Annotated in this window: 41 protein-coding genes; 19 read left to right on the top strand and 22 right to left on the bottom strand. The window is 61.5% G+C overall.

The window, feature by feature from the left end:
- Nucleotides 1-201: 201 nt before the first annotated feature.
- The 5 genes from xylA to ABK249_RS30800 form a co-directional block, all read right to left on the bottom strand.
- Complete coding sequence (gene xylA / locus ABK249_RS30780) at nt 202-1,512, bottom strand: xylose isomerase (RefSeq protein WP_227703816.1); 1,311 nt, start codon at nt 1,510-1,512, stop codon at nt 202-204.
- Between the two features lie 190 nt (nt 1,513-1,702).
- Nucleotides 1,703-3,157 carry a xylulokinase gene (xylB, locus tag ABK249_RS30785; protein ID WP_037155781.1) on the bottom strand — a complete coding sequence of 485 codons (1,455 nt, stop codon included), beginning with the start codon at nt 3,155-3,157 and terminating at the stop codon, nt 1,703-1,705.
- Nucleotides 3,158-3,183: 26 nt separating this feature from the next.
- Entirely contained in the window at nt 3,184-4,224 is a 1,041-nt protein-coding gene (locus ABK249_RS30790; protein ID WP_227703817.1) for a LacI family DNA-binding transcriptional regulator, read from the bottom strand.
- Between the two features lie 165 nt (nt 4,225-4,389).
- Nucleotides 4,390-5,970, bottom strand: coding sequence for a DHA2 family efflux MFS transporter permease subunit (locus ABK249_RS30795; protein WP_227703818.1), 1,581 nt, complete (start codon nt 5,968-5,970; stop codon nt 4,390-4,392).
- A gap of 17 nt (nt 5,971-5,987) precedes the next feature.
- A complete protein-coding gene (locus ABK249_RS30800) occupies nt 5,988-7,202 on the bottom strand; it encodes an HlyD family secretion protein (RefSeq protein WP_227703819.1) in 1,215 nt (404 codons plus the stop codon).
- A 134-nt stretch (nt 7,203-7,336) separates the two neighbouring features.
- Between ABK249_RS30800 and ABK249_RS30805 the strand changes: the two genes are divergently transcribed.
- Together ABK249_RS30805 and ABK249_RS30810 are read left to right on the top strand one after the other, a co-directional pair.
- On the top strand, nt 7,337-8,038 hold the full coding sequence (locus ABK249_RS30805; protein WP_227703820.1) for a TetR/AcrR family transcriptional regulator: 702 nt from the start codon (nt 7,337-7,339) through the stop codon (nt 8,036-8,038).
- A 98-nt stretch (nt 8,039-8,136) separates the two neighbouring features.
- Nucleotides 8,137-8,892 carry a TerC family protein gene (locus ABK249_RS30810; RefSeq protein ID WP_037155767.1) on the top strand — a complete coding sequence of 252 codons (756 nt, stop codon included), beginning with the start codon at nt 8,137-8,139 and terminating at the stop codon, nt 8,890-8,892.
- Between the two features lie 95 nt (nt 8,893-8,987).
- Here the strand turns inward: ABK249_RS30810 and ABK249_RS30815 are convergent, their stop codons facing one another.
- Entirely contained in the window at nt 8,988-9,533 is a 546-nt protein-coding gene (locus ABK249_RS30815) for a glutathione peroxidase (RefSeq protein ID WP_227703821.1), read from the bottom strand.
- Between the two features lie 193 nt (nt 9,534-9,726).
- Here ABK249_RS30815 and ABK249_RS30820 point away from each other — a divergent pair, with 193 nt between their 5' ends.
- From ABK249_RS30820 to lysS, 3 genes are all read left to right on the top strand, one after another.
- A complete protein-coding gene (locus tag ABK249_RS30820) occupies nt 9,727-11,499 on the top strand; it encodes an SLC13 family permease (RefSeq protein ID WP_037156123.1) in 1,773 nt (590 codons plus the stop codon).
- A 131-nt stretch (nt 11,500-11,630) separates the two neighbouring features.
- Complete coding sequence (gene gltX / locus ABK249_RS30825) at nt 11,631-13,088, top strand: glutamate--tRNA ligase (protein WP_227703823.1); 1,458 nt, start codon at nt 11,631-11,633, stop codon at nt 13,086-13,088.
- A 163-nt stretch (nt 13,089-13,251) separates the two neighbouring features.
- Nucleotides 13,252-14,748 (top strand): lysine--tRNA ligase, encoded by a 1,497-nt coding sequence (gene lysS, locus ABK249_RS30830; RefSeq protein WP_037155757.1) that lies wholly within the window; start codon nt 13,252-13,254, stop codon nt 14,746-14,748.
- Nucleotides 14,749-14,960: 212 nt separating this feature from the next.
- Here lysS and ABK249_RS30835 read toward each other — a convergent pair whose 3' ends face one another.
- Nucleotides 14,961-16,313, bottom strand: a complete 1,353-nt coding sequence (locus ABK249_RS30835) for a hypothetical protein (RefSeq protein ID WP_227703824.1) — start codon at nt 16,311-16,313, stop codon at nt 14,961-14,963.
- 277 nt (nt 16,314-16,590) lie between these two features.
- Here ABK249_RS30835 and ABK249_RS30840 point away from each other — a divergent pair, with 277 nt between their 5' ends.
- The 6 genes from ABK249_RS30840 to ABK249_RS30865 all read left to right on the top strand — a co-directional run bounded on the left by ABK249_RS30840 (nt 16,591) and on the right by ABK249_RS30865 (nt 21,867).
- Nucleotides 16,591-17,487, top strand: a complete 897-nt coding sequence (locus ABK249_RS30840) for a metal ABC transporter substrate-binding protein (RefSeq protein WP_227703825.1) — start codon at nt 16,591-16,593, stop codon at nt 17,485-17,487.
- Between the two features lie 2 nt (nt 17,488-17,489).
- Nucleotides 17,490-18,377, top strand: a complete 888-nt coding sequence (locus tag ABK249_RS30845) for a manganese/iron ABC transporter ATP-binding protein (RefSeq protein WP_052183050.1) — start codon at nt 17,490-17,492, stop codon at nt 18,375-18,377.
- Nucleotides 18,358-19,218, top strand: coding sequence for a metal ABC transporter permease (locus ABK249_RS30850; protein ID WP_227703826.1), 861 nt, complete (start codon nt 18,358-18,360; stop codon nt 19,216-19,218). The genes ABK249_RS30845 and ABK249_RS30850 overlap by 20 nt, the downstream gene beginning before the upstream one ends.
- Nucleotides 19,215-20,048 (top strand): metal ABC transporter permease, encoded by an 834-nt coding sequence (locus tag ABK249_RS30855; RefSeq protein WP_280107454.1) that lies wholly within the window; start codon nt 19,215-19,217, stop codon nt 20,046-20,048. Before ABK249_RS30850 ends, ABK249_RS30855 begins: the two co-directional genes overlap by 4 nt.
- A 46-nt stretch (nt 20,049-20,094) precedes the next feature.
- Entirely contained in the window at nt 20,095-20,496 is a 402-nt protein-coding gene (locus ABK249_RS30860) for a MarR family winged helix-turn-helix transcriptional regulator (protein WP_037155749.1), read from the top strand.
- 75 nt (nt 20,497-20,571) lie between these two features.
- Nucleotides 20,572-21,867: an MFS transporter gene (locus ABK249_RS30865; protein ID WP_348864764.1), complete on the top strand. Its 1,296-nt coding sequence runs from the start codon at nt 20,572-20,574 to the stop codon at nt 21,865-21,867.
- Between the two features lie 202 nt (nt 21,868-22,069).
- Here the strand turns inward: ABK249_RS30865 and tal are convergent, their stop codons facing one another.
- Nucleotides 22,070-23,035, bottom strand: a complete 966-nt coding sequence (gene tal / locus ABK249_RS30870) for a transaldolase (protein ID WP_037155744.1) — start codon at nt 23,033-23,035, stop codon at nt 22,070-22,072.
- Between the two features lie 176 nt (nt 23,036-23,211).
- On the opposite strand from tal, the gene ABK249_RS30875 reads away from it, so the two are divergent.
- Nucleotides 23,212-24,195, top strand: coding sequence for a sugar-binding transcriptional regulator (locus ABK249_RS30875; protein ID WP_227703828.1), 984 nt, complete (start codon nt 23,212-23,214; stop codon nt 24,193-24,195).
- Here ABK249_RS30875 and ABK249_RS30880 read toward each other — a convergent pair.
- Nucleotides 24,192-25,073, bottom strand: coding sequence for a methylated-DNA--[protein]-cysteine S-methyltransferase (locus ABK249_RS30880; protein WP_227703829.1), 882 nt, complete (start codon nt 25,071-25,073; stop codon nt 24,192-24,194). The genes ABK249_RS30875 and ABK249_RS30880 overlap by 4 nt on opposite strands.
- Before the next feature lie 65 nt (nt 25,074-25,138).
- Complete coding sequence (locus ABK249_RS30885) at nt 25,139-25,621, bottom strand: DUF2244 domain-containing protein (RefSeq protein WP_227703830.1); 483 nt, start codon at nt 25,619-25,621, stop codon at nt 25,139-25,141.
- A 36-nt stretch (nt 25,622-25,657) separates the two neighbouring features.
- Here ABK249_RS30885 and nth point away from each other — a divergent pair, with 36 nt between their 5' ends.
- Complete coding sequence (gene nth / locus ABK249_RS30890) at nt 25,658-26,443, top strand: endonuclease III (RefSeq protein ID WP_227703831.1); 786 nt, start codon at nt 25,658-25,660, stop codon at nt 26,441-26,443.
- Here nth and ABK249_RS30895 read toward each other — a convergent pair.
- A complete protein-coding gene (locus ABK249_RS30895) occupies nt 26,402-26,986 on the bottom strand; it encodes a TetR/AcrR family transcriptional regulator (protein WP_227703832.1) in 585 nt (194 codons plus the stop codon). The two genes, nth and ABK249_RS30895, sit on opposite strands and share 42 nt — an antisense overlap.
- Nucleotides 26,987-27,075: 89 nt before the next feature.
- On the opposite strand from ABK249_RS30895, the gene ABK249_RS30900 reads away from it, so the two are divergent.
- Complete coding sequence (locus tag ABK249_RS30900; RefSeq protein ID WP_227703833.1) at nt 27,076-27,501, top strand: VOC family protein; 426 nt, start codon at nt 27,076-27,078, stop codon at nt 27,499-27,501.
- Here ABK249_RS30900 and ABK249_RS30905 read toward each other — a convergent pair.
- Nucleotides 27,498-28,211: a sulfate transporter family protein gene (locus tag ABK249_RS30905; RefSeq protein ID WP_227703834.1), complete on the bottom strand. Its 714-nt coding sequence runs from the start codon at nt 28,209-28,211 to the stop codon at nt 27,498-27,500. The genes ABK249_RS30900 and ABK249_RS30905 overlap by 4 nt on opposite strands.
- Before the next feature lie 155 nt (nt 28,212-28,366).
- Here ABK249_RS30905 and ABK249_RS30910 point away from each other — a divergent pair, with 155 nt between their 5' ends.
- The 3 genes from ABK249_RS30910 (at nt 28,367) to ABK249_RS30920 (ending at nt 30,279) form a co-directional block, all read left to right on the top strand.
- Nucleotides 28,367-28,840, top strand: a complete 474-nt coding sequence (locus ABK249_RS30910; RefSeq protein WP_227703835.1) for a carboxymuconolactone decarboxylase family protein — start codon at nt 28,367-28,369, stop codon at nt 28,838-28,840.
- Nucleotides 28,840-29,697, top strand: a complete 858-nt coding sequence (locus tag ABK249_RS30915) for a sigma-70 family RNA polymerase sigma factor (protein WP_227703836.1) — start codon at nt 28,840-28,842, stop codon at nt 29,695-29,697. The genes ABK249_RS30910 and ABK249_RS30915 overlap by 1 nt, the downstream gene beginning before the upstream one ends.
- Nucleotides 29,698-29,772: 75 nt before the next feature.
- Nucleotides 29,773-30,279, top strand: coding sequence for a DUF2380 domain-containing protein (locus tag ABK249_RS30920; protein ID WP_052183039.1), 507 nt, complete (start codon nt 29,773-29,775; stop codon nt 30,277-30,279).
- 5 nt (nt 30,280-30,284) lie between these two features.
- Here ABK249_RS30920 and ABK249_RS30925 read toward each other — a convergent pair whose 3' ends face one another.
- From ABK249_RS30925 to ABK249_RS30965, 9 genes are all read right to left on the bottom strand, one after another.
- Entirely contained in the window at nt 30,285-30,671 is a 387-nt protein-coding gene (locus ABK249_RS30925; protein ID WP_227703837.1) for an ester cyclase, read from the bottom strand.
- Nucleotides 30,664-32,250, bottom strand: a complete 1,587-nt coding sequence (locus tag ABK249_RS30930; RefSeq protein WP_227703838.1) for an FGGY-family carbohydrate kinase — start codon at nt 32,248-32,250, stop codon at nt 30,664-30,666. The genes ABK249_RS30925 and ABK249_RS30930 overlap by 8 nt, the downstream gene beginning before the upstream one ends.
- Nucleotides 32,251-32,307: 57 nt before the next feature.
- Complete coding sequence (locus ABK249_RS30935) at nt 32,308-33,009, bottom strand: HAD family hydrolase (protein ID WP_407721469.1); 702 nt, start codon at nt 33,007-33,009, stop codon at nt 32,308-32,310.
- Nucleotides 33,010-33,025: 16 nt separating this feature from the next.
- Nucleotides 33,026-34,507 carry a mannitol dehydrogenase family protein gene (locus ABK249_RS30940; protein WP_227703839.1) on the bottom strand — a complete coding sequence of 494 codons (1,482 nt, stop codon included), beginning with the start codon at nt 34,505-34,507 and terminating at the stop codon, nt 33,026-33,028.
- 223 nt (nt 34,508-34,730) lie between these two features.
- Nucleotides 34,731-35,735 (bottom strand): ABC transporter ATP-binding protein, encoded by a 1,005-nt coding sequence (locus ABK249_RS30945; RefSeq protein ID WP_227703840.1) that lies wholly within the window; start codon nt 35,733-35,735, stop codon nt 34,731-34,733.
- A 12-nt stretch (nt 35,736-35,747) separates the two neighbouring features.
- Entirely contained in the window at nt 35,748-36,572 is an 825-nt protein-coding gene (locus tag ABK249_RS30950; protein ID WP_227703841.1) for a carbohydrate ABC transporter permease, read from the bottom strand.
- Nucleotides 36,573-36,582: 10 nt separating this feature from the next.
- Complete coding sequence (locus ABK249_RS30955) at nt 36,583-37,455, bottom strand: carbohydrate ABC transporter permease (RefSeq protein WP_227703842.1); 873 nt, start codon at nt 37,453-37,455, stop codon at nt 36,583-36,585.
- Nucleotides 37,456-37,603: 148 nt separating this feature from the next.
- Nucleotides 37,604-38,929, bottom strand: a complete 1,326-nt coding sequence (locus tag ABK249_RS30960) for an ABC transporter substrate-binding protein (RefSeq protein ID WP_227703843.1) — start codon at nt 38,927-38,929, stop codon at nt 37,604-37,606.
- Nucleotides 38,930-39,076: 147 nt separating this feature from the next.
- The gene (locus ABK249_RS30965) at nt 39,077-40,030 is read right to left on the bottom strand and encodes a sugar-binding transcriptional regulator (RefSeq protein ID WP_227703844.1); all 954 of its coding nucleotides are present in this window, start codon (nt 40,028-40,030) and stop codon (nt 39,077-39,079) included.
- Nucleotides 40,031-40,325: 295 nt separating this feature from the next.
- Here ABK249_RS30965 and ABK249_RS30970 point away from each other — a divergent pair, with 295 nt between their 5' ends.
- Together ABK249_RS30970 and ABK249_RS30975 are read left to right on the top strand one after the other, a co-directional pair.
- The gene (locus ABK249_RS30970) at nt 40,326-40,676 is read left to right on the top strand and encodes a nucleotidyltransferase family protein (protein WP_081952937.1); all 351 of its coding nucleotides are present in this window, start codon (nt 40,326-40,328) and stop codon (nt 40,674-40,676) included.
- Entirely contained in the window at nt 40,676-41,200 is a 525-nt protein-coding gene (locus tag ABK249_RS30975) for a HEPN domain-containing protein (RefSeq protein ID WP_037155703.1), read from the top strand. Before ABK249_RS30970 ends, ABK249_RS30975 begins: the two co-directional genes overlap by 1 nt.
- An 18-nt stretch (nt 41,201-41,218) precedes the next feature.
- Here ABK249_RS30975 and ABK249_RS30980 read toward each other — a convergent pair.
- The coding region (locus ABK249_RS30980; RefSeq protein ID WP_348864765.1) for an oligopeptide/dipeptide ABC transporter ATP-binding protein at nt 41,219-41,544 on the bottom strand (326 nt) is incomplete at its 5' end.

Raw genomic sequence — 41,544 nt, forward strand, 5'->3', positions numbered from 1 at the left:
CAACTGTTCGGGTGACAAAAGTCGGAACGGCAGCCTACCGGGCTCGGCCACGGTTTCTCACTACCAAAGATGACCAAGGTACGCTCCCGACCCCCTCAATCTAACAAATCGACACGGCCAGCATAGATAAGAATGACGTCATGCATGCCGGAAGGTGCGTCAACAAGCTGGGGCCGCATACCGCGGCCCCAGCTTGTTGTGTCAGACGTAGCGGTTGACGATGTTTTCCAGATATTCCTGGCGGCCGGAAACCGGTTCCGGATTGATGTTCTCACGCTCCACCATGGCGGCGATCTCGTCGAGCTTGTATTCGCCGCGCAACATCTTCTGCGCCTCGGGGCTCTCCCACTTCTCGTAGCGGGCATCGAGCGGGGTCTTGAGCGCGCCGTCGTCCAGCATCTTCGCGGCTGCCTTGAGGCCGCGGGCGCAGCAATCCATGCCGCCGATATGGCCGATCAGCAGGTCCTGCGGATCGAGCGACTGGCGGCGCAGCTTGGCATCGAAATTCGTGCCCCCGTTCTTGAAGCCGCCGCCCGCAAGGACGTGATAGTAGGCGAGCGCCATTTCCGGCACGTTGTTCGGGAACTGGTCGGTATCCCAGCCGGACTGATAATCGTTGCGGTTCATGTCGATCGAACCGAAGATGCCGAACGTGTTCGCCATGGCGATCTCATGTTCGAAGGAATGGCCGGCAAGGATCGCGTGGCCCTGCTCGATATTGACCTTCACCTCGTTTTCCAATCCGTTCTTCTGCAGGAAGGCATAGACGGTCGAAACGTCGTAGTCATACTGGTGCTTGGTCGGCTCCTGCGGTTTCGGCTCGATGAGAATCGTGCCTTCGAAACCGATCTTGTACTTGTATTCGACCACAAGATTCAGGAAACGGCCCATCTGGTCGAGTTCGCGGGTGAAGTCGGTATTGAGGATGGTCTCGTAGCCTTCGCGCCCGCCCCAGAGCACGTAGTTGGAGCCGCCGAGTCGCTTGGTGGCGTCGAGGCAGGTCTTGACGGTCGCCGCGGCGAAGGCGAAGACGTCCGGGTCGGGATTGGTGGCGGCACCGGACATATAGCGCCGATTGGAGAAGAGGTTCGCCGTGCCCCAGAGAAGCTTCACACCGGTTTCGGCCTGCTTTTTCTCGAAATAGTCGACGATCTCGTTGAGGTTCTTCGTGTTTTCCGCGAAATTCGTGCCTTCCGGGCGCACGTCCGCATCGTGGAAGCAGTAGAACGGGCTGCCCAGGAGCTGGAAGAATTCGAAGGCGACGTCCGCCTTCATCTTGGCCGCTTCCATCGTGTCGGAAAACCAGGGGCGCAGGAATGTCTGGCCACCGAAGGGATCGCCACCCGGCCAGGTGAAGGTGTGCCAGTAGGCGACGGCAAAGCGCAGGTGGTCCTCCATGCGCTTGCCCGCGACGATCTCGTCGGGATTGTAGTGGCGGAAGGCGAGCGGATTGGCGCTCTCCGGGCCTTCGTATTTGATCTTCTGAATGTCGCCGAAAAAGCCTGTGCTCATAGTCATGTCCTCCTTGGGGAATGTTCATTCATATCTGACGCTTGCCCCTCATCCGCCTGCCGGCACCTTCTCGCCGTAAACGGGGCGAAGGAGACGCGCGGTGAGCTATCCACCCCCTCGAACGGTGAGCGGGGCACGTCCCCTCTCCCCGCGGGCGGGGAGAGGGTTAGGGTGAGGGGCAAACCCCGGTTCAATGCGCCAGCGACCTGATCGCCGGATACGCCGCCCGATAACGCGCGTATGCGGCCTCATAGGTATCGGAAAGCGCCGTAACGGGCTCGATCGTCTCCTCCGTCTTCGGCGCCGAGCAGACCGCCACCGGATCGGCCCCGGTCGCGGCGATGAGACCGAGCCGGGCGGCACCGAAGGCCGCGCCGAAATCGCCGTCCGCCGGGATATCGACAGGCATTCCGAGCGAGGTCGCGATCGAGGCCAGCCAGTAACGCGAGCGCGAACCGCCGCCGATCGCCGTGACGCGGGAAATCGATGTGCCGGCGGATTTCAGCGCTTCCAGATTGTCGCGGATCGCAAAGGTGACGCCTTCCAGCACCGCCTGGGTCAGCACGGCCCGGCTGCTTTCGTGTCCAAGGCCGATGAAGGCGCCGCGGATAACCGCATCGTTATGCGGTGTGCGTTCGCCGGAAAGATAGGGCAGGAAGGTGACGCCGGTCGGGGCCTTCAGACTATCGCCCAGTTCTTCCGTGAGTTCGGCAGCAGATCTGCCGGCAATGTGCGAATACCAGTTGAGCGCGTCGGTGGCCGACAGGATGACGCCCATCTGGTGCCAGGTCTTCGGCAGCGCGTGGCAGAAGGCGTGCACGGCGCTTTCCGGCTTCGGCAGGTAGGAGGCGTTGGCCGCGAACAACACGCCGGACGTGCCGAGCGAGACGAAGGCGCGGCCTTCCGCAACCGTGCCCATGCCGCAGGCGGATGCCGCATTGTCCCCCGCCCCGCCGGCCACCACAACATTGCCGGTGATGCCCCATTTGGAGGCCAGTTCGCCGCGCAGCTTGCCCGCCTGTTCCGTGCCTTCCACCAGCGACGGCATCTGCGTCTCGGACAATCCGGTCGCATCGAGCAATTCGGACGACCATTTGCGGGCGCCTGTATCGAGCCAGGAGGTTCCGGCCGAGTCCGACATTTCGGAAATGTGCTCCCCGGTGAGCCACAGGCGCAGATAATCCTTCGGCAGCAGTACCTTGGCGACCTTCGCAAAAACCTCCGGCTCGTGCTTCCGCACCCAGACGAGTTTCGGCGCGGTGAAGCCCGGAAAGACGATATTGCCGGTGATTTGCCGGAAGCGGGAATCGGCGTCGAGCATCGCCGCCTCCTCGTAGGAGCGCGTGTCGTTCCAGAGGATGCAAGGCCGCAGCACCTTGTCGTCCGCATCGAGCAGCGTCGCGCCATGCATCTGGCCGGAGAGCCCGATGCCCTTCACGGCGGCGAGTCCCTTCGGGAACTTCGCCTTGAGGCCGGCGACGGCTTCCTCCGTGGCGCGGATCCAGTGGGCAGGCTCCTGCTCCGACCAGCCGGAATGCGGGCGCGAAACGTCGAGCGCGCCACTCGCCGAACCGATGATCCTCTGATCGCCGTCGATCAGCATCGCCTTGACGCCGGAAGTGCCGAGATCGAGACCGAGATACATGGTGTTTCTCCTTCATGCTCTGCTTCTCAGGGCAGATTGTCTTTCAAGAATATGTCGATGCGGATGCGCTCCTGCCCGGCGATCACCGGCAGGCCATCCGCCTTGGCCTTCAGCACGCGGATGGCGCTGCGCACCTCATGGCCCGCATCCTGGTTCAGCACCGCATCGATCACGCCTTCGGCGAGTGCGGCGCGGGTCGAGGCGGTGAGTTCGTGGGCGATGACAAGAGGCCGCCTGGACATTCCCGCTTTTTGCACCGCCCGGATGAGGCCCCGATTGCCCGCGCCGAGACTATAGATGCCAGCGATGTCAGCATGACGGCGCAGCGCATCGGCAACCACCGTTTCGGCGAGCGCCGGATCGTCCCGGCCCTCCAGCACCGGCAGGATAAGGACATTCGGATAACTCTCTCCGATGACCGACGAAAACCCTTCGAGCCGCTCGCGATGGTCGCGCACCAGCATGGAGCCGGCAAGCACCGCCACCGTCGCCCCTCGCTCAGCCAGGAACGGGCCGCTCAGGAAACGGCCCATCAGGCTGCCTGCGGTACGGCCGGCGGCGATATTGTCGATGCCGGCGTAATGATCGCGGGAGGCGTCGGGCAGATCCGAGACAAGCGTGACGGTCGGAATGCCCGCTTCCTTCAAGCGACCGACGGCAGCGCGGACTTCAGGCGCATCGATGGCGACGAAGGCGACTCCGGACGGCTTTTCGGCCAGCACCTTTTCGAGTGCGTCAACCAGTGCATCCGGATCAAAGGGTGGCACGTCGATGATGCGGATATGGGTGCGCTCGGCGCTCGAACGGGCAATCGCGCCGCGCACTTCCTCGTGCAGGCCGATCATGAAGGAATTGTCGTTTTCCGGCAGGATGAAGACGAAGGAATAGGTGCGGCCCTTGGCAAGGTTCGCGGCCGCAAGATCCCGCACATAACCGAGCGCAGCGATCGCCTCTTCCACCTTCGAGCGGGTCACCGCGCGCACGCCCGGCCGGTCGTTCAACACGCGATCGACCGTGGCAAGGCTGACGCCTGCGCTCTTCGCGATGTCATGGACAGTGGGCTTCATGAACTCCTCCGCGGAAGGTCGTAGCCCAATTTTTGAGGTACGTAAATCAGAATTTACCGAAGGTGTCGGAAAACAGCCCTCCGACAGGGGGCCAGGTCACCGGTCGACAGGAAAAAGGGCCGCCACTTCAAGCGGCGACCCCTTTCCGGCGGTGGAGGGCTGTGATCAGTGGCCGCCTCCACCGGCTCCGGCTGGCCGCGCGGGTTTGGCAATCAGGAAGACGAAGAAGATGAGGCTGCCGAAAAGCACGGTCAGCAGCAGGAAAACGTCCGCGAAGGACAAGAGCCAGGACTGCTGGGTGATCATTCCGGAAAGCCTCTGCAGGGCAGCCGCGCTGCCGTCGAAACCATAGGAATTGTAGTTGGCGCCGACGCTGTCGAGCCAGCTCATCGCAGCCGGGTTACCGTAATTGACGTGCTCGGAGAGCCGGGCATAGTGTTCGTCCGTCCGCTGGGTCAGCATGGTGTTGATGATCGCCAGCCCCACCGCGCCCCCGAGATTGCGGGTCAGGTTGAAGAGGCCGGAAGCGCCCTGGATGCGCTGCGGCGCGAGCGTGCCGAGCGCGATATTGTTGATCGGCACCATGCACATCATCATCGAGGCCCCGCGCAGGATCTGCGGCAGGAACAGTTCCCAGAAATCCCAGTCTTCCGTAATTCCCGTCATCAGCCAGGTGCCGAGGGCGAAGCCGACAAAGCCGACCGCCATCAGCACCCTGAGATCGAGGAGGTTCGTCAGGCGCCCGACAATCGGCGCGGAGACGAACATGGCAAGCCCGGAGACGAACATGGTCTCGCCGATCATCAGGGAATCATAGCCCCGGATGCGTCCCAGATAGAGCGGATAGAGATAGGTGAGACCGTAGAGGCCGACGCCCATCACGAAGGAGAAAAGCGAACCGAAGGCGAAGTTGGCATTGCTGAAGGCCCTGAGATCCACGACCGGGAACTCGACCCTGAAGGCGCGCCAGAAGAACACCACGGCGCCGACGAAGATCATCACCGTGCCGATGACGATACGCTCGTCGCCGAACCAGTCCTTGTTGTTACCCTCCTCGAGCACGTATTCGAGCGACCCCAGGAACACGGCCATGGAGAAAAGCCCCCACCAGTCGAACTTCTTCCAGAGCTGCATCTGGGGCTTGTCGAAGTCGATCAGGCTCCAGGCGGCGGCCGTCACGAGGATGCCCGGGATGATGTTGACGAGGAAAAGCCAGTGCCAGGAAAAGGCGTGCGACAGATAGCCGCCGACCGTCGGCCCGATCGTCGGCGCGAGCGTTGCGACAAGGCCGATGATCGGCGAGACGATGCTGCGCTTCGAGGGCGGGAAGATGGTGAAGGCGGCTGCGAAGACCGAGGGGATCATGCCGCCGCCGATAAAGCCCTGAAGCGCCCGGTAGACGATCATCTGCTCGATATTGGTGGCAGTGGCGCAGAGCGCGCTCGCCATCGTGAAGCCGCCCGCGCAGATGGTGAAAAGCACGCGCGTCGAAAGAATCCGCGCCAGCGTTCCCGACAGCGGGATCATGATCACTTCGGCGATCAGGTAGGAAGTCTGCACCCAGGCGACTTCGTCCGAGCCGGCGGAAAGGCCGGCCTGGATCTCGGCGAGCGAGGCCGAGACGATCTGGATGTCGAGGATCGACATGAACATGCCGAAGACCATCGCGAAGAAAGCGATGACCTTGCGTCTGTCCATCGGTGGGTCGACGGATATAGCACCCGCCGCGGCCGTTGCAGTTGCCATGGCCGTTCTCCGTAGGTTTATTTTGCAGCGACCGCGTTGCTGTCGGCGGGAGCCGTTCGGGTGTCGACGTCGACGACGACGCTCAAACCGGCCCTCAGATGCTCGCGCTCCAGGACGTCCTTCGGGATCGAGATCCGCACCGGCACGCGCTGTACGACCTTGGTGAAATTGCCCGTGGCGTTTTCAGGCGGAAGCAGGGAGAAGACCGAACCGGAAGCAGGCGCGATCGAAACGACCGTACCCGTGACCGTGTGATCGTCGAAGGCATCGACATGCACGCGGACCTTGGAGCCCGGCTGCAGGTGGCCGATCTGGGTTTCCTTGAAATTCGCGTCGATATAAAGCTCGGTGAGCGGCACCAGAGAGGCCAGCCGCTTGCCGGCGGTGACCAGATCGCCCGTCTGGACGGCGAGATTGCCGATGACACCATCATAAGGCGCCTTCAGGACCGTGAAATCCAGGTCGCGCTGGGCCTGGTCGCGGGCAATCTCCTCAGCACGGACATCGTTGACCGCTTCCTTGCGCTGCGCCTGCAAGAGGCCGAGATTGGCCTCCGCGGAAGCAACGGCCGCCTGACCGGCGACCAGATCGGCACGGGCCTTTTCGAGCGCGACCTCTGCATTGTCGAGGTCGGCGGTCGTACCCACGGATTTTGCGGCCAGTTCCGCCTGGCGCTTCTGGGTTATTTCGGCACCGCGAACGGCCGCTTCAAGCGCGCCCTGCTGGGCCTTGGCCTGCTCGATCGCCGCCTTGCCGCCAACGATCTGCGCATCGATGCGCGATATCGCGAGATTGGCGGATTCGACGGCTGCTGCGGCCTTTTCGAGCGCCAGCCTGTAATCGCCGTCGTCAAGTGTCACAAGCGGATCGCCCGCTTTGACGGACTGGTTTTCGACGACATTCACCTTGGCAACGTAACCTGATACCTTGGGAGAAATGACGGCGATATCGCCTTCCACATAAGCGTCATCGGTCGAAACGAGGAAGCGGCCATCGGTCCACCAGTCATAACCATACCAGGCTGCGCCGCCCAGAAGAGCAAGCCCGATGATCGGCAGCAGGAAACCGCGCTTCTTCTTTGCGGGCGCCTTCTGATCTGCCGGCGCCAGGATCGCTTCCGCCGCCGCAGGCTTTTCTGCAGCAGGATTCTCCTCGCGCGCTTTGGCTTCGGCAGGACCCGCATTGTCCGTCGTCACGGCGCGCAGTGCGCCGGCGTTTTGGGAGACCGTCATTTTTCTATTACCGTCTTGGGAGTGCAGTCTTTCATCGAACCGTTCGGTTCAGTGAGCTTGACATAGACCTTTCCATGGCACATATCAAGAGCAATCGAACCACTCGGTTCGAAAAGATTAAAGAAGGCATTAAAATGTCCAAACAGACAGGGAAGCTGGCAATATCCGATCCTGGCCCGGCCGGGCGTTTCGCGGCGGGCGAGGACCCGGCGAAACGGGAACAGATCATCGATGGCGCGAAGGCCGTCTTCATGAAGCTCGGCTTCGATGCGGCGAGCATGAACGACATTACCCGCGAGGCCGGTGTCTCGAAGGGAACGATCTACGTCTATTTCCAGAACAAAGAACATCTCTTCACCGCAATGGTTGCGCGCGAGCGCGAGCGTATCACCACGAGGATGCGCGACATTCTTGAAGGCAGCGAGGAGGTCGAGGACGGGCTTTATCATTTCGGCGTGGGCTTCGCCGCGCATATCACCTCGCCTCAGGTGATCAATGCGATGCGCACCGTAATCGGTGTCGCCGACCGGATGCCGAGCCTCTGTCGGCATTTCTTCAATTCCCCCTCGGTGAACGTGCGGACGGTTCTGGACGACTTCATCAGGCGGCATGTGGCGCTCGGGAACCTGAAGGCCGAAGATACCGATCTGGCAGCTCGCCAGTTCATCGACATGACGAGCGGCACCTTCTTCAAGTTCCGCCTGTTTGGCGATATCGACGACGTGCCGCCGCGGGAGGAACTGGACCATGTCGTCAGGGGCGCGATCCGGGTGTTCATGGCGGCCTATGGCGCCCATGACACGTCAGTGAATGCGAAAACGGTAGAACACGCCTGATTTCAGGAGGTTGTTGCACAACCTCCTCTTGTCTTTGCGTTTCCACTTCTTAAATCGGTCGGGCAATTACGCCCTGAGATTGAGAAAAGGAGATGTGGATGGACATTGCAGCGCTCGTAGCAGACCCGGCGGCCTGGGTAGCGCTCGTTACTCTTGTGGTCATGGAGGTCGTGCTCGGCATCGACAACCTGATCTTCATCTCCATCCTCACCAACAAGCTGCCGGCCGAGCATCGCGTCAAAGCCCGCCGCATCGGTATCGGGCTCGCGCTCATCATGCGGCTCGCGCTGCTCGGCACCATCGCCTGGATCGTCCAGCTGACCACCCCGATCTTCGAAGCCTTCGGCCACGGTTTCTCGTGGAAGGATCTGATCCTGATCGCCGGCGGTCTTTTCCTCGTCTGGAAGGCTACCAAGGAAATCCACCACAATGTCGATCCGGCCGATCACAACGAGGATTTCATCGCAAGCTCGGCAACCACGGGCTTCGCGGCTGCTATCGGCCAGATCCTGCTTCTCGACCTCGTCTTCTCGATCGACAGCATCATTACCGCCGTCGGCATGACCGAGCATTTGCCGATCATGGTGACCGCCGTTGTTATCGCCGTGACCGTGATGCTGGTCGCCGCAACGCCGCTCGCCAACTTCATCGAGAAGAACCCGACGATCGTCATGCTGGCCCTCGCCTTCCTCCTGATGATCGGCACGACGCTGATTGCCGACGGCATGGGCTTCCATGTGCCGAAGGGCTACGTTTACGCCGCCATGGCCTTCTCGGCGCTGGTCGAAGTGCTGAACATGCTGGCCCGCAACGGGAGACGGAAGAAGAAGGGCGAGCAGCAGACGCTGCATTGACGGAAAATCCGCCCCTCATCCCGCTGTTGCGACCTTCTCCCTATAAAGCGGGGAGAAGGTCAGGGTGAGGGCAGAGGCGAACGCCGAAGCTCTCCTCACCCCTTCGCCAGTTCCTTCTCGATCGCCGAAACGAGGCGGCTGTCTTCCGCTGTCACATCCGGCGCGAAACGGGCGACGATCTTGCCGTCGCGGCCGATCAGGAACTTCTCGAAGTTCCAGAGGATTTCCTGGTCGTCGGGAACCTCCATGCCATAACCGCGCAGGCGCTCCTTCATCGGACCATCCCCGGTCGTCGCCACGCCCGAACCGGTCAGTTCCTTGTAGAGCGGATGCTTGTCCTCGCCCTTCACCGAGATCTTCGAGAAGATCGGGAATTTGACGTCGTAGGTGAGCGTGCAGAACTCGACGATCTCGGTATCCGTACCCGGTTCCTGGCCCTTGAAATTGTTGGCCGGAAAGGCGGCGATGACGAACCCGTGCTGGCGCTTGTCCTCATAGAGCTTTTCGAGACCTTCGTATTGCTTGGTGAGCCCGCATTTGGAGGCGACATTGACGACCAGCATGACCTTGCCCTTATATTCGGACAGCGTCGTCTGGCGGCCGTCCGCCAGCTTGACCGGAATATCCAGAACGGCGCTCATCGGCAAATCTCCCTGAAATTGACAAAGCAGTAGGCGGACACAAACTATTCCAACAGTCATGCTTGTCCAGTGGACAGACATTGCCCGGCGGAACTTTAACCGGTCGGTGGGATTGATACGCCACCCGAAAGCGTCAATTCTTCTTTTTCGGCGGATGCTCATCCGTCGTTCAGCCTCAGAGCCGCCGGAGCCCATGACAACCGACCAGATTCTCGCCTTTACCGTCATCGCCATCATGATGGCGGTCTTCATCTGGGATCGCTTTCGCTATGACGTGGTTGCCTGCTGCGCCCTCGTGCTGGCAGTCACGCTCGGCATCGTGCCGGTCGACAAGGCTTTTTCCGGCTTTTCCGACGACATCGTCGTCATCGTCGGCAGCGCGTTGGTTGTCAGTGCAGGTGTGGCCCGCTCGGGGATCGTCGATACCGCCATCAAGAAATTCTTCCCGAACCTCAACACGCTGCCCACCCAGCTTGCGCTTCTGATGATCGTGGTGGCTGTGCTTTCCGCCTTCATCAAGAACATCGGAGCACTGGCGATCATGATGCCGGTAGCCTTTCAGTTTGCGCGCAAATCCGGCGCCTCGCCGTCCAAATACCTGATGCCCATGGCCTTTGCCGCCTTGCTTGGCGGCCTGATGACGCAGATCGGCACGTCTCCCAACATCGTCGTGTCGCGGCTGAGGAGCGAGCTCACCGGAACGCCCTTCACCATGTTCGATTTCACGCCGATGGGCGCAATCCTCACCATTGTCGGCATTACCTTTCTGCTCTTTTTCCACTGGCTGGTGCCGAGTCGGACGAAGCAGAACAATTCCATCGAGGAAGCGGTCGAGATTACCAACTATACGTCGGAAGTGTCGGTAACAGCGCAATCCTCCGTCCTGGACAAACCCATGAGCGAACTCTTGAAGCTCGGCGATGGCGAGGTGATCGCGACAGCCGTGCTGCGCGGCCCGGCCCGCATGTCACCCTTCCCCGATCTCGTGATGCGCGAAGGCGACGTGGCGCTTCTGGAAGGCCCGTCGAAGGCGCTCGATCGCATCGTCTCCGCAGGCAGACTGCAACTTTCCGGCAAGCCGCTGCGAGAAAAGGGGCAGGCCCAGCCCGACGTGATCTCCGTGGAGGCGATTATCTCGCAGGAATCGCCGCTCCGGGGGCTCTCCGCCAAGGAACTTGCGCTTTCCTACACGCGCGGCGTCAACCTTCTGGCCGTCAGCCGGCGCGGCGAACGGCTGAAGGAACGGCTCGGCGATCTCACGCTGATGGCAGGCGACGTGCTGGTGCTGCAGGGAAGCCGCAGGAACCTGCCGGGGGTGTTGCAGGATTTCTCGCTTCTGCCGCTCGCCCAGCGCGAGGTGCTGCTCGGCACGCATCGGCGCGCCTACGTTCCGCTCATCATCCTCGCGCTTGCGATGGCGACGACGGCGGTCGGTATTGCGCCGGTACCGGTCGCCTTCTTTGCCGCGGCACTTGGCATGGTCGTCTTCCGGGCAATCCCGCTTGCCGATATCTACAAGGCGGTCGACGGACCGATCCTCGTCATGCTCGCGGCGCTGATCCCGGTGTCGGATTCGCTTCGGAGCACCGGCGGCAGCGCGCTGATTGCGGGCTGGTTGGGCGATGTCGCGACGAATCTGCCCGCCTGGGGCGCGCTCGCGCTGATCCTTGTCACCGCCATGGCCGTGACGCCCTTCCTCAACAATGCAGCAACCGTCCTCGTCATGGGGCCGATCGCCGTCAGCTTCGCCACCAATCTCGGCTTCAAGCCGGAAGCCTTTCTCATGGCTGTGGCAATTGGCGCCGGCTCGGATTTCCTGACCCCCGTCGGCCATCAATGCAATACGCTGGTCTTCGGCCCCGGCGGCTACAAGTTCTCCGATTACCCGCGCCTCGGCCTGCCGTTGTCGTTTATCATCGTGCTCGTGAGCGTCCCGGCGCTGCTCTATATCTGGCCGGTAAGGTAGGGTTGCGCGGATATGCGGCCAAAAACCTTGACGCCTGCGATTGAATATGCGCTAAGGCCTGCCACAAATCCCGCATAGGCAAAAGCAGGTCCGCGCCTCGCATGACAGGCGCCAGAAATCGAGCATCATTCATGAACACACATGGCCCCCGCGTCCGTATTGCCCCCTCGCCTACCGGCGAACCGCATGTCGGCACCGTCTATATCGCCCTGTTCAACTATCTTTTCGCCAAAAAGATGGGCGGCGAATTCATCCTGCGCATCGAGGATACCGACGCCACCCGTTCGACGCCGGAATTCGAACAGAAGGTGCTGGACGCGCTGAAATGGACGGGGCTGACCTGGGCCGAAGGCCCGGATGTCGGCGGCCCCTATGGCCCCTACCGCCAGTCCGACCGCAAGGAAATGTACCAGCCCTACGCCCAGGAACTCCTGGACAAGGGCCATGCCTTCCGTTGCTTCTGCACGCCCGAGCGGCTGGAGCAGATGCGCGAGGCGCAGCGCGCCGCCGGCAAGCCGCCGAAATACGATGGTCTCTGCCTCCACCTGACGGCCGAGGAAGTTACGTCCAAGATGGCAGCGGGCGAAAGCTCGGTCATCCGCATGAAGATCCCGACCGAAGGCTCCTGCGATTTCCATGACGGCGTCTATGGCGATGTGTCCATCCCGTGGGACTCGGTCGACATGCAGGTGCTGATCAAGGGCGATGGCATGCCGACCTATCACATGGCGAACGTCATCGACGACCATCTGATGAAGATCACCCATGTGGCACGCGGCGAGGAATGGCTGGCCTCGGTGCCGAAGCACATCCTGCTCTACCGCTATTTCGAGTGGGAACAGCCGGTCTTCATGCACCTGTCCTTGATGCGCAATGCCGACAAGTCGAAGCTGTCGAAGCGCAAGAACCCGACGTCGATCTCCTACTATTCCGCGCTCGGCTACCTGCCGGAAGCGCTGATGAACTTCCTTGGCCTGTTCTTCATCCAGATCGCCGAGGGCGAGGAACTGCTGACCATGGACGAGCTCTGCGAAAAGTTCGATCCGGACAATCTTTCCAAGGCCGGCGCGATCTTCGACATCCAGAAGCTCGACTGGCTGAACGGCCGCTGGCTCCGCGAAAAACTTTCGCCGGAGGATTTCGTTGCCCGCACGCTCGAATGGGCGTCGGAGAACAACCGCCTGACGGAAGGCCTGAAACTGTCGCAGAGCCGCATTTCCAAGCTCGGCGAACTGCCACAGCTCGCAGGCTTCCTGCTTTCGAATGACGTCGGCTTGACGCCTGCCTCCTTCGCCGGCCTGAAGACCAGCCCGGCCGAGACGCTGGAGATCCTCAATACCGTTCAGGCCGATCTCGAAAAGCTCATGGAATGGAACGTCGAGACGATCGACGCCGAGCTGCGCGCCGTTTCCGACAAGTTGGCCAAGAAGCTGCGCGTCGTCACGCCGCCGCTCTTCGTCGCCATGTCGGGTTCGTCCCGCTCGCTGCCGCTGTTCGACTCGATGGCGCTGCTCGGCCGCTCGGTCGTGCGCCAGAGACTGAAAGTCGCCGCGACCGTGGTGGCTTCGATGGTGGGAAGCGGGAATTGAATTTAGGGTAATGCCCCTCATCCGCCTGCCGGCACCTTCTCCCCATAACAATGGGGAGAAGGACGCAAACCGCGGGCTCCCAGTCCCCTCTCCCCGCTTGCGGGGAGAGGGTTAGGGTGAGGGGCAAACGCAGAAAAAGCAGACCTGCGACAGGAATAGAACTATGACCGACACGAATACCGAAACCGCCCTCTCCTCCGACGCCACGCAGGTGCGCGCCCAGAAGCTCAAGCTGCTTCGCGAGCAGATCGGCGATGTCTATCCCGCCCATTTCCACCGGACAATCTCGAACGCGGAACTGGCCGAAAGATATGCCGGCGTCGAGCCGGACACGGAAACCGGCGATATCGTCACGGTGGCGGGGCGCGTCTACTCCTCGCGCAATTCCGGTATGTTCATGGACATCCGCGATGCAGGCGGCAAGGTGCAGATCTTCTCCCACAAGGACACCACGCCGGAAGAGGCCCGCGCGCTGCTGCCGATGATCGATATCGGCGACATCATCGGGGTGACCGGCGAGGTGCGGCGCACCAAGCGCGGCGAGCTGACGGTGAACGCCAAGGAAATCACCATGCTCACTAAGTCGCTGCTGCCGATGCCCGAAAAATGGCATGGCCTGTCGGATATAGAGACCCGCTACCGCAAGCGCCATCTCGACATCATGACGAACGAGGAGTCCAAGCTCCGCTTCCGTCAGCGTTCGAAGATCATCTCCGGCATCCGCCGCTTCATGGAGGACGAGAACTTCCTGGAGGTCGAGACGCCGATGCTGCATTCGGTCTATGGCGGTGCGACGGCCGAACCCTTCAAGACCCACCACAACACGCTGAAGCTCGACATGTACCTGCGCATCGCGCCGGAACTGTTCTTGAAGCGCACGCTGGTCTCCGGCCTCACCGACAAGGTGTTCGAGATCAACCGCAACTTCCGCAACGAAGGCGTCTCGACCCGGCACAATCCCGAATTCACCATGATGGAATGCTATTGGGCCTATGCCGACTATGAGGACGTCATGGGCCTTGTCGAGCGGCTCTTCGCGCATCTGGCGATGAGCATCCACGGCTCGACCGAGTTCAAGTTCGGCGACAAGGAAATCTCCTTCAAGGGTCCGTTCCGCCGCGTGCCGATGCCCGAGGCTGTCAGGGAGGCGACCGGCATCGACTTCCTTGCGATCAAGACGGACGAGGGAGCCCGCGCCGCCGCCAAGGCCGCCGGCTTCGAGGTCGAGAAGGACTGGACCTGGGGCGAATGCCTTGCCTTCATCTTCGAGGAGAAGGTGGAGGGCACGCTGATCCAGCCGGCCCACGTCACCCACTTCCCGAAGGACATCTCACCCTTTGCCAAGGAAGTTCCGGGCGAGCCGCGCCTCGTCGAGCGTTTCGAGACCTATTGCAACGCCTGGGAAATCGGCAACGCCTTTTCCGAACTCAACGACCCGGAAGAACAGCGCCGCCGCATGGTCGAACAGCTCGAGCAGGCGCACGCTCGCGGCGAGAAGGAAAAGCAGCTCGACGAGGAATTCCTCGATGCGATCGACCAGGGCATGCCGCCGGCCGGGGGCCTCGGCATCGGCGTCGACCGCCTGGTGATGCTGCTCACGGATTCGCCGTCGATCCGCGACGTCATTCTGTTCCCGGCAAGACGCGCCAAGGCGGATTGATTGGGAATGGTGGGCTTTGCAAACCCCTCACTTGCGATTTTCTAACACTTAGCTGCGCTAAGGTGTTGAATCGCTTTCTCTCCCGCAAGGGGAGAAATAGATATGCCGCACCGCCGCGAGTCTACCTCTCCCTTGGCGGGAGAGGTTACAAAATCAGCATCTTAGCATGGCTAAGTGCTAGATTTTGTTGGTGAGGGGGTATGCCCAAAAGCCTAGTGTACGTCCTTTTTCGACCCAGCCTCTGACGCTTCCCCTCCGGTCTTCGCCTCTTCCCCTCTGAGCTTCGCAAGCCAGGCGGCACCGGCAGCGTCCGCATCGTTGGCGTCGCCTGCCGGAGACGGTGCCGCCTCGGCATGCGCGGCCTCGGCGGAGTCGTGACCGGACCGGATTTCGTCAGCCTCCGTGCCCTTGGACCATTTCTTGCCGCCTTCCACAGCAGTCCCGGGTTCCGGCGCGGGTAGAGACGCCTCCGGGACAGGCCGGGCATCGGCTGAAGCTTCGTCATGAGACGCTTCGGGCTTTTCGTCTTCACCGCCCCCGAAGAGCATGTTCTTCACAGACGCGAAGAAACCCTCCTTTTCTTTCGACTGGGCCAAGGCGGGCTCGATGTGAGCGGCAGGCTGATTGCCATGAACTTCCGCTTTGGTCTCTGCGGGGGACGCAGCCTGATCGCCATGGTCTTCCCCGGCGGCTTCGCCATGTTCATCGGCAGGCGCGTCGTGCGCCTTAGCCGGAGCCGCGGCATGGGCGCTGCCTTCGCCCATTTGGCCCTCCGCCGGGGCTTCGTGACCTGAGCCGAAGATCATCCCTGTGATAGAGCTGAGCAATCCGCCGCTCTCCGCGGCCGCAGCTTCACCTCCTTCGCCATGGGCTTCGGCCGGCGCGCCGTGACCGTCTGAAGTTTCCCCATGTCCGCCGGCTTCACCATGACCACTGCCGCCTGCTTTCTCTCCATGTCCGTCGGCTGGCGCTCCGTGCTCACCGGCTGGAGCGACCGCTGCCGGATCAATGCAATCGGCCTTGTCGGTCAGGCTTGCAGTGAGGGCCTCGACGTCTTCCAGCGGCAGGTCGATGCGCATGCCGTAATATTCGCCGTTCGAATTGGGCGAACCATCGAGATAATAGGCCGAATAGATCTCGGCGTCGGCGCCTTCGGGCACTTTCTTGAGATCGGGAATATAGACGACCTGCGCACCGATCATGCGGCCACGCATCCGGGCGCGGTCCTGGGGGCCGGCCTTGTCGATCATTGCCACCTGGACGAGATCGGCCTTCTCCTTTTCCTGTACCGCTCGGGCAACACGCAGCGCCGTCTTGATGCGCGCGACGCCATCGCCGGACTGATCGCTGGTCACATATTTGCGGATCCAGTAGCGCTGATCGCGCCTGATCTTGATGGTTTCGAGAGCAGTGCATTCGAGGCCATTGATCTCCCGGTAGGAGGGGCCGAGAATCTTGTCCGTGCCGATGATGACCGCCGCAGTACCGCTGCCGCCACCGAGGACCACAATGCCGCCCATGATCAGGACGAGCGTCTTGGAAAACCGGAACTTCAGACCCTTCACTTGCCGAGCTCCGGCATAATCAACTCCATCTTACGCAGGACACCTATGGAATATCGGCGGGATATTCCCTCATTCTTCTTGAAGAAGCTTTAACCCACGGCAGCCGATGCCGACGCAATTTGGAACAGCCGCCGATCCCGGCAGGTCCGGGCCAAGGCCGGCGATGACCCCGCGGCAAATGCATCCTTGTTGCGAATGAGTTGCAATAGCGTTGACAACCAAGAAATATTTGTTACTTGGTATTGCGACTTAGTCGCAAAAAAGGTTTGATCCGCTCATGAGATATTTCCATCCTGTTCTTCGACTGGCTCTGGCTGCCGCCCTCTTCTCCCTCCCCGTGGCGGGGCAAGCGCAGGAAAAGCCGAAGGTGGTGACTACCTTCACCGTGATCGCCGATATGGCAAAGAATGTCGCAGGCGATGCAGCCGACGTGGAAAGCATCACCAAGCCCGGCGCGGAAATCCATAACTACCAGCCCACCCCCCGCGACCTCCTGCGCGCCCGCGATGCGGATCTGGTGCTGCGCAATGGCCTGAACCTCGAACTCTGGTTCGAGAAGTTCCTCACCAATTTGGGCGATATCCCGAACGTGACGGTCTCCGACGGCATAGAACCCATGGCGATCGCCGGCGGCGCCTACCAGGGAAAGCCGAACCCGCACGCCTGGATGTCGCCGGAAAACGCGGTGATCTATGTCGAGAACATCCGTAAGGGGCTGACCGAAATCGACCCGGCCCATGCCGATGTCTATGCCGCCAACGCCAAGGCCTACACGGATAAGATCAAGGCGCAGGTCCAGCCGATCCGCGATGAACTCGCCGCCCTTCCGGAAGACCACCGCTGGCTGGCGACGAGCGAAGGCGCCTTTTCCTATCTCGCCCGCGATTTCGGTCTCAAGGAGCTTTATCTCTGGCCGGTCAACGCCGACAGCCAGGGAACGCCGCAGCAGGTGAAAGCCGTCATCGACGCCATGCGCGAGCATGACATCAAGGTGATCTTCAGCGAAAGCACTGTGTCCGACAAGCCGGCCAGGCAGGCCGCTTCCGAAACCGGCGCCCGGTATGGCGGCGTCCTCTATGTCGACTCGCTGAGCGAGACGGACGGTCCGGTGCCGACCTATCTCGACCTCCTCCGCGTAACGACGGAAACCATCGCGAAAGGCCTCTCCCAGTGATGATGGGCAAGAAGAAACCCGAGGCCGCCGGCCTTGATGTAAGCAATGTCACGGTTGCCTATCGCAACGGCCTGACGGCGCTGAGACACGCGACCTTTACCGTGCCGAAAGGCACGGTCACTGCGCTGGTGGGCGTCAACGGCGCCGGCAAGTCCACGATCTTCAAGGCGATCATGGGGTTCGTGCCGCTGGCCGAAGGTTCCGTCGAGATCTTCGGCATGCCGGCCCGGGAGGCGCTTAGGAAGAACCTCGTCGCCTATGTACCGCAGGCCGAAGAGGTCGACTGGGATTTCCCGGTCCTCGTCGAGGACGTGGTGATGATGGGCCGCTACGGGCACATGAACTTCCTGCGCATCCCTTCGCGCCGCGACCACGAGATGGTGACCCAGGCACTGAAGCGGGTAAACATGGAGGAATACCGCAAGCGCCAGATCGGCGAGCTTTCCGGCGGCCAGAGGAAGCGTGTCTTTTTGGCCCGCGCGCTCGCGCAGGAAGGCCAGGTCATCCTGCTCGACGAGCCCTTTACCGGCGTCGACGTAACCACCGAGGAACAGATCATCACGCTCTTGAAGGCGCTGCGTGACGAAGGCCGGGTGATGCTGGTCTCGACCCACAATCTCGGCAGCGTGCCGGAATTCTGCGACCGAACCGTCTTCGTCAAGGGCACGGTGCTCGCCTATGGCAAGACGGAGGACACGTTCACTGAAGCCAATCTTGAAAAGGCCTTCGGCGGCGTGCTGCGCCATTTTGTCCTCGGCGGCTCCGATCTTCACGAAGATGCCGACGAAAGAAGGATCAAGGTCATCAGCGACGACGAACGGCCCTTCGTCACCTATGGCAACGGCAAGGGTGAATCGAAGGAGAAGGCGGATGCTGCAGACGCTTCTTGAACCCTTCACCTATAGCTACATGCTGAACGCCATCTGGGTCAGCGCCCTGGTGGGTGGTGTCTGCGGTTTCCTGTCCGCCTATCTGATGCTGAAAGGCTGGTCGCTGATCGGCGACGCGCTCTCCCATTCCATCGTTCCAGGCGTTGCCGGCGCCTATATGCTCGGCCTCCCCTTCTCGCTCGGCGCCTTCATCTCCGGCGGACTGGCGGCCGGCGCCATGCTCTTCCTCAACCAGCGGACGCGATTGAAGGAAGACGCCATCATCGGGCTCATCTTCACATCCTTCTTTGGCCTCGGCCTTTTCATGGTGTCGCTCTCTCCGACCTCGGTGAACATCCAGACGATCGTGCTCGGCAACATCCTCGCCATCACGCCGGAGGACACGCTGCAACTCGTCATCATCGGCGGCGTCAGCCTCGTCATCCTGACGCTCAAGTGGAAGGACCTGATGGTCACTTTCTTCGACGAGAACCACGCCCGCACCATCGGCCTGAACCCGGACTTCCTCAAAATACTGTTCTTCACCCTGCTGGCCGCCTCGACCGTCGCGGCGTTGCAGACGGTCGGCGCCTTCCTCGTCATCGCCATGGTGGTAACGCCCGGCGCGACCGCCTATCTGCTGACCGACCGGTTCGAGAGACTGATCCTCATGGGCCTTGCGATCGGTGCCGCGACCAGTTTCGTCGGCGCCTATCTGAGCTATTTCCTGAACGGCGCCACGGGCGGCATCATCGTCGTGCTGCAGACCGCGTTGTTCCTGCTGGCCTTTCTGCTCGCGCCGAAACACGGCATGCTCGCTGCCCGCCGCCGGCTGCGCCGCACCCTGGAGGAAACGCCGTGAGCGACTTCATCGACCTCGCAACCTTCCCCTTCCAGATCGATTTCATGCAGCGTGCCTTCATCGTCACGCTGATGATCGCGCTGCCGATGGCGATCCTCTCCTGCTTCCTGGTGCTGAAAGGCTGGTCGCTGATGGGCGACGCCGTCTCGCATGCCGTGCTGCCCGGTGTGGTGATCGCCTATATCCTGTCGATCCCGCTTTCGGTCGGCGCCTTCGTGGCCGGCATGATCTGCGCGCTCGCGACCGGCTTCTTGAAGGAGAACAGCCGCATCAAGGAGGATACCGTTCTTGGTATCGTCTTTTCCGGCATGTTCGGGCTGGGGCTGGTGCTCTTCGTGAAAGTGCAGAGCGACGTGCATCTCGACCATATCCTGTTCGGCGACATGCTCGGCATCCTGCCATCGGATCTGGTCGAAACCGGCCTCATCGCGCTGGCGGCCATGCTCTTCCTGGTGATCTTCCGCAAGGATCTGCTGGTGCATTCCTTCGATGAGCAGCACGCCCGGGCAATCGGCCTGCCGACGCGACTCCTGCATTACGGCCTGCTTGCGGTGCTCTCGCTGACGGTGGTGGGCGCGCTGAAGGCGATCGGCATCATCCTCTCCGTGGCGCTCCTGGTTGCTCCTGGCGCAATCGCCTTTCTCCTCACCCGGCGGTTCACCCCGATGCTGCTGACGGCAGCTGCCATCGCGGCCGGCTGTTCCCTTGCCGGCATCTATATCAGCTTCTTTCTCGACAGCGCACCGGCCCCGACCATCGTGCTTCTGATGACGGCACTGTTCATCGGAGCATTCGTCAAAACGACGATCAAGGCGCGGGCGACAGTGTAAATCAGCCCTCTTGCGCAAATCACACTGTGGGTATATACCCGCATGCATGCCAAGCGAAACCTGCCACTGTATTGTGCTGCGCCAAGCCTCTCGAAAGGTCTCGTCCTATTATGACGAGGCACTGGCGCCGCTCGGCGTGAACATCGGCCAGTTCAGCCTGCTCCGCAACATCAGGCGGCTGGAGCCGGTCTCGCTTACCGAACTTGCCGGCAAGGTGGAGCTTGACCGCTCCACCGTCGGCCGCAACACGAAAGTGCTGGAGCGCATGGGTCTCGTCACGATAGGCCACGGGGAAGACCAGCGGGAAGCGATGCTGACGCTGACCGACAGGGGCCACGACCTGCTTCGGCAAGGCGCCCCCCTCTGGGACGGCGTTCAGGAGGATATCGAGGACCGGCTTGGACCGGAAAAGACGAAACAATTGCTGGAGCTGCTCAAGGAGCTCTGATTTTTATATTCTAAAGCGGGCATATACCCGAATTATCTGCTGCGGATGCGGCAAGGATCAGGAAAGGGACTAGACATGATCTCCACCAGCGCCGCACGATGGATGGCCGGCAGAGACCTCCACTACGGATGGGTGGTCGCCGCGACCACCTTCCTGACCATGCTGGCAACCGCCGGCGCCATGGGGTCGGCGGGCGTGATGATCCAGCCGTTGCACCAGGAATTCGGCTGGGACATTGCCGACATCTCGTCGGCCATGGCCGTGCGCCTGGTGCTCTTCGGCCTGCTCGGCCCCTTCGCCGCCGCCTTCATGAACCATTTCGGCATCCGGCAGGTGGTGGCGACAGCCTTGGCGCTCATCATGGGCGGCATCGTCGTCTCGCTGTTCATGACAGAGGTCTGGCAACTTGTCCTTCTCTGGGGCGTGGTGATCGGCGTCGGCACCGGCATGACCGCGCTGGTCCTGGGAGCGACGGTCGCGACCCGCTGGTTCTCCAAGCGCCGCGGCCTCGTCATCGGGCTGATGACGGCAAGCAACGCCACCGGCCAGCTCGTTTTCCTGCCGCTTCTGGCCGCGATGACCGAAGCCTATGGCTGGCGCTCGGCGCTGACGCTGACCGTTGCAGTCATCGCCGCCGCGATGGTGCTGGTCCTGTTGTTGATGCGCGATCATCCCGCCGACGTCGGACTGCCGGCATATGGCGAGACGGCAGTATCGAAGCCGCCGAAGCAGGACCACAAGCTGCTCGCGACGCTTGCCTCCCCGCTCGTCACCCTCTACAGCGTCGCCGGCAACCCGGTCTTCTGGGTTCTGTTCGGCACGTTCTTCGTCTGCGGGCTTTCGACGAACGGGCTCATCCAGACCCACTGGATCTCGATCTGTGGCGATTTCGGCATGGCCGCCGTGACGGCCGCCAGCACACTCGCGGTGATCGGTATTTTCGATTTCTTCGGCACGATCTTCGCGGGCTGGCTCTCCGACCGGTTCGACAACCGCTATCTGCTCTTCTGGTTCTACGGCCTGCGCGGCCTGTCGCTGATCTACCTGTCCCTCTCGGGTTTCAGCTTGGTGGAACTGTCGGTCTTCGCGATCTTCTACGGGCTTGACTGGGTGGCGACCGTTCCGCCGACCGTGAAGCTCGCCGCCGAAAAGTTCGGCCGCGAGAAGGCCGGCCTCGTCTTCGGCTGGGTATTTGCCGGCCATCAGATCGGGGCTGCCACAGCCGCCTTCGGCGCCGGTTTTTTCAAGAGCGACTTCAACACCTATATGCCCGCCCTGCAAATCGCCGGAGTGATGTGCATGATCGCCGCGATCTCGGTTCTCCTGCTGAAGAAGCCGGGCTCCGCGACCATAGTGCCGCAGGCGGCTTGATTTGTATGCCCCTCATCCGGCTGCCGCCACCTTCTCCCCGTTTTCACGGGAGAAGGACATATGCCGCGCCGGTTTCCTTCACCGTGAACGTTGCGTTAGGCACGTCCCCTCTCCCCGCGAGCGGGGAGAGGGTGAGGGGCAATTTCACAAGGGAAAGGCCCGGATCGCTCCGGGCCTTCTGCTTGTAAGCCTGTCGAAACGATCACGCAGCCGCGAGCGTCAGCTCCTTGCGGACCATCTGGCGCAGCGCCACGAGGTCCTTGGCGAAAAGGCGGATGCCATCGGAAAGCTTTTCCGTCGCCATCTGGTCCTCGTTCAGCATCCAGCGGAACGTCTTCTCGTCGAGCGACTGGAGCGGCTCGGCCTTGAACGTGTCGGGCGAAAGCTTGCGCGTCAGCGTGCCCGTATCCTTGTCGAGCTCCTCGAGCAGCGCCGGGCTGATCGTCAACCGGTCGCAACCGGCCAGCGCTTCGATCTCGCCGGCATTGCGGAAGGAGGCACCCATGACGATCGTGTTGATATTGTTCGCCTTGTAGTAATTGTAGATCTGCCGGACGGAGAGAACGCCCGGATCGGTTTCGGCCGTATAATCCTGGCCGGTCGACTTCTTGTACCAGTCGAGAATGCGGCCGACGAAGGGCGAGATCAGGAAGACCTTGGCCTCGGCGCAGGCGATCGCCTGGGCCATGGAGAAGAGAAGCGTCAAGTTGCAGTCGATACCTTCCGTCTGCAGCACTTCCGCTGCGCGGATGCCTTCCCAGGTGGAGGCGAGCTTGATCAGGATGCGGTCGCGGTCGATGCCGCGCTCCTTATAGGCGGCGATGATGGAGCGTGCCTTGGCGATCGATGCTTCCGTGTCGAAGGAAAGGTCGGCATCGACCTCGGTCGAGACGCGACCGGGCACGATCCCGGCAAGCGCGGCGCCCACGTCGATCGCGAGCCGGTCGGCCACGGCGGACACGACCGCTTCTTCCTGACCGCCCTGCTTGCGCCCCCAGGCGATCGCTTCTTTCACCTTGTCGGCGAAAACGGGCGTGCCGAGCGCCTTGAGCACGATGGTGGGGTTGGTGGTGCAATCCACGGGCTTCAGGCGGGCGACCGCCTCGATATCGCCGGTGTCGGCGACGACCGTGGTCATGGAACGAAGTTGCTCTAGTTTCGACGTCATCCGGGTAATCCTCGATATCAATCTTAACGCTTCAGGCGCAATTTTGCTCCCAGCGCACCCTCAGGGACTATCGTCCCTCGGCGGCCGGGAAGTCAAGACATTTGCCCTTCGGAATTGACATATGTTTCACATGAGCCAATATCGTCGGATATTGAACCATGCCCGCCGGAGGCCCATTGGCCAAGCTCAGACGCGAGACCCACACCGCCTATTCCGAAGCCGGCTCGCTGAGGCTGCGCGCGGCCTGGCTCTACTATAACCAGGGTCTGACACAGAAAGATGTCGCGGAACGGCTCGGCATCAGCCGATCGACGGTGATCCGCCTTCTCGACGAGGCGATGAAGCGTTCCGAAGTGCAGATCTGGATCAGCGAGGGCATCGACACCTGCGTCGAGCTCGCAACCCGGCTGGAAAAGGCATACGGGCTGGACGAGGCGATCGTGGTCCCGGCGCCGCGCGACGAGAGCGCAACGGCGATGGCAAGCGCCGTCGGCCTGGCGCTCGGGCAGTTCCTTTCCGAAGTGATACAGAATGACATGACGATCGGCGTGGGCTGGGGCCGCACCATGACCGCCTCGCTGTCGAGCTTCCGCCCGCCCAGGCGCGAGAACTGCAAGGTCGTCTCGCTGCTTGGCGGCATCGTCGCCGTGCACCAGACCAACCCGATCGACTATACATGGCGGTTCGCGGGCCATCTTGGCGCCGAATGCTACATGTTCCTCGCGCCGCTGCTCGTGGATTCGGTCACCACCAAGCGGGCGCTGATCGACAAATGCGGGCTGAACACCATTTACGACCTTGCCGAAAACCTCGACCTCGCGGTGGTGAGCTGCGGCGATATCGGCCCGCATTCCACCTCGCTTTCGGAGGGCTTCATCTCCAGGGCGGAACTCGACCGGCTGATCGCGGCCGGCTGCGTCTGCGACACCATGTTCAACTTCCTCGACGCTGAAGGCAACTCGGTCGATCACAAGCTCAACGAACGGGTAATGTCGATCGACCTCGACACCCTGAAAAAGGCAAAGCACATCGTGCTTTCCTCCGGCGGCGCACACCGCGCCGTCGCCATCCGCGCCACCATCCGCCGCATCGGCTGCAATACGCTGATCACCGACGAGACGGGGGCGAGGGAACTGTTGAGACTGGCCGGAGAGGCTTAGGCATTCCCCGCTTCCCAGCCGAGGATCGCCCGCTTGCGGGTGAGCCCCCAATGGTAGCCGGTGAGCGCGCCGCTTTTTCCGACCGCCCGGTGGCAGGGCACAACGAAGGAGACCGGATTGGCCCCGATCGCGGCGCCGACCGCGCGGCTCGCGGTCGGCTGGCCGATATCGCAGGCGACATCCGAATAGGTGACCGCCTTGCCGAACGGGATTTTCAACAGGCTCTGCCAGACCCGCACCTGGAAATCCGTGCCGATCAGAACGACCTTGAGCGGCTGATCGCAGGACCATTGCGCGCGATCGAAGATACGGCTGACATAGGGCGCGGTGGCCTCCTGATCCTCGATATACGCCGCATTCGGCCAGCGACGGGCCATGTCCTCGAAGGCGGCCTTTTCCCCATCAAGATCGGCGAAGGCAAGCCCAGACAGGCCGCGATCCGTCGCCATGACGAGCGCTACGCCGAAAGGCGACGGGTGGAAACCGTAACGGATCGTCAGGCCGCCGCCGCGTGCCTTCCATTCGCCGGGCGACATGGCTTCGTGGGTGACGAAAAGATCGTGCAGACGGCCGGGGCCGGACAAGCCCAGCTCGTAGGAAGCTTCGAGCAGCGGCATCTCCTCCTTGCCGAGCAGGCGCTTGGCATGATCGAGCGTCACGGCCTGCAGGAAAGCTTTCGGCGAGAGGCCGGCCCAGCGGGTAAAGACTTTCTGGAGCTGGGTGGGCGACTGGCCGAGTTCTGCGGCGATGGTTTCAAGCGACGGCTGGTCGCGGTAGTCGAGCGTGATCAGCTCGATGACACGGCGGACGGTCTCGTAATCGGAATCCTCCGGCGTCACATCGATGACGGGCTGAGTGATCTGAGCAAAAGCGTTCATGACATCTCTCCTTTCGCTCATAAATGTCCCTTCGGCTTCGCCGAAACCACCCGTTTCTTGCCGGATCATAACCTTTGTTTGACAGTTGCCAACGCGCCCCGAAAGGCTTTCGCAAAACTCTCGCGATCGTCCGGATTGAGAAACGAACCGATATCCGTGAAGCGTCCCTCGCCCGTCACATACATGGAGGTGATCCCGAACTCCTGGTGACGATTGACGCGGAAGCGCGCCCAGAACGGATTGAAGCAATGCTCCACCATGCGGCCGGCCGGCGAGAACTTCCTGATCGACAGATGGGTACGCGAGACCATCACTTCCTCCCGCGCCCGGCCGGAGCGATAACTCATCTTCAGCGCGAAATAGAGCAGGAGAAAATCGAACCCGAAGAAGAAACCGATCGGCCACGCACCGGTGATCAGAAAGAAGGCGCCGTAAAGGAAACAGATACTGCCGGACAGCATGAGCACGACATGGAAACCGCGCCGGCCGAGCGAGCGATGCGGCGTGAGTTCGGCGGCAAAAACGGGTTGATCGTTGCAAACGTCCACGTTGCTTTCCTTCGGACAGGCTGGCTATACAGGGATATGGCGACTCCGAAACCCAAATCCAGCACCAGCACCTTGCAAAAGTCAAATCACGCGTCGGCACGCAAGCCGAAGCGCTTCAGATCCGCCTATTCAAAAGCGGAGCTGGAGGAAATCTTCCGCCGCTTCTCCGTGCAGCGGCCGGAGCCGAAGGGCGAGCTGGAGCATGTGAATCCGTTCACGCTGGTGGTTGCCGTGGCGCTCTCGGCGCAGGCAACCGATGCGGGCGTCAACAAGGCGACAAGGGCCCTCTTCAAGGTGGCCGATACGCCGGAGAAGATGCTGGCACTCGGCGAGGAAGGCGTCACTCAATATATCAGGACGATCGGGCTCTACCGCAACAAGGCGAAGAACGTCATTGCGCTGTCGCGCTTGCTGATCAATGAGTTCAGTTCCGAAGTACCGAAGACCCGCGAGGAGCTGATGCGGCTGCCCGGCGTCGGCCGCAAGACGGCGAATGTCGTCATGTCCATGGCCTTCGGTATCCCGACGATTGCCGTCGACACGCATATCTTCCGGCTCGCCAACCGGCTGCTGCTCGCCCCCGGCAAGACACCGGACGAGGTGGAACAGCACCTGCTCAAGGTCATTCCGGACCACTATCTCTTCCGCGCGCATCACTGGCTGATCCTGCACGGGCGTTACACCTGCAAGGCGCGAAAGCCCGAATGCGAGTGCTGCATCATCGCCGACCTCTGTCGTTCGCCCGAAAAGACCTGCGACGTGCCGGCACCGCTCGCCGAACTACCGCCGCAGGTGATCGGCGTTGCAGAGGCCGTCGAGTAGAGCCGCGATCGCCGCTTCATATTCCTCGCGATTGCCGCCGCAATCGATGGCGATCGCCGCGCGCTCGAAAGCGGCCGAGATCAGCACCGTCAGCGGATCGAGCAGGGAGAGCAGGTCCGAGCCGGCCAGCAGGTGGGAAAGGCCCATCTTGAGGCCCGCTTCCGCAGGGTCCTCGCCTTCCCCGGAATCGATCGCAATCTGGGCCGGTGCCTCCCGCAACAGGAGCCGCGTTCGGCCCGGTGCCGCCATGGCATCGAAATAAGCGGAGGCACCCTGCAGCAGAGCGTCCCGCGCCGATGAAGCCTCCGCGGAGCGTGCCTCGATATCTGCCGCGACGTGATCGGCTTCACGCTCGATTACGGCCCAGAACAGAGCCTTCTTGTCAGGAAAATGATGATAGAGAGCGCCGCGCGTAACCTTGGCCGCCGCGGCGATCTCGGGCGTTGCGGTCTCCGCATATCCCTTTTCGATAAAGAGCGCCCTACCCGCATCCAGAAGAGCGGTTCGGGTCGCGTCCGTGCGTTCGCGATTGCTGCGCGCCATATTTTTTCTCCCCATGTTTACATACAGACAGAATGTATCTATAAAACATACAGGCTGAATGTATCTTAAGCGCACGGAAAGGGAAAGCTATGAAATCGACCAGCTATTATCCCGTCATCATGACCGACGACGTCGGCGGAACGGCGGCCTTCTACGTCGAACACCTCGGCTTTGAGGCTCTGTTTTCGGCAGACTGGTATGTGCATCTGCAATCGGGGGAGAGCGAACACGTGACACTCGCCATCCTCGACGGCAGTCATGACACGATCCCGGAAAGCGGCCGCGGCAAGGTCTCCGGTCTCATCCTGAATTTCGAAGTGGAGGATGTCGACTCGGTCTACGCCCGCCTCAAGGCGGCCGGCCTGCCGATCCGGCAGGACCTCCGCGACGAGGATTTCGGCCAGCGGCACTTCATCACCGCCGATCCGAATGGCGTGCTGATCGATGTGATCACGCCGATCATGCCAAGCCCGGAATTTGCCGCCCTCTACGACACATCCGCTCTGCCCACCTAACCCCTGAACGCCGGATCGCGCTTCGAAATCATCTTGTGGAGATGCACCATCAGGCCGGCCGCGAAGAGCGGCGTCAGAAGGTTGACGATCGGGACCGCCAGGAAGCAGGCGATCAGGAGCCCCGCCATGAACACGGTCGAGGCATGTTTCGCGCGGAAGGCGCGGGCCTCCAGCGGCGACCGGAAACGCATCGCCGCGAATTCGAAGAATTCCCGGCCGAGCAGGTAACCGTTCACCAGGAAGAAGGCGACCAGGTTGATACCGGGAATGAACAGCAGGAAAAGCGCGATAATGTTGCCGACGATGACGACGCCCAGGAACTTGATGGAACTAGCGACCGCCTCCCCGAGCGGCATCGCCTTTCCGGGCGGATCGTTGGGGTAGTCGCGTTTTTCGACCACCTCGGCGACATCGTCGAGGAATAGACCGGCGATCAGCGCGGTGATCGGCGCGATCAGAAGCGCCAGCGCCAGCGCCAAACCGATCCCGGCGGCAATCGCCGCAATCAGGGTGAGCCAGCCGGTCCAGTCGGGCATGTCGGGGAAGAAAGCCGCGAACCACGGCCAGGCGTAGAGAATGAAAATCTCGCGCAAGGCGAACCAGATGCCTACGAGCACGAGGATGGTGAGCCCCAGCGTCTTCCAGAAGACGGCGCGCGTCTCCGGCGCGAAAAGGTTGATCAGCGAAAGGCGTGCGGCGTCGAGGATCATCGGCGTCTCCAGTTAAGCGGGAAACATGTAGGTTCAGGAAGGTGCCGGAGCAAGCGTCAGTCGGATGGGGCGCCACCAAGAAAATTTTGTGGGGCATGTCACACCGGCAAATCCTGTCTCGTCATGGTGTCGTAACCAACAGAAGGAAACCGACCATGACTGCCAAGATTGATGTCTTCTCCGCCGCTCCTGCGCTGATGAAAAAGTGGATGGGAGTATCGGTCGATGTTGCCGCGAGCCTCGAGCCGAGCCTCATCGAACTCGTGAAGATCCGCGCCTCGCAGATCAACGGCTGCGCCAACTGCATCAATATGCACACGGCGGAAGCCCGCGCACAGGGCGAAACCGAACAGCGCATCTATCTCCTGTCTGCCTGGCGTGAAGCGCCTTGCTATTCCGATCGCGAACGTGCTGCGCTAGGCTGGACCGAAGCCTTGACCCGGCTTTCGGAAGGACATGCGCAGGAAAGCGCCTATGAAGCCCTGTGGGGCCATTTCACGGCGGAGGAACAGGTGAAGCTCACTTTGATGATCAATGTCATCAACGGATGGAATCGCCTCGCGGTCGGCTTCGGCCTTTGGTTCGAACCCGCAGTCGCGAAGGCCGCCCAGGCGGACGTGGCCGCGTGATGGCGGATCTTGGCCAAGAGGATGCAGCGGCGAGCTTCGATCCGCTGCGTCCGAAGCTCATGCGTGTCGCCTACCGCATGCTCGGATCGGTGGCCGATGCGGAGGACATGGTGCAGGAGGCCTTCATCCGATGGATGAAGGCCGACCGGAGCGAAGTGCGCGAGCCGGAAGCGTTCCTGCGCCGCACGGTGACGCGCCTCTGCCTCGACCAGTTGAAGTCGGCGCGACGCCAGCGCGAGACTTATGTCGGCCCCTGGCTTCCCGACCCCGTGGTGGAGGAGGACGAAGAGGAGGACGTCACATTGCCGCTGATGCTGGCACTGGAGCGCCTGTCGCCGCTCGAACGGGCGGCCTTCCTGCTGCATGACGTGTTCGGTCTCGGCTTCGAGGAGGTCGCGGCGACCATCGAGCGTGACGCAGCCGCCTGCCGCCAGCTCGCCACCCGTGCCCGCACCCACGTTCGCGAGGCGAGAGCCCGCTTCCAGATCGACAAGAAGCGGGGTGTCGAGCTTGCCGAGGCTTTCTATGCGGCCTCGCGCAGCGGCGACATGAAGGCGCTTGGCGCGATGCTGGCGGCCGATGTCAGCGTTCATTCGGATGGCGGCGGCAAACGCCCGGCAGCCGTGAAGCCCAGCTTCGGCTTCGATGCCGTGATGCAGTTGCACGAAAATCTGGCGGCTCTCTTCCAGAAGCACGGTTCGAAACTGGTGCGTGCCGGCTTCGTCAACGGCTTGCCCGGTTTCGTCACGCTGGAGGCGGACGGCGAACTCCAGACGACCGCGCTCGACATCGAGGACGGCAAGATCACGGCCATCTATGTGGTGCGAAACCCCGACAAGCTGAGACATCTGCATTAGCAACCCTCTCTGCTTTGAACGTGATTTGGGCCGTCAGACCGTGTATGATCGCCGCCACATGGACGGGAGGAGACCATGCGCCTTCGCATATTGACTGTCCTGATGACGCTGCTTGCGGGCACCTGCGCATTTGCGCAGGCCGAGCAGACAAAGCGGATGTCGATCGAGGTATTTCCCTTCGAACTGGAAGATAAGAGCGCCGGAGCGGGAATAATCCCACCGGATGAACACGACAGGCGCTATCTGTCCGAATCCGCTCGGGTTGCGAAGGACATGCTCTCCCAATCGGGGCGCTTCACGATCATAGAGGCGCAGGCCGGGAATGAGCAGCCGGCGGCGCCGCACGGTTTGCGCAACTGTGGCGGCTGTGAAGGCAAGATTGCCAAGGAGCACGGCGCGTCCCTTGCTCTGCTGGGCGTCGTCACCCGCGTCAACCGGACCGAGCATACGATGTTCATCCGCATCCTTGACGCTGAAACCGGCAAGCCCGTTTCGGTGGGTTTCACCGATCTGCGCATGGGCGCGAACTACGCCTGGCCCCGCTCCGTGAAATGGCTGATGACGAACCGGATCCTGCCGTAGAGCGGCTAAAGCTGAGCCTCGATGGCCGCCTTGTCGATGACCGACCAGACTTCCGCGATCTTTTCCGCCTGAAACCGGTAGAAGACGTTTTCGGCAAACGCCACCCTCTTCCCATGGACGTCGAGGCCGAGAAACGCCCCCTTGGGCGTGCAGTCGAACGCAAGCCTGCTCGCTACATGCGGCGGATCGCACACGAGCAGCTCGATGTCGAAATGCAGGTCCGGAATTTGCTCGAAGTCCCGTGTCAGCATATCCCGATAACCGGAAATGCCGAGCTGCCGGCCATTATGGATAACCTCATCGTCGACGAAGCGATCGAGGCTGTCCCAGTCCTGGCTATTCAGGCAGGCAATGTATGCGCGGTAGATGCCGGAAAGTTTGATCTCATTCATTACCAATCCCCCGCAGCTCCTCCCGGTGCCGGATCATCGCGAGGAACCGCCGATAGTCCCGGCCATACTGCTCCGTCCGGGCGGGGTTCGGCAGCCGCTCGGTGCCGCCACCGTCCATCGCCTGGCCGGCATCGAACAGGCTGCCGTGCACGCCGCCCGCGACCGCAGCCGCCATCGCCGTGCCGAGCAGAACGGCGTCGCGGGTTTCGGGGATCACGACCTTGCAGCCGGTGACGTCCGCATAGAGTTCGACGAGCAGCGGGTTGTTCACATGCCCGCCGGTGACATGCAGGATCTCGAAGCGGTAGCCGTAATCCGAGATCGCGTCCAGGATATGCCGGATCCCGAGCGCGACTGCCACGCAGCTCCGCCAGTAGAGCCTGCAGAGCCCGTCAAAGGACGTGTCGAGCGTCAGCCCGCTGATCACGCCGGTCGCGTGCGGATCGGCAAGCGGCGAGCGGTTGCCGTGAAAGTCCGGCAGGATATGCAGGTTGGGAGCGATGTCGCCCTCGTTCTCGGCGCGCAGCTCGCCGATACGGGCGATGATCCGGCCATGCAGTTCCGCCGTCGGCTCGCCGCCGGCCGCGTGCATGCGGACGATATGGTCGAGCAGCGCGCCGGCCGCCGACTGGCCGCCCTCGACAAGCCAGTGACCGGGCAGGATCGCCTCGTAATAGGGGCCCCACAGGCTGCGGCCGGGCTTGGCATCCTTCGCGAAGGCGACGATGCAGCTCGACGTACCGCCGATCAGGGCGACGCTGGTTTCCAGCTTGCTGGCTCCGGAAACGCCACCAAGAACCCCGAAAGCGCCGGCATAGGCATCGATCATGCCCGGCGCCACCTGCACGCCGGTATCGAGGCCGAGTTCTTCGGCAGCCTGCGGGCTGAGCCTTCCCATGCTCGTCCCCACCCCTATCGTATCTTCCGGCAGACTGCCCTTTTCCAGAAGATCATCAAGACCGGCAAGCGCCAGGTAATCCGCACTCCAGCCCGGATTCTCATGGGCGAGATAGTTCCACTTTGCCGTCAGCGTGCAGCGCGAGCGGGCCGGTGAGCCGGTCGCCTTCCAGGTCAGGAAATCCGCAAGGTCGAAGAAATACCCTGCCCTCGCCCAGCTTCGCGGCAGGTTCTTCTTCAGCCACATCAGCTTAGGCATTTCCATCTCGGGCGACAGCGAGCCGCCGGAGAATTCCAGCACCTTGTGTCCGGTAGCGGAAAGCTGGTCGGCCTCCCTGATGGCCCGGTGGTCGAGCCAGACGATCGTGTCCTGGCTGTCCTTGCCGCTAGTGGAGACGCTAAGCTGCGCGCCCCCGCGGTCGCGGGCGACGAGCGAGCAGGTGGCGTCGAAACCGATCGCGGCGACTTGCGAAGCCTGAATGCCGGCCTCGGCCATCGCCTCCCGCACCGAGCGGCAGGTGGCGGCCCAGATGTCCTCGGAATCGTGTTCGGCGTGGTTCTCCTTCGGGCGGAACATCAGGATCGGGTGCTTCGCCTTGGCGAGCAGATGCCCGTTGCGGTCAAACACCCCGGCGCGTGCGCTGCCGGTGCCGATGTCGACCGCAACCAAGTGATCACGCATCCGGATTTGTTTCCTGTCCCTCAAGTTCGCCTCAGTCGGCCCCGACGCGCAGCGCGGTTACCAGAAAGCCGATCCTCCGCGATCCTCTATATGTTTTTGGACAAGGTGGATCAAATCCGGCATGGCGTCAAACACGACTTCCGGCGAAAGCGCGTCGATCCGCTCCCGGTAGCCGGGAGTGCCGGCATGCGAACCGCCGACAAAGGCGAAGACCGCCATGCCGGCGCGATGCCCCGCTTCAATGCCGGCGGGGCTGTCTTCGATGACGATGCAGTTTTGCGGATCGGCGCCCATCTGACTCGCCGCATGCAGGAAAAGGTCGGGTGCGGGCTTGCCGCGCGCCACCATGGCGGCGGAGAAGATGTTCGGCTCCAGTCTGCCGATAAGACCGGTGATCGAAAGCGACAGGCGGATACGTTCCGGCTGGCTGGACGAAGCCACGCAACGGCGAAAGCTCAGGGCATCCAGCGTTTCGGCAATGCCCGGCATCGGCTTGAGCTCGGCACGGAAGCGCGCATAGAGTTCTTGGCGCATGCCTTCGAGAAAGCTCTCGTCGGCATCGATGCCGAACTCCTCGCGTATGGTGCGTGTGACGGTGCCGAGGCTGCGGCCGAGGAAATGGCGATAGGCCTCCGCCTCATCCATTTCGAGGCCCTTGCTGCGAAGCCCGTCGAGCAGCACGCGGATCGAGACGGTTTCGCTATCGACCAGCACTCCGTCGCAATCGAAGATCACCAATGGCCCTGCCGTCTGCAGCACGTGTCCTGCCTGCCCGTTATTTGACGAGTTCACCCGAAAGATAAAGTTCGAGCGTCTTCGCCGTCCCCTCTTTCCAGAGCGTCGCAAGCGCATGAGCGAAGCGCTTCCGGAACAGCTCGGAATTCGAAACTTCCCCAAAAATCTCGTCGAAGGCAAGGAAGGCCTCCGGATTATCCTTGGCCTCCAACGCCGCCGCATGCAGCTTGTCGGCGCTCGCATCGTTGAAGACGATCTCTCTGCCGCTGTCGGACGTGCCGGCAAAGTAACGGCACCACAGCGCCGAGACGAGCGACAGGCCGACGATCTCGAGACCCTTGGCAAGCCGGTCGCGGGTGGAAGGCAGGATGAACTTCGGCTGGCGATTGGAACCATCCTGGGCAAGCCGCGGAATGGTGTCGCCGATCTTCGGATTGAGGAAACGGTGCTCGATTAGCGCGAAATAGTCATGGAGGTTTGTGTCCGGCACCGGCGGGATGATCGGGATGATCTCGTCCGTTTCGAGCTTCGCGAGGAAGGCGCGGATCAGCGGATGCTCCATCGCCTCATGGACGAAATGGATGTCGAGCAGAGCGGCCGGATAGGCGATCGCCGCATGGCCGCCGTTCAGGATGCGGATCTTCATCAGCTCGTAGGGAGCCACATCCGGCACGAACTGGACACCCACCTCTTCCAGCCGCGGACGCCCGGCAGGAAACTTGTCCTCCATCACCCATTGCTTGAACTCTTCGCAGAAGACCGGCCAGTTGTCGTCGATATTGAAGTCGTTCCTGAGGATGTCGATCTCGCGCTGTCCGGTGGCCGGCGTGATCCGGTCGACCATCGAATTCGGAAACGCGACGTTCTGGTGGATCCAGCGGGCGAAGTCCGGGTCGGAAAGCCTGGCGAGGCCGATAACGGCGTTTTCCGTGACCTCGCCGTTTCCGGGAATGTTGTCGCAGGACATGATGGTGAAGGGAGGTACTCCCCTCGCCTTGCGCTCCTTGAGTCCGGCGAGGATAAGGCCGAACACGGTCTCCGGGTTTTGCGGGTTGCTGGCATCCGCGGCGATCGCCGGATGGGCCGGGTTGAACTGGCCCGAGGCATCGATGAAATAGCCACCTTCAGTGATTGTCATCGAAACGATGCGGATCGCCGGATCGGCGAGTTTTTCGATCAGCGCCTCTTTTTGGTCGGGCGCAATGATATCCACCATCGGCGCAGTGATGCGGGCGGCGGTCCTGTTGTTGTCCTGTTCGACGACGGTGGTCAGGAAATCCTGGGCTTTCAGCTTCTCGCGCATGGCTGCATCGGACGGCATGACGCCGGCGCCGATGATCGCAAAGTCGTGGTCCTTGCCGGTATTGAACAAATCATCGAGATAGACAGCCTGATGCGCCCGGTGGAAATTGCCGACGCCGAAATGCACGATGCCGCCTGTCAGGTTCTTCGGATCATAGGCCGGCACGGCGGCGGTTGCCGCAGCGTCTTTCAAGCTCGCCAGCGAAAGCTTCACAGTCATTGTCTTATACTCCGGTGCGGCCCAAGAAATCCCAGGCCAGATAAATCAGACCAACACTCCGACCTCGATCGCAAGGCCCCGGTTTGATGGCACGTTGCACTCCCTTGCCGTCATCCTCGGGCTTGTCCCGAGGATCTATCCACGTCGAGACTATCGGACCGTTTGCAGATGCTCGGGACAAGCCCGAGCATGACGACGGAACATTCGCAGCCTCGTCACAACCTCAGGCCTTGATCGCCAACCCCTTGTCATCGAAACGGTGCAGCTTGGTCTCGTCGGGTATGAGATGAATGCGGTCGCCGTATTGCGCGCCGAATTCACCGTCGCATCGTGCAGTGATCTGGCCGATGCCATCGACATCGAGATGCAGGAAAGTGTCGGCGCCGAGATGTTCCGCAACCTTCACCGTACCGGTCCAGACACCGCTGTCCTTCGACAAGCCAAGGTGTTCCGGCCGAATGCCGACGGTCCTGGCACCCTTCGACTGCGCAAAGGTGCCCTCGATGAAGTTCATTCGCGGCGAGCCGATGAAGCCTGCAACGAAGAGATTGCGAGGGGTGCGGTAGAGGTCGAGCGGCGAGCCGACCTGCTCGATATTGCCGCGGTTCAAAACGACGATCTTGTCGGCCATGGTCATGGCCTCCACCTGGTCGTGAGTGACGTAGACCATCGTCGTCTTCAATTGATGGTGCAGATCGCTGATCTCGAGACGCATCGTGCCACGCAATGCCGCATCGAGATTCGACAACGGCTCGTCGAACAGGAAGGCGGACGGTTCACGCACGATGGCGCGGCCGATCGCGACGCGCTGGCGCTGGCCGCCCGAAAGTTGCGAGGGGCGGCGCTCAAGGTAGTCGGTGAGGTTCAGCACCCGCGCCGCATCCGCAACCTTCTTGTCGATGATGGCTTTGTCGGCCTTCGCCATCTTGAGCGGGAATGCGATGTTGTTCCTGACACTCATATGCGGATAGAGCGCATAGGATTGAAACACCATTGCCAGACCGCGTTCGGCCGGCGCTGCCGCCGTCACGTCCTTACCATCGATCAGGATGTTGCCGCCGGAAACATCTTCCAGACCCGCAATGAGGCGCAAGAGCGTGGATTTGCCACAACCCGAAGGACCGACGAAGACGACGAATTCGCCATCGGTGATGTCGAGGTCGATCGAAGGGATGACCTTCGCCTCGCCAAAAACCTTCGACACGTTTTTGAGGGTTATGCTGCCCATATCTTTCTTCCCCTACTTAACCGCGCCGAAGGTGAGGCCGCGAACGAGTTGTTTCTGAGAGAACCAGCCGAGGATGAGGATCGGCGCGATCGCCATGGTGGAGGCTGCCGAAAGCTTCGCCCAGAAGAGACCTTGAGGGCTGGAGAACGAGGCGATGAAGGCCGTCAGCGGCGCCGCATTGGTGGTCGTCAGCCGGATCGTCCAGAAGGACTCGTTCCAGGCCAGGATGATGTTGAGGAGCAGCGTCGAGGCGATGCCGGGCACCGCCATCGGCGTCAGCACGTAGACGATCTCCTGCCAGAGACCGGCACCGTCCATCCGCGCCGCTTCCAGAATCTCGCCGGGGATCTCGCGGAAATAGGTGTAGAGCATCCACACCACGATCGGCAGGTTGATCAGCATCAGCATGACGGTGAGCCCGATGCGGCTGTCAAGCAGGCCGAAATCGCGGAACATCAGGTAGATCGGCACCAGGACGGCGACCGCCGGCATCATCTTCGTAGAGAGCATCCACATCAGGATGTCCTTGGTGCGCCTGGTCGGCGAAAACGCCATCGCCCAGGCGGCGGGGATCGCGATGATCAGCGCCAGGACGGTCGACCCGACCGAAATGATCACCGAGTTCAGGAACGGCTTGAGGTAGTCGCGCTGCGTCTGAACCGTGATGTAGTTCTCGAATGTGCCGGATGGGATGAGGCTGAAACCCGCAATCGCTTCCGGCTCCGTCTTTATGCTGGTGATCAGCGTGTAGAGGATCGGGAAGAAGATGAGGAGCGCAACAAGCCAGGCAAAGACCGTGGCGGTGATCTTGTGTCTTGTGGTGACTGCACGTGCCATGGTCTTGCTCCTACCGGTCCAGATTTCTGCCGACCGCGCGCATCAGGAAGATCGCGACGATATTGGCGAGTATGACCGCAATGATGCCGCCCGCCGAGGCTCCACCGACGTCGTAGCCGAGCAGCGCCGTGCGGTAGATCAGGAAGGCGAGGTTGGTGGAGGCGTAACCGGGGCCGCCATTGGTGGTCACGAGGATTTCCGCATAGACGCCAAGCAGGAAGATCGTCTGGATCAGGATGACGACCGTGATGGCACGGGCGAGATGCGGCAGCGTCAGGTAGATGAAGCGATTGACGAAATTGGCGCCGTCCATTTCCGCCGCCTCCTTCTGCTCGCTGTCGAGCGATTGCAGCGCGGTGAGCAGGATCAGCGTCGCGAACGGCAGCCACTGCCAGGCGACGATGACGACGATCGAGAAAAGCGGATATTGCGCGAACCAGTCGATCGGGCGAAGGCCGAAGAACTTGGCAATATCGGCCAGCACGCCATAGCCCGGATGCATGATCATGTTCTTCCAGATCAGCGCCGCAACCGGCGGCATGACGAAGAAGGGCGAGATGACCAGGATACGCACGATCCCCTGCCCGAAGATCGGCTGGTCGAGAAGGAGCGCGATCGCGATGCCGCCGACGACGGTGATCAGGAGCACGCCGCCAACGATCACCAGAGTGTTCCAGATCGACTGGAAGAAGGCGGGATCGGTGTAGAAGAACTGGTAATTGAAGAGACCGGCGAAGCTCACATTGGCGGGGTTGAGCAGATTGTAGTTCTGGAACGAGAACCACAACGTCATTGCCAGGGGAACGATCATCCAGATCAGAAGAAGCAGAACGGAGGGCGCCATCATCAGGCGTGCCAACGTCTTGGTGTTCTGCGTAGCCATGTCGACGCCCTCCCTGATAGTCCCTGCGCCTTTTCTTTGCGGGATGAGAAGGACGCAGGATTCCAAGTTTCTTGTTATTTCGGCGATTTACCTGAGATCTCGGCCGCCCGGGGAGACAGGGGTACCGGGCGGCCGATGCTCGGGAGGATTACTTGATGTAACCGGCGCGCATCATCTCACGCTTGGTGGCGGTCTGCGCCTGGGCGAGCGCATCGTCGACCGAGGACTGGCCGGCGATGACAGCCGAGAAGAGCTGTCCGACATTCGTGCCGATCGCCTGGAATTCCGGGATCGCCACGAACTGGCCGCCCGTATAGGGCACCGGCTTGACGGTCGGCTTGGTGATGTCGGCCGCATTCATGGCCGCCAGCGTCGGTTCGGCAAAAGGCGCCGCCTTCTTGTATTCCTCGTTCTCATAAAGCGAGGTGCGTGTGCCCGGAGGAACGTTCGCCCAGCCTTCCTTGGAGGCAACGAGCTGGGTATATTCCTTGCTGGTCGCCCAGGAGATGAACTTCTGGGCCGCTTCCGCCTTGGTCGACGATGTCGGCACGGCAAGGTTCCACGACCACAGCCAGTTGCCGTGGTTGTCGACGCCTTCCTTGGTCGGGAAGATCGCATAGCCGACCTTGTCCGCAACCGTCGAGTTCTTCGGGTCGGACACGAACGACGCGGCGACGGTGGCGTCCATCCACATGCCGCATTTGCCTTGCTGGAAGAGCGTCAGGTTTTCGTTGAAGCCGTTCGAGGAGGCGCCGGACGGACCGGCATCCTTCATCAGGTCGACATAGAACTGCAGCGCATCCTTCCATTCCGGCTGATCGAACTGCGGGTTCCACTTTTCATCGAACCAGCGGCCGCCGTAGGAATTGGCAAGCGCCGTGACGAATGCCATGTTCTCGCCCCACCCGGCCTTGCCGCGCAGGCAGATGCCGTTGATGTCGGCGGAACGGTCGGTGATCTTGCGGGCCGCCTCGCCGATGAATTTCCAGGTCGGGCTTTCCGGCATCGTAAGGCCGGCCTTCTCGAACAGGTCCTTGCGATACATGATCATCGCCGACTCGCCGTAGAACGGCGCGGCATAGAGCTTGCCATCCACCGTCAGGCCGCCGCGGATCGCCGGCAGAAGGTCGTCGACGTCATAAGCGTCGCCGAGCCCGCTCAGCTCCAGCAGCCAGCCCTGCTTGGCCCAGATCGGCACTTCGTAATTGCCGATCGTCATGATGTCGTATTGGCCGCCCTTGGTGGCGATGTCGGTGGTGACGCGCTCGCGGAGCACGTTTTCTTCCAGCGTGACCCAGTTGACCTGGATATCCGGGTTGGCCTTGGTGAACTCCGAGGTCAGGCCCTGCATGCGGACCATGTCGCCGTTGTTGACCGTCGCGATCGTGAGAGTTTCGGCCGAAGCCCCGGTGGAAAAAATCCCGGCAAACGCCAGCGCCGAGCAGGCGCCCAGCAAAACCGTCTTCAATGTCATATCTTCCTCCCGAGAAGATTGGATGCGAGCATTCGCTTTGCTCGTGAGCAATTACTCACAGAATGTCGCAAAAAGTCAATCAACTTTCGTCGCTGCACTGCAACGGACATAGGGCATGCCATTGATTTGACAAGGAATAATTTTTGCTCAGTCAGCGAGCAAATGCTCTGCGGTCACTTCGTCGGTGATGATACCGTTGATGATATGCCCCTTGAGCGCGGCGGAAATCGCGGCGAGCTTCTTCTTGCCCTGAGCGATTCCGATGACCGCGGATGTCTCCCGCGAGGGGATGGGAACGCTGGCGACCCGGTCGTTGATCGCGTCGCCGAGCAGCCGCCCCTCTTGATCGTAGACCCAGCCGCAGATTTCGCCGGCCGCACCGCCCTCGACCAGTTTCAGCATCTCTTCCTTGCCGAGGAAGCCGTCGACGCAGAGCGGACCATCGACGCCGAGCTCGCCGATGCCGACGAAGGTCACGTCCGCCTGTGCGCCGAGCTTGAGCGTCGAGCGCACCAGCGCCTGGTCGTGCAGGGTCTCCCGCTCTTCGGCGGATGAACAGAGAACCGGCAGCGGCATCGGGAAATGCCGCGCCTTGATGGCGTCGGCCATCGAGAAGATGACGTTGTAGAAGGCGGCCGAACCGTCCGGGCCGATATTGCCGGTGAGCGACACGATACGGTGCTGCGGGCATTCCATCGGCGGCAACTGGTCGACGGCGGCCTTCAGCGTGCGGCCCGTGCCGATGGCGACGATGATCGGGTCCGGCCGCTTCAGCCAGCGTTCGATCTCGGCGGCAGCCGCTTCGGCGATCCCGACTGTCGTCGAAACACCGGCCGGATCGCTCGGCACCACTTCGACATGCTTGAGGTCGTATTTCTTCCTCAAGGCCTCAGCGAGTTCCAGACAGGCGGAAATCGGATGGTCGAGCCGCACCTTGATAAGCCGTTCGGCCACGGCGAGCGACACCAGCCGCTGCGCCGACTGCCTCGATATGCTCATGGCCGCGGCAATCTCGTCCTGGGTGCGCCCAGCGACGTAATAGAGCCAACCGGCCCGCGCTGCATCGTCGAGCCGCCCTTGCGTATCAGACCGTTTTGCCATGACAGAAATTCTCCTCCCGGCGTTGCTGCCACGATTTCGGAGAAGTTGTCAAACGGCTGGAACAACAATAATAGGAACCGGGTATCCCTAGAAACGCATCGAAAATTCACTTATTTCCTGCGCGTGACAATTCAAACAGACGTCTCAATCCTGAAAGCTGTCAGGCGCGATCGGCCCCGCGCCATCTTTTCCGGATCATAAGATTGGAAACAAACTTAAAGAATGTTGTTAATAAGAATAATGGACTCAATGCGAACATTCTTAGTTCGAAGCCGGCAGGAGCGAACGAAGCGCGATGCACAAACATTCACTCGATCAATTGGTATCCAAGCGAGCAGCTAAACACCTTCGGTCGTTTAGGGCGGATGTTGAGAAACGGTTCGGAACGCGCGTTAAAAGCATCAAGCTATTTGGCTCAAGAGCCAGAGGTGATGCCAAGAGCAATTCTGACTACGATGTAGTTGTTTTCATTGAGAATGATGAAAGCCGCCGAGCAACCGATCATATCCTTTCCGATTTAGCTTATCCCCACGTACTTGCCGGCGTTGATATTCAGGCATTCTCTGTGCCACCAGACTTTTTGGACCGGCCACGATCACTTCCCCTCGCAATTAGCGTCCAAGAAGAGGGTATTGAGCTGCGCTAATGGCTAAAAACCTCAGTCATCCACCGAAAAAGAAAAAGACAAACAAACCTCGCAAGGAGCCTGTGACACCCATTGGTGAGGAGGTGCGTAAACACAAGGCCCGTCTCGAATTCTCCAAAAGCATCATTCACTTGAAGGAAGCTCAACGTCTTGCGGCGTGGGAGCAGGCACCGAATGCGTGCGTTCACTCAGCCTACTATGCCATGTACCACTGCGCCACAGCGGTCATTCTGGCATCTGGAGGTGTTGGAAAGAAGCTCGATGCGCCCGAAAGTCATACCCATGTCATCGAGCATTTTGGCAAGATTATTCGAAACCAACAAAAAGACCTCGAACACTTGGGTATGACTCTCAACCGGGCGCGAACCGACCGCATGATTTCTGACTATGGCCTAGTCGAAGGCGTCGACAATGAACTAGCGGCCTCTACCACGGAAGACGCGACCACATTTGTTCAAACGTGCAGGGAAGTCTGGGCACTGGAGCCATCTAGTAGCCTATTAGGGGAACTGGAGGGCCCCTAACATCCGAAAACTCCACCCCTATCCCACCTGGACGACATGCCCGTGTGAGACCTCTCGGTATTCGCGCTTGGGCGGCACATAGTTGACGGGGCGGATCGGGCTCTTGATCTCGTCGGTCGACATGTTGCGCTTGATCCGGCGGCGCGACGGATCGGGCACCGGCACGGCCGACATCAGCTTCTTCGTATAGGGATGCTGCGGGTTCTCGAACACCGCTGCCCGCGGGCCGATCTCGACGATCTCGCCGAGATACATCACCGCCACCCGGTGGCTCACCCGTTCCACCACCGCCATGTCGTGGGAGATGAACAGGAAGGCGAGGTTGAGGCTCTGCTGCAGGTCGA

This window comes from Neorhizobium phenanthreniclasticum, from assembly GCF_040066075.1.
Classification (GTDB): domain Bacteria; phylum Pseudomonadota; class Alphaproteobacteria; order Rhizobiales; family Rhizobiaceae; genus Neorhizobium; species Neorhizobium petrolearium.

Bases quoted from the DNA above. Each gene is read 5' to 3' on its own strand.
- xylA (WP_227703816.1), bottom strand. From the start codon at position 1,512: ATGAGCACAGGCTTTTTCGGCGACATTCAGAAGATCAAATACGAAGGC.
- xylB (WP_037155781.1), bottom strand. From the start codon at position 3,157: ATGTATCTCGGTCTCGATCTCGGCACTTCCGGCGTCAAGGCGATGCTG.
- ABK249_RS30790 (WP_227703817.1), bottom strand. From the start codon at position 4,224: ATGAAGCCCACTGTCCATGACATCGCGAAGAGCGCAGGCGTCAGCCTT.
- ABK249_RS30795 (WP_227703818.1), bottom strand. From the start codon at position 5,970: ATGGCAACTGCAACGGCCGCGGCGGGTGCTATATCCGTCGACCCACCG.
- ABK249_RS30800 (WP_227703819.1), bottom strand. From the start codon at position 7,202: ATGACGGTCTCCCAAAACGCCGGCGCACTGCGCGCCGTGACGACGGAC.
- ABK249_RS30805 (WP_227703820.1), top strand. From the start codon at position 7,337: ATGTCCAAACAGACAGGGAAGCTGGCAATATCCGATCCTGGCCCGGCC.
- ABK249_RS30810 (WP_037155767.1), top strand. From the start codon at position 8,137: ATGGACATTGCAGCGCTCGTAGCAGACCCGGCGGCCTGGGTAGCGCTC.
- ABK249_RS30815 (WP_227703821.1), bottom strand. From the start codon at position 9,533: ATGAGCGCCGTTCTGGATATTCCGGTCAAGCTGGCGGACGGCCGCCAG.
- ABK249_RS30820 (WP_037156123.1), top strand. From the start codon at position 9,727: ATGACAACCGACCAGATTCTCGCCTTTACCGTCATCGCCATCATGATG.
- gltX (WP_227703823.1), top strand. From the start codon at position 11,631: ATGAACACACATGGCCCCCGCGTCCGTATTGCCCCCTCGCCTACCGGC.
- lysS (WP_037155757.1), top strand. From the start codon at position 13,252: ATGACCGACACGAATACCGAAACCGCCCTCTCCTCCGACGCCACGCAG.
- ABK249_RS30840 (WP_227703825.1), top strand. From the start codon at position 16,591: ATGAGATATTTCCATCCTGTTCTTCGACTGGCTCTGGCTGCCGCCCTC.
- ABK249_RS30845 (WP_052183050.1), top strand. From the start codon at position 17,490: ATGGGCAAGAAGAAACCCGAGGCCGCCGGCCTTGATGTAAGCAATGTC.
- ABK249_RS30850 (WP_227703826.1), top strand. From the start codon at position 18,358: ATGCTGCAGACGCTTCTTGAACCCTTCACCTATAGCTACATGCTGAAC.
- ABK249_RS30860 (WP_037155749.1), top strand. From the start codon at position 20,095: ATGCCAAGCGAAACCTGCCACTGTATTGTGCTGCGCCAAGCCTCTCGA.
- ABK249_RS30865 (WP_348864764.1), top strand. From the start codon at position 20,572: ATGATCTCCACCAGCGCCGCACGATGGATGGCCGGCAGAGACCTCCAC.
- tal (WP_037155744.1), bottom strand. From the start codon at position 23,035: ATGACGTCGAAACTAGAGCAACTTCGTTCCATGACCACGGTCGTCGCC.
- ABK249_RS30880 (WP_227703829.1), bottom strand. From the start codon at position 25,073: ATGAACGCTTTTGCTCAGATCACTCAGCCCGTCATCGATGTGACGCCG.
- nth (WP_227703831.1), top strand. From the start codon at position 25,658: ATGGCGACTCCGAAACCCAAATCCAGCACCAGCACCTTGCAAAAGTCA.
- ABK249_RS30895 (WP_227703832.1), bottom strand. From the start codon at position 26,986: ATGGCGCGCAGCAATCGCGAACGCACGGACGCGACCCGAACCGCTCTT.
- ABK249_RS30900 (WP_227703833.1), top strand. From the start codon at position 27,076: ATGAAATCGACCAGCTATTATCCCGTCATCATGACCGACGACGTCGGC.
- ABK249_RS30905 (WP_227703834.1), bottom strand. From the start codon at position 28,211: ATGATCCTCGACGCCGCACGCCTTTCGCTGATCAACCTTTTCGCGCCG.
- ABK249_RS30910 (WP_227703835.1), top strand. From the start codon at position 28,367: ATGACTGCCAAGATTGATGTCTTCTCCGCCGCTCCTGCGCTGATGAAA.
- ABK249_RS30915 (WP_227703836.1), top strand. From the start codon at position 28,840: ATGGCGGATCTTGGCCAAGAGGATGCAGCGGCGAGCTTCGATCCGCTG.
- ABK249_RS30920 (WP_052183039.1), top strand. From the start codon at position 29,773: ATGCGCCTTCGCATATTGACTGTCCTGATGACGCTGCTTGCGGGCACC.
- ABK249_RS30925 (WP_227703837.1), bottom strand. From the start codon at position 30,671: ATGAATGAGATCAAACTTTCCGGCATCTACCGCGCATACATTGCCTGC.
- ABK249_RS30930 (WP_227703838.1), bottom strand. From the start codon at position 32,250: ATGCGTGATCACTTGGTTGCGGTCGACATCGGCACCGGCAGCGCACGC.
- ABK249_RS30940 (WP_227703839.1), bottom strand. From the start codon at position 34,507: ATGACTGTGAAGCTTTCGCTGGCGAGCTTGAAAGACGCTGCGGCAACC.
- ABK249_RS30945 (WP_227703840.1), bottom strand. From the start codon at position 35,735: ATGGGCAGCATAACCCTCAAAAACGTGTCGAAGGTTTTTGGCGAGGCG.
- ABK249_RS30950 (WP_227703841.1), bottom strand. From the start codon at position 36,572: ATGGCACGTGCAGTCACCACAAGACACAAGATCACCGCCACGGTCTTT.
- ABK249_RS30955 (WP_227703842.1), bottom strand. From the start codon at position 37,455: ATGGCTACGCAGAACACCAAGACGTTGGCACGCCTGATGATGGCGCCC.
- ABK249_RS30960 (WP_227703843.1), bottom strand. From the start codon at position 38,929: ATGACATTGAAGACGGTTTTGCTGGGCGCCTGCTCGGCGCTGGCGTTT.
- ABK249_RS30965 (WP_227703844.1), bottom strand. From the start codon at position 40,030: ATGGCAAAACGGTCTGATACGCAAGGGCGGCTCGACGATGCAGCGCGG.
- ABK249_RS30970 (WP_081952937.1), top strand. From the start codon at position 40,326: ATGCACAAACATTCACTCGATCAATTGGTATCCAAGCGAGCAGCTAAA.
- ABK249_RS30975 (WP_037155703.1), top strand. From the start codon at position 40,676: ATGGCTAAAAACCTCAGTCATCCACCGAAAAAGAAAAAGACAAACAAA.